Source organism: Phycisphaeraceae bacterium (assembly GCA_019636655.1).
GTDB lineage: Bacteria > Planctomycetota > Phycisphaerae > Phycisphaerales > UBA1924 > JAHBXB01.
In genome coordinates, this window is record JAHBXB010000001.1 from 920467 (window position 1) to 978137 (window position 57671).

Here is a 57671-nt window from a genome sequence, read left to right on the forward strand (position 1 = left end):
ACCCGGCGGATGTGTTCAGGCTCGTCGGAAACCTTGAGCTGTTCGAGGCCGCGACGCTGTGGCTTGCCGGGCAGGACGAGCGGATCTCGCAGAGCCCAACGGCCCAGTCGGTGCCGCTGATTCCAACAATGAGTGCCCAGCGCGTCACTGTGATCCGGTGGATGTTGATTGCCGGGCTTCCCGCGTTGGTGCTGCTCGCCGGCGCGGCGTGGCGGGTGCTGCGGGGTTGAGGGCCGGGGACTGCCCGGCCGCGGGGGGCGGGGATTGCCGCCCGGTCGCTTCGCCGCAGGGCGCTTCGGGGGGCGGCGGGTTCAGCACAATCTCGCGGCAGCCCGGACCGGACCATGGCGTGTGGCACCGCGGACAGACAATGGCAAGCGGGTCAGCATCTCCAAAGTCCAGGTCGCAGACGCCGCAGCGGTAGAACTGCTCGGCGCCGCACTCGGGGCACATCAGGCCTCGGGGATCCAAGCCGTGGAGGTCGTAGCCACACACGCGGCAGTAGCCGTCGCCGGGCACGCGTCGCGGAAGCACGCAGATGAACAATCCAACAGCCAGCACGGTGCCCGCGTACGGCCAGAGCAGGACTGAGAAGAGCTCCGATCGCAGCACGCCGAAGAGGGCGTGTTTGTCGTAGAGGCTCAGCAGGTGCACCGGTGCCGCGATCGCCGCGACACCGGCGACCACCACCGCAACCGACCGCCAGCTTCGGCGCCAGCGGGAAGCCAGGAACCAGATGAACACCGCGTAGATCGCGAGCAGAATCACGTCGTTGTGTCCATACGATCGGCACCGGCCCGCAAGTCGCGGTCCGCCGGAATCCCCGATTGATCCTAGACGCGGGGGAATACGCGGACGGCTACTTGCCGGCCTTGAAGAACGTGCGCAGGGACTCGTAGATATCGTCGCGCCCGCCGACGCGGCTGGTGACAACCCGCTGCCCCTCCTTGGTCGGGAACGCCTCCCGCAGGACGTTGATGAACGACCCGGATCCGTACGGGCTGGTAACCTGGCAGTACCCGAAGAGGTTGCTGACCGGGACAAGGTGCTTCTCGAGGATCTGGACGCAGAGGCGGTTGTCCGACTCCGAGGAGTTGTCGCCGTCGGAGAAATGGAACAGGTAGATGTTCCAATCCCCGGGGTCGTAGCGGCGTTCCAGAAGTTCCTTGCAGCACTGAAGCGCCGACGAGATGCGGGTGCCACCGTCCTCCCGGACGGAGAAGAACGTCTTGCGGTCGACTTCCTGTGCGACGACGTCGTGGACCACGTAGCGGCTCTCGATCCCCTCGTAGTTGCGGCGGAGCCATGTGTCGATCCAGAACGCCTCCAGGCGAACGATTTCCTTCTGCTCCTCGCCCATTGAGCCGGAGACGTCCATCATGTAGACGATGACGGCGTTGCTTTGCGGCTTGCGCACCTCGGTCCAGGAGCGGAATCGCAGGTCGTTCTTGATCGGGATGATGACGGGATTGTCGGGGTCGTAGGTGCCCAGGGCCACCTGCCGTCTCAGTGCCTCGCGGTAGGTGCGCTTGAAGTGACGAAGCGAAGCGGGCCCTTGGGGCCGAATGCCCGAGTACTTGTCCTTGGTTGTCGTGATCTGGTGCGCCCCCTTGGGCTGGATGCGCGGGAGTTGCAGTTCCTCGCCGAGGATGTCGGCGAGTTCGTCGAGCGAGACATCGACCTCAAGGATGTGCTTGCCTTCCTTGTCGCCTCCCTTGGACTGCCCCTGTCCGACCCCCTGCCCTTCCTCGCCCTCGCCCATCCCGACGCCGCCGGAGTTGTCGCCGTAGCGAAACGTCGGGATGTCAATGTCGTGCACCGGGATCGAGACAAACCGGCGTCCCTCCTTGCCGATCAACTCGCCCTTGGCGATAAAGCGCCGGAGCTCACGCCGGATCTTGCCTCGGACGATCTGCCTGAAGCGCTGGTGATCCTGTTCGATCTTGCTGACCATTGGCGCTCCCGTACCCCGGAGACTTCTCCGTGTGTCACGCGTGCCGGTTGCGATCACCAACCACGATTGTCATCGGCCCGACACCCCACGCGCGCCAAGATCGCCCGTGGATGCGGCCTCCAGTCGGAGGATGGGACCGGCAACCCACTGCAATCACGGGACGCGAGGCTTCCCCGAACGTCCGCATAACCAAGCCAAGCACCCCACCCCGACTGGTATCACAACGAGCAGTTCGCACGCTCTGTTCAGCAGATCTGCCAGAAGGCCGGGAGTTGCCGCAGAAACTCCGACGCCTGCCTCCTTTCCGGCGAAGATCGCTCGCGGGAGGCCGGCCGCCGCGACACCGACGATCCACTCCCGGACCCCAACCTGCACGGGAACTGCCATTGCGGCCTGGCTCGCCGCGGCGACAATCGCGGCACCGGCGGGCGAGATCGGAGCGCCGATCACGCGAAATGCCAGCCAATACCGAACCGCCCAAAGCAGGACATCGAGGTATCGAAGCAACCCGGCGACCCAGGTGCGCCAGCCAACGAACTCCCCTCCCGTGCCGTTCCGCCAAATCCAAGATGTGGCCCACGCCACCGCCAACAAGATGAACACCGGGGCTGCGACGATCCCTGCCGAGGCCATAACCGAACCATGCGGAACCATGGCGACACCAAGGACGGCAACCGCTCCCAGAACGGTGCAGCCCATCGACAGGGCGAGGACTTTCGCGGAATCACGGATTCGGATCCGATTCACCGTCTTGTGGTAGGTCACTCGGCCGATCAAACCCGGGCGGAGCGGCAGCATGTTCAGCAGCCATGCCGCGCCGATGAGGGCGCTCATTTCACCAAAGCCGACGCGGCCGTAGCGACGCGTCAGCACCCAGAACACGGCGCTGGTCACCAACCAATTGCAGACGGGCAACAGCAGCAGCATCGCGAGTTCAAGCCGCGGGGCTCGTGTGATGGACTCGCGTGCGATGGTCCAGGCATCGCCCTCTCGCGCAACCGCAAGCACAGCGGCGCCAATCAGCAGCAGGCCGACTCCGAAGCCCAAGACCGAGAGCACCCGGCGGCAACGGGAACTCTGGGGTGTCGATGGCTCATCCTGGCCCGGTCCGCCCAGCACCGCCGCGGCGTCACCGGGCTCGCTCATTTCGGGGGCGCTCCCGGAGCCGGGATCGAATCGCCGGCCGGGGCAGCGGCGCTGCCCGGGGCTGGATTGGGCTGGACGGGCAATGCCGATGGGTCGGTCACGGCCTCGGTAGCGGTCATCGCGGCGTAGCCGCCGATCAGGTCATCGAGGCGGCGAGTCAACAGGCTGGCGAATTCGCCGACCCGGGCTTCGGGGCTCCCAGGTTTGGCGCCCTGCCCGAGCGTCGCAGCGCGAGCCAGCACCGGATTCTTTGGGTCGGTTACCCGGCTGAGGATCACTGCGGCAAGGACATCGGGATCCTGCTCTGCCAGAGCCGCTGCGTCGAAGGGTGCGAGCGCCGGCACACGCAGAGCCGGCGGGAGCATCGTGACCATCATGATTCGCCCTGGCACATCCAGCTGTGGGTAACGGGCGGCAAGGGCCTCGGCGAGCAACTTGGCCTCGTCATCCGTGAACTTGCCGCCACCGGACTCGCCCAGCCATCGCGCGGCCATCCCGGAGATCGCCTGCCCGACCGATTGGGCCGAGCCATTCGTCACACTGTCGACCAGCGACTGGACCGTTGCTCGGCTCATCGGCGGCGGAGTACGAAGGACCATGGATCGGGTCTCGCTCGTCAACGAGAGCGGACCAAGCGCCACGATCCCTGTGTTGGTCATCCGGAATCCCTGGAGGACGCGCCAGCGAAGCCGTGCGGTCTTGTCGCCCACAAGACCCAGTGTGTACCACAGCCGGCCCGAGTCGGCGTCGACGAGGAGGTCCATTGTTTGTTGCGGCATCAGGCGGAGCCGCCGGTCGACCGAGAGCACTTCCATCGCGGACCTGCCGCCGATCCGCTCAAACCCCGCCTCAGCGCTCGCGGTGGCGATCAAGCGGGAGTTGATTGGCTTCTCGGGCCCCAAGGCCAATGGAATGGGAGAAACATTGCCCAACCGGATGCGCAACGGAAAGGTCTCGATGATCCCGCCGTAACGGTTCTCGGGTTCGGGTGTCTCCACCAAGAGAGACATGAACTCACGCGGGCTCTTGGCGAGGGCCTCCATCCAGGCCGGTACCGCGTCGGCGGTGCGTTCCAGTTGCTCCGCCTCTTCGGGACCCGCGGGCTCGACCCCTGACAACGTGCGGGCCCGCGTCCGCGCCCATGTACCGGCGGTGCTGCCCGCCTGCCGGCGCGCGTAGTCGGCGTACCCATCCACGGCGGCCGAGCGATTGCCCTCGAGTTCGAGGGTCACGATGAGGCCCAGCTCCGCCAGCGGATCGGTTTTTGCGAGCGGGGTCAAGATCTCCTTGGCTCGAGCGAACTGGCCGGCTCGCATCGCCCGCCACCCCTCCAGCCATTGAAACCGATCGGGATCCACCGAGGGGTCGGCGCGAGCGGCCTCCATCTGTTTGTCCGCTTCATCGAGTTGACGGCCGGTCCAGAGCCGCATCCAAAGCAGGTTGGCCTGCATTCCCAGCGCTTCGGCCTCGGTGGGCTTCACGGGCGGCTTGTTCGGATCAAGAGCCGGCGGATCGAGGTGGAATGCGGTCGAAGTGGCCAGTTCGGTCATCGCCCAGTCGGTCTGAGCATCGTCGCCGATCGAACTGGCCATCGCCGCGAGGAGGGCGGCGGTCTGTGGAGCCAACTGGAGGGTCTGCGGGTCCGGGAGATCGAGCAAGGGGGCGCCGCCTGCCTTGAGTTGCTCGGCCTGCTTCATCATGCGGCCGCGTTGCGTGTCCACGGCATCCCGCATCTCGGCGATGCGCTTCCGGGGCCCTTCAACGTTCCAGATCGCCAGATCGGACTCCGTCACGATCTGCTGATCCTGCGGCAGGTTGTACGCCGCGGCAAGACGAAGGAATGTGTCATAAAACCGCTTGGAGCCCTTGTACGCCCCGTGCGCCGCCAAGTGTCTGGCGATCTCCAGGTGCGTATGAGGATCGAGCGGGTCGGCTCTGAGCAGGACCAGCAGCAGGTCGAGGCGACCTGCCGGGTCGACGACGCGGTTCGAGTAATAACCCGCGGCGATAGCCGCCGCGTCCTTGTTCGTTGCATCAAGCTCGATCGCTTGGGCGAGCTTTTTGACAAAGCCGTCGGCGTTTCCCTGTTCCTGGAGCAGGAGAGCCGCATCGAGCGCCAAGCGGCTGCGAATCGCCGGGCTGAAGGCCTGTCCCTGCGGACCGAGAAACTTCTCGTACGCCGCGAGACGTGCATCAACATCTTGCAAGTCCGCAATCCGGCCGGAGATCAGCCGGAGCAACGCGATCTCGTCGTCAGGAGCGAGGTTGACCAGCCGACGTGCCGGCTCGTCAAGGCGATCCCGATCCCCGGCCGCTCCCCATGCCTCGATCAGGCGACGGAGCAGGTACTCGTCATCCGGGCTCAGCCCGGTGGCGATCTCCATGGCTAGCGCCGTGATTCGGTAATCCCGAGCCGCCGGGGTGGGAACCCGGCTGAGGTCCCAGGTTGCGACGCGGCCGAGCGATCTTGCCGCCGCGTTCGCGACGGCCGATTGGGCCGGGTCCTGGTTGGCGGGCTGGGCCATCAATGACCCTGCTCCGAAAACCAGCGATGCCGCAACGGCGAGCGAAGCCAACCGATGACTCATCCAGAACGCGGCGTCGCGCATCAAAGCAGCACTCCCATGACGGCAAGGACAATCACACCGGTCGCCGCCGCCCATGCGGCGAGCTCGAACGATCCGGTAACCCAGGGGTTGGCTCCAGTAAACCATCGGTCGGCGGTTACCCCAGCAATGAACAGGCCCATGGAGACCAGCACCACACCGATGACGCGGAAGACGACGCCAGAGGCCGGGTACCGGCCAGCGAACTCCAGCACGGCCAGGAAGCCCACGACCATCATCAGCCAGGCCCAGAGGGTGGCATGGACGAACGAGACGCCGCGCCAGAGTCGAGGGGATCCTCCCAAGGTGGCCTCCATTGAGGAACCGCGTGCTCAGCCCATGTTCATCGTCATCAGGAACTCGGCGTTGGTCTTGACCTTGGTCAGCCGATTCTTCATCAACTCCATGGCCTCGACAACGTTCATATCCGAAAGCACCTTTCGGAGCCGGTAGACCAGTTCGAGCTCCTTCTTGTCGAGCAGCAGCTCCTCCCGCCGTGTGCCGGATGCGGCGACGTCGATGCAGGGGTAGATGCGCTTGTCCATGAGCTTGCGGTCCAGGTGCAGTTCCGAGTTGCCGGTTCCCTTGAACTCCTCGAAGATGACCTCGTCCATCTTCGAGCCGGTATCGACGAGCGCGGTGCCGATGATGGTCAGCGAGCCGCCGTTCTCGATCGCCCGGGCCGCTCCGAAGAACTTCTTGGGTCGCTGCAGGGCGTTGGAGTCGAGACCGCCGGTCATGATCTTGCCCGAGTGGGGCATGTTCGAGTTGTACGCGCGGGCGAGCCGGGTGATCGAGTCGAGCAGGATGACCACATCGTCCCCGAACTCGACCATCCGCCGGGCCTTCTCGATGACCATCTCGCACACTTGCACGTGGCGTGAGGAATCCTCGTCGAAGGTGCTCGCGACAACCTCAACGTCCTTGCCGACGTTGCGGCGGAAGTCCGTGACCTCCTCGGGGCGCTCATCGACCAGCAGCACGATGATCTTGGTATCCGGGTAGTTCTTGTGGATCGCCTGCGTCATGCGCTGCAGCAGCACCGTCTTTCCGGTGCGGGGCGGCGCGACAATCAGCGCTCGCTGGCCTTTGCCGATCGGAGCCACAAGGTCCACCACCCGCATCTCGATCTGGTCGGGGGTTGTCTCGAGCACGAACCGCTGCTCGGGGTGGAGCGGCGTGAGATCCTCGAAGTTGGAGAGCTCGTGGATAGTCGCGGGAGTCCGGTTGTTGACGTCATCAACCCGAAGAAGGGCGAAGTACCGCTCGCTCTCCTTCGGCGGCCGGATGGCGCCTCGAACGACCATCCCCTTCTTGAGGCCGTAACGCCGGATCTGCGTGGGCGACACGTAAATATCGTCCGGGCCAGCCAGGTATGACTGCTCGGCGGAGCGGAGGAAGCCGAAGCCGTCCTGCATGATCTCCAGCGTGCCCTCGCCGATCATCAGTCCCTGCTTCGCAGCACGGGCCTTGAGAACCTTGAAGATCAACTCTTGCTTGGGAATCTGGTGGAAGTCCTGCAGGCCTTCCTTGTCAGCGACCTTGTGCAGTTCCTCGATCCCCATGCGCTGCAGCTGGGACATCGAGAGCGCGTCCTTGCCAGCCGGAGTCGAGGCCGCAATCCGCTCCAGTTCCGCCGCTTCGCGTTCGAGCTCCTCGTCGCTGGGGAGTGTGAAGTCGTAGTGACCGCCCCCACCGCCCATGGGGCCACCCATCGAGGGACCGCCCATGCCCATCCCCATGCCACCCTTGCGCCGCTTTCGCTTTCGGCGGTGGCCGCCCCGCATGCCGTACATATCTCCGCCACCGTACCCGGGGCCCTGTCCCATCGGTCGCTCATGCTGAGGGCCTCCACCGCCACCACCCGACTCGGGTACATGCCCACTCTGGCCGTTGCCGGACTCGCCACGGCTTGAAGGCGGCGCGGCCGGGCGGCTCTCTTCGGCCTTGGGCTCGGGCTTCGGCTCGGACCGGGCCTCGGGACGCGGACCAGGCTTGCGTTCGGAACGCCCGCCGCCCGCTCCTCCACCCTCGGTCCGCGACTGCTTCGTCGTCTTCGTTTCTTCGGCACCCACGATCGGCTCCTGCGGCGCCGCATGTCCCTCGCTGGAACGCGAGACCATCCGGCTGGTTTTCTTGTTTCGGTTTCCCCACATGCTTAGGTCCCCCGGAACGCCGCCGAGATCACGGCGACCTCCCGTTTCCAATCTGGTCGGTTTGGAAGGCCGGGCATGGCGGGAACGCGGGCGGGCCCGTTATCCATCTCGGCTTTCGCGAGATCGCACCGTCTGATCAACACGTGAAGAGCGTCCCTGTTCGTAGACCGCAGCCCTGATGGCCCGGTCCCGCCCGCCCCATTTGCAGATCCTTGAACAACCGCCCCTATTGGCACCCCCGACAAAGTACTGCACCGGCATAACAACGGTCTGGGAAGAGTCGGGCACTGATCGCAAAGGCGATTGGCCGCCAACTCGTTTCAGTATAGCACGCCCGGCGACCCCGGCGTGCCGAAGACAAAAAACCTGTCACCCGCCTGCACGATCGTGGGAGTGGCTTGAACGGAGGCGACCCAAGACATCCGCCGCATGCCGGTCAAGATCCGCCACCGACCCCTCATTGGGAACAATGTAGGCTGCACGACGGCGCTTTTCCGCAACCGGCCACTGGACCGCCTCGCGCCGGTCCAGTTCGGCCTCATCCCAGCCGCGAGTCCGTTGGACCCGTTCGAGCCGCAGGGCCCGGGGGGCGTCGACAAAGACGACGGCGTCGCACTCGGCGTCGACCCCGGCTTCGTACAGGAGCGGCGCATCGATGACGATCGCCGACGGGGCCGGTCTCCGGACCCGAACCTCGTCGATGCGACGCAAGCGTGCTGCCTTGAGCCGCGGGTGGATCACCTCCTCCAACCGCCGACGCTCGGTAGGATCGGAGAAGACAATTCGAGCCACCTTTGAGCGATCGATCCGGTTGTCAAGGCCGAGGATCTCCCCCCCCCACCATCGCACCAACTGGTCGCTCACCTCCGGATCGTCCAGCAGGGCCTTGGCCTCGGAGTCCGAATCGAGCACGACCGCACCGAGTCGCGAAAAAGCCACTGCGACTTCGCTCTTGCCCGAGCCGATACCGCCCGCGATTCCGACAACTGGCACCCAGTTTGGCTCCTCAGGCACGGCTCGAGCACTCGCGGGAACCGGGTCGCCGAGCGAGCGATCTGCCGATCCGGCCTGCACCAGGTGCTCGCGTGCCAGCGCGGCCACGTGTTGCGGACTGGAGACCATGGTCCACACGACTTCGTACCCGTCCGTGCCCGCCGTGGCGAATCCGAGTGTGCCGAGCCCGAAGATCCGCTCCCTCAGCGAACGGAAGAGCACGACGTTCTGGATTCGCTGGAGAGGCGCCTCAACGACCAGCCGCCGGAAGACACCGGATCTCCAGATCAGGCGTCGCTCGGTCAGAACGTAGGTCTGGTTTGCCCAGACCAGTGAGGCCCATACGACTGCGGCGAATGCGAGAACAAAAAGCCAGGCCGCTACGGCCGCGAGAGTCGCCGTCATCTGCGGGAGCAGAGTGAGATTCAAGAGTGCGACCGCCAGCGCGGCCAGGCCGACCCACCGGCCCGCCCTCCAGAGCAGCACGAACCACGGGCTGGCGCGTGATTCCCAGAGAATCCGCTCTCCCGTCATGGGACTCTCATCTGGCCTGCCGGACTGATTCACCGACGACGCTTGCATGGACGGTGTATCGACTAGACGCCGGGTACAAGCACGCCGATGTCCGGCAGGTTCCTGTAATACCCGTCGAAATCGAGGCCGTAGCCCACCACGAACTCATCCTCGATGTCGAAACCGGCGTAGTCCACGTCGACCTCTTCGTCCCGACCCTTGGGCTTGTGCTTGCGGAGCAGGACGGCGAGGCGCAAGCTGGCGGTGCCCTGCGCCGCGATCATCCGGCGGATGACACCCAACGTTCGGCCGGAGTCGAGGATGTCGTCCACCACGACCACGTGGGTGCCGTGCAGATCGGTCGGGAGCCCGCCGCGAATGTTGGCACCCTGCGAGGTCGTGGCCGCACCGGGGTAACTGCTGACGGTGATCGGGCGGATTGACATGCTCAGGGGCATGGCCCGGATGAGGTCGGCGACGAACACGACGGCGCCGGTCAGGATCGGAACGAGGACGATCGGGCCATCGCAGGCCGCGACGTTCTCCGCAAGATCGCGGGAGATCTCCTCGCCCATCTCCTCGACTCGGGCGGCGATTCGCTGGCGATCAATGAGGATTCTGCCGACCTGCATGCGTGCCTGCCCGGTGGGGTGTCAGTTGATCAGGCCCTTGATCCCGCCGCTGCGGCGGGCTTTCCAGTACCGCGCCAGGGAGTCTTCGATGATCGCGTGCGCCGCCTCGGCGGGCATGATCTCGTCAACATCGACCGCCTTCCCTTCGAGGTTCTTGTACTCCTCGAAGAACTGCCGGAGCATCCGGAAGATATGCCGAGGGAAGTCTGAGGCCTTGTTGAACTCGCTGTAGATCGGGTCGCCGATGAGGACGGAGATGACCTTGTGGTCCGGCTGCCCGTGGTCCACCATGGTCATGAGTCCGACGGCCCGGGCTTCGCACAGGCACAGGGGGGGAATCTCCTCGGTGCAGTAGACCAGCACGTCCAGCGGGTCGTCGTCTTCGCCCAGCGTCTGGGGGATGAACCCGTAGTTTGCGGGGTAGTGGACCGCGGACGACAGAATACGGTCGAGCTTGAGCAACCCCGAGCCTTTGTCGAGTTCATACTTGTTGTTCGAGTTCTTGGGGATCTCGATTACGGCCTTGAAGCTCGATGGCAAGCTGTTCTCGTCGATCCCGGGGGTAACGTCGTGCCAAGGGTGGACCATGGGCGGAGGGTAGCGCCGTGGCCCCGGGTGCTCCGAGAGGCTTCAGATGGAATGACTCCCGCTACTCAATCAGCCACAGGGTATTGGGTAGCTCATTTCGGCTGCCCTCCTCCCGGGGAAACTCCCTGGTGAGAGCCTGGCCGCACCGCTCAACCGCTTCAATCAACCCGTCGGTAGGGTTGCCGTGGCGAAAAGCCCCAGCGATGCCAGCGCATGCCTTAACGAACAGGTCCTGGTTGACCCGACGCTCGATTGCGACATCCCCGACGACCCAGCAGGTTCGCTCGAGCAGCGAGACGAAGATCAGCAGGCCGTTCCGGGCGTGCGTGCGCCCCACGTGGAACGTGTGGAAAGCCTCGAAGCCCCGGCGTCGCACCTCGGCCTCTCTTTCGCGACGTGAGATGAATGGGCGGATCAGCGCCGGAAACCGGGACGCAAGGGCCGCTCCAACGCCTGTCCCGATGGCCAGGACCAGCAGCACCGAGGTCAGCCCGAGCACGAGGGTTTGGCCACCCGACCACTCCCGGGTATCGGGCCGCAACCCCTGCCAGAGCGACCATGCGATGACAACGCCGATCATCCCCATCACAAGGCCGAAAAGATCCTCAACTCGGTCGTACCGGCCGCTGCGGCGGGCGACCACGACAACGATCTGGGCCGAAGTGCCGGCCTCGGCTGCGGCGATCGCCGCCTCGATCCGGACACGGTCGTCGGCGGAGAAGACTTTCATCGCGGTCTCCATGTGTTACCACGAACCCGTGGCGCCACCGCCGCCGGAGAACCCTCCGCCAAAGGAACCGCCTCCGCCGCCAAACCCACCCCCTCCAGAGAAAAACGATGGCCCAGGTGAGCTCCCGCGAGCCCCCGCATTCGAGGAAGACCGCAATCCGGTCATCTGGCCGAGGATGAAGCCGGGCCAGAAACCTCCGAACACCTGAGAACCGGTCGTCATCTGGCCCTCTGTTGCATTCGCCGCAGGCCCGCCCAAGGGTGTAGTGGCGTAGTTCCGCATGGAACGACCGAACCGGCCTACCACAATGAGAATGAACAGGGCGGCGCCACCGACCACGATACAAGCGGCCGGGCCCAGGACGGCAGGACCTCGAAGCCAGGAAGACACTCCCCCCGAACTTGGCGACGTAGTGCTGGTCGGGGCTTGGGCAGGCGTCTGCGCCCGCCCTGTTGGCAGGCCTGTCGCGGGTTCAGCCGACGATGATCCGGCAAGCCGGTGCTGGCTGCCAAGCCTGGCAGCAAGGCCCGCCACACCTTGCTCGATGCCGCGGGAGAACTGGCCGCTCTTGAAGGCCGGAACGATCACGCCTGAAACGACCGCCGCCGCCGCGGCATCGCGGTCTCGGTTCCACGCGGCCCCCATCTCAACGCGAACCTTCCGGTCACCCTTGGAGACCAGCAACAGCACTCCGCGGTTGTTCGCCGCGGAACCAACCCCCCACTCATCAAAGAGATTGTGGGCGTACCGCTCGATGTGCCACCCGCTGGCCCCGTGGTCGGCCATCGACGTGATGGTGGCAACGGCGATCGCGATGCCATCCTTCTCAAGGAGCCCCTGGGCGATCTCCCGTATGCGATCGGCATCCGTCGACGTAAGCAGGCCCGCCTCATCGGCGATCACATCCCCCGCCGCTGGCCGCTGCGGATAGGTTACATCGGCGAGCGATCGTTCGGAGCACAGGCTTCCAGCCAAGGCCGCGATCGCCACAACCACAACCCATCTCAGATCCGTAAGTACGACCATCCGTTGATCCTCCCTTGCCTCGCCTCAACGGGCCTATCGCACACTTCATCGGGTACGTCCGGTACCGGTTTCAAGCACTCCCGATGTGACTGGCTCACGATCCTCCGTACACCGGGACCAACGCGCTGCGAGTCGACGTGTTTTCTGGCGACGCCAGGAAACACACCGTCGCCGCGACCGAGTCGACACTCGGCCACTTCGAATGGTCCGCGTCCGGCATCGCCGCACGGTTGGCCGGCGTGTCCATGATGGATGGGACGACCGCGGACACCAGCACCCCCCTGCCGACGACTTCCTCGCCCAACGCCTGGGTCATGGCGGCAACGGCCGCCTTGCTCGCGGTGTACGGCACCATGCCAACCCCAAGCCTTGGCTCGATTGCCGGTCGGGCGGCGACATTGACAATCCGTCCTCCCCCGCCGCGGGCCATTGCCCGAACCGCCTCGCGGCAGCAAAGGAAGCATGTGAGGGCATTCGTCTGCATCATCGACACGAACTCGTCGCGCGACGTCTCCGCGACAGGCTTCATCCCGAATCCCCCGGCGATATGAATGGAGGCCCAGACCGGCCTCGGAGAACCCGCCGGAGAGCCCCATGCCATCGATTCGGCGTAGAACCGCTCGACCGCGCCCTCGTCGGTGAGTTCCACACCCATGCTCACCCGCACCCTCTCATGGGACTTGTGCGGGAACCGATCGTGTTCCTTCGGGTGCACGCAGGGAACGCTGACCCTCGCCCCAGCCGCGAGCAGTCGGCCGACCACGGCCGAACCAAGCGCGCCGGTTCCACCGGTCACGATGACGAGGCGGTTCGTAAACACTTGTTCGGCCATACGGCACTCCAATCCACCCCGCCCTCGGGTCAGCGATCACCCTCAGAGTACCGCCAACGGTACCTGGCGGCACTCTCGGACCGAACCTCATTACCGAGCTACCGTTTCAAGCACCTTTGCGACGTTTCCGGAGTTGCTGCCATGCCCCTATACGAATACCACTGCCCCGAGACCGGCGAGACGCTGGAGTTGCTGCGACCGATGGCGGACGCCGACAAGCCGGTTGACGACCCTACCGGCCGGGGGCGGCGGTTTGTCCGGAAGCAGTCCACGTTCGCGGCCAAGGGAGGAAGCGCGGCGGCCTCGAGCGGGGCTGGCGGCGGGGCGTGCTGTCCCTGCGGCAAGTCGGCGGGTTCCTGCGGTTCGATGAACTGAGGCACCGGCGCGGCCGGAGTTGCCGATCGGTGGCGCAATCTGTGCGCGGCAAACACGGAACGGGACTTCAGGAGACGCTGACGCCGCCGACGTCACCAGCGGCCAAATCTCCGAACCCTCCGCCTAAAAGATCATTCAGTTTGTCGGCCGCCCGCCCGTCGAATCAGCTCTGGCACGCCCCTTGATCTCCTGCTGACCAACCCCGGCGGAGTCCGGGTGGAAGCGCAGGAGTCGCGCCGTGGCACCACGAACCGAAATGTCGGAGGCGATCGGACCCAATGGACTTGTGGTGGGCGCCGCGCTCGTGCGTTCGGCCAGGCTGGCGGTTTCTCTCCACTTGGCCGACTCGGCCGCTCAACGGACTTGCCCGGCCCCAATTCGGGATGTCCGGGCGATCCTCTTTGCGGCCCCCCAGCGCTGCATTGATCAGAACCGGATGGGTCCGAGTGAGCGAGGGGACCACCAATGAACTATGGGCTTTACCTCGCAGCGTCCGGTGTGCTGACGTCGATGTACCGGCAGGATGTACTCTCAAATAACCTCGCCAACGTGGACACCGCCGGGTTCAAGCCCGACACCCCCGTGTTCCGCAGCCGCAGCGCCGCCCGCATCGAGGATGGCCTTGCTCTCCCATCGAACGCCATGCTCGAGCGGCTCGGTGCCGGGGTCGCCCTTGGACCCGACCGCATCTCGATGCTCCCGGGCCCTGTCGAGACGACCAATGACCAGTTCACCGCGGCGATCAGCGGGGACGGGTTCTTTGCGGTCTCGTTCAATGACGGCCAGTCGCCGCAGCTTCGCCTGACGCGGGACGGTCGCTTTGCCCGCCGGGCCGATGGCACACTGCTGCACGCCGCGAGCGGGGCGAGCATGCTCGACCCTCAGGACAAGCCCATCACGCTCGCCAACCGCCCGTTCACAATCAACCAGGATGGCGCCATCGTGCAGGACGGACGCGAGGTTGCTCGCCTCCAGGTCACCAGCGTGCCCGATGCCGGCTCGCTGGAGAAGGCCGGCCGAAACCTCCTTGGGATGTCTCCCGAGCAGGCTGCCCAGCGGCGTCCGGCGCCCGGCGGCGTGACGCAGCGCGCCCTTGAGAGGTCGGCAACCGATCCGATCCTGACCACGATGGGCATCACCGATGCCAGCATCGATGTCCAACTCAACTCCCGCGCCATTCAGATCTTCGACGAACTGATGGGGCGGGCCATCAACACCTTTGCGCGGGTCGCTTGACGCAAGGAGCCTCACGCCATGGCCGTTATTGCCCTTCAGTCCGCCGCCTCCGCCATGACGGCGCTGAACACGTCGATGGACGTCATCGCCAACAATCTGGCGAACGTCAACACTCCCGGATTCAAGTCCAGCCGGGCCAACTTTCAGGACCTGCTCTACTCCAAGGTCAAGCAGCCCGGCCTGGAGACGTCCACCGGTGATCGCCCGCCCTTCGGGCTCTTCGTCGGCCTGGGCACCCGAATCAGCGGCACGCAGCTCAACTTCACCGAAGGCTCTCCCATCACCAGCGATCGGCCCCTCGATGTGATGATCGACGGGCAAGGGTTCTTCCAGGTCCAGGTCCCCGATTCGCAAGCGCCCGGGAACATCGCGTACACGCGCAACGGGCAGTTCGCCGTCAATGCCGATGGCGAAATCGTGCTCGCCTCGGACACGGGACGCCGCCTGATCCCCAATATCACCATCCCGAGCGATGCAACGGGCATCAGCATCCAGAACGACGGCACGGTGCTGGTGACCCAGCCGGGATCGTTGGAGGCGACCCAGGTTGGCCAGATCGAGATCAGCACCTTCATCAACCCCCAAGGACTTCAGCAGGTCGGCGACAACTTGTACATCGCCACTGACGCCTCCGGACCACCGATCGACGGCACGCCCGGGACCGACAACCGCGGTGTGCTCCAGTCCAACCAGTACGAAGCCTCGAACGTCGACCCCACCCGCGAACTGATCGACCTGATCAAGACGCAGCGAGCATTCGAGATGAACTCCAACACGATCCGTGCAGCGGATGAGTCGCTCCGCACGGTGGCCACTCTGAGGAGGTAAGTTGATGACGCTCCGGATCGTGGCCATCCTGCTTGCGGCGATATGGCTTGCCACGCCTTTGCATGCCCAGACCACGGTCCAGCTCCGAACCTCTGCCACCGTCGCCGAGGTGAGGGTGATCACGCTCGCCGACGTGGCTTCGATCACGGGGCCGGAGGCCGCGACCCTCGGGCAGATTGTCGTACGCTCCGCCGCGGAAGGCCGGGCCGGGGACTCCGATCTCACCATTGCATCCGTGCGTGCTGCGCTGGACGCTGCCAAGGTCAACTGGGGCCAGGTAGCACTCCGCGGATCCGCGTGCCGTCTTCGCCTGGGCGATGCCCCCGATGCTCTCGACACCGCGGGCAGCTCCCGCAGTCCTGTGCCCCACAACTCCCTCGAGCCCGTACACCAGCTCGTCGACCTCTCCGGACCGCCGACGGTCCGCTCCGCGGTAGTGATGCGGCTCTGCTCGCTCCTGGGAGCGGAGCCCCAGGGCCTGCGAGTCAGGTTTCGGGCGGAAGACGAGCCCTTGCTAAGCCAGTCGATTGTCAGTCGGCGCGTCGACACCCAGACCGGCGCTACACGCTCATCTTCGCGCATGTCGGTGCAGGTCTATGTCTACGAGGGAGACCGTATCGCAATTTCCGGTACGATCGTGGTCGACGCCCTCGTGCTTCGCGAGGTGTTCAGCGCGACGACGCCGATCGAACGAGGCGATGTCATCCGAGCGGATCTGGTCGTCGCCGGGTCCCAGTGGATCGAGCCCAATGCCAGGACGCCCGCCCAGGGCGGCAACGTGATCGGCTCGGTGGCCAGGTCCAGGATCTCCGCCGGAGCGGTGATCAGCCTCACCGACATCGAGCCCGCTCTGATCGCGAAGCGCGGCGACTTGATCTGGGTGCACTGTCTCAGCGGTTCTGTGAACCTCAAGGCGAAGGCCCGGGTCGTCGCCGATGCTCATGACGGCGGCCTGGTCTCGCTCCGCCTCGAAGGCTCCAAGCAGACGTTCGATGCCCGCATGTCCGGCCCTGGCGTCGCCGTGATTGACATTGACAAGGCCACGCAGGCCGCCAGCACGTCCCGTTGATCGTCAGGAGGAACCATGCGGACAGTCGCCATCTCGATTGCAGTACTTCTCGCCGCCGCGGGCCAAGCCGCGGGCCAAGCACTGCTGCAGCGGCCCGTCTCATCGGGGCCGCAACCGGGGGTAATCACCCCATCAGGCCCGCAGGGGAACCCGAATGTCGTGATCGCTCCCGGGAGCGGCCCCGAGTCCGCGGCTGCCTCGCCCCAGCCTGGTCCCGGGCCCGCGCAAGGCGTCACGCCCCCCCCGCAACGCGAGCCGGATGGTGTCGCCGCGTCACTCCAACCCTACAGCTTGTTCGCCGTTGTTCCACCGCCGCCGCGCATCTACCAGAAACACGATGTGGTCCAGGTGGTGATCAACGAATCGAGCATCCAGAAGTTTGAGGCGACGCTGGACACCAAGAAAAAGGAGGCTCTGTCGGCCCAACTCCAGGGCCTCCCGAACCTTGAGAAACTCCTCGAAACACAGTTGCAGCCCTATGACACCCAGCAGTTGCTCAACCTCCTGCTCTCGGGCCAGAACAACTTCAAGGGCGACGGCTCGCTGGAGCGGTCAGACCGCTTCACCACCCGGATCAGCGCCACGGTCATTGATGTGAAGCCCAACGGGTCCCTGGTGCTGGAGGCGCGTAAGTCCACCTCGCACAACAACGAGACCGTTTCCGTCGTTGTCGCCGGCGTGTGCCGCCCCGAGGACATCACGACCCCCGCCAACACCGTGCAGTCGTCGCAGCTGGCCGACCTGGTCATCCGCGTCGAGACCACGGGTGATGTCTCTGACACCGCCAGCAAGGGCTGGATTACTAAACTGTTCGACGCCATCTTCAACTTCTGACCGACCCACCCGCCGCCCAGAGGGTGGCACGCCGCTCGCTTAGTACTGGCAGGACGCCGGAGTACCGCCGCAGGATGCGCACCATGTTCCGTCTGAGCCTCGTGATTGCCGCAGTTCTTGCGCTCGCTACGCTGACGAGTGCGCAGCCCATCGGGCGCGATCCGTCAGGCGGCCAGTTCTCCGCGCCCGGCGCGGCGACGTCGTCCGCAGACCAATCAGTCCCCGCCTCCATCAGCATCCAGGACGTCGTACGGATCCAGGGCCAGGGGCGATTCACCCTCCGTGGTCTGGGCATCGTCGTCGGCCTGAACGGCACCGGTGACAGCGGCGCCGAGCTGGCCCTCGCCCGTCCACTGGCCCAGGTGTACGCCAACAACGGGAACCCGCTCCCCGAGCTCAAGGAGCTGGCCAAGGGGAACACCGCCGCGCTCGTGTGGGTCGATTGCGACATCCCCGAGACCGGCGCCCTCATCGACGACCGGTTCGACGTGCACGTCAGTGCGATGCACAGCGCCAAGAGTCTCGAAGGCGGCCGCCTGATCATCGCCCCACTCATGGGCCCGCTCGTGGGGAGCAAGCCCTACGCGATGGCATGGGGCTCGATCACCATCGAGGGTTCCGCCTCGCCGCGGACGGGAGTGATCCGCAGCGGCGCGCAGATGATCCAGAACACGCTCCGCAACCCCATCACCGATTCGCTCACGCTGATCGTCACCCCGGAGGCCCGCGGCTGGACCACCACGGGCACCATCGCCAACCAGATCAACGGCGCCGCCGGGCGGCTCGACGACGAGACCGCCGGGCCCCAGATCGCCCGCGCAATCGACGAAACGACCATCCACATCGTCATCCCCGACCAAGAGCGAGCCGACCCGGCGAACTTCATCTCCCGCATCATGACCATGCGCCTGAGCCCGACCCTTCTGGCCCTCCCGGCCGAGGTGCTGGTGAACGAGCGCGTCGGTCTGATCACAGTGACCGGCGACGTCGAGATCTCGCCCGTCGTCGTAGCGCACAAGGACATGGTCGTCACCACGCTTACGCCACCCCTTCAGCCCACGGCACAGAACCCGCTCGTCGAGCGGGACGCATGGGTCTCTATGGCCACATCGGGGAGGCCTGTCGAGCGCGCCCGCCTCGACGACCTGCTGCGGATCTTCCGCACCCTCGATGTGCCGGTGAAGGACCAGATCCACATCATCAACCAGATCCACGCCTCCGGCCGGTTGCACGCCAAACTGAGGGCCCAATGACGGGTATCACGCAGGAGATGCCGAGCCGGAACCCGCTGTTCTCGCCCGCGAGCCCGGCGGCGGCGATGTCGCTCGCAACCCGCCAGCGGGACTTTGCAGCGGCCATCTCGCGGGCGTCCATCCTGCATGGTGCGACGCCCGAGCAACAGGCCCGCGAGAGCGCCGAGGAGTTCGTTGCCATCGCCCTGGTTCAGCCCGTGCTCACCCACCTTCGCAACACGAACAACGCCGCCAGCCCGTTCCAGCCCACCAGCGCCGAGAAAAACTTCCGCGGGTTTGCTGACGCCCAGGTGGCTCGGCAGATCGTCCGCACCAAGCAGTTTCCCCTGGTCGACCGGGTCGCGCAGCAGATCCTGGACCATGTCACCAAGCGATCCCCGGGCGCCCTGGAGGCCTCCGCATGATCATGCCACAACCGCCAGCATCGGCCGCGGTCGCCGCGGATGCGGTCGACCGTCTCGAGGACATCCTCGATCAGCTTGCCACGCACCACCAGACCCTGCTCGACCTTGCCCGCCGACAGCAGGCGGCGATTGCCACCGCCGATGCGCCAACCCTCCAGCGCCTCGTGACGCTCCAGAACCAGGCCGTGCAGCAGATCGCGGCGCTCGAGCATGACCGCGGCATGGCTGTGGCCAGCATCGCGAGGGCCACCGGCCGTCAACCCTCTGCCCTCCCTGCCGCCGCCAGCCTCTCCTGGCTTGCGAGCGGGCTTGATGCTACTGCGCGGCAACGGCTCTCCGACGCCGCGTCCCGGCTGATGACAATCCTCCGTTCGCTCCGGCACGAGCACGAGGTCATCAGGGCCGCGACCACGTCCCTGACCACCCACATGGACGGCATCATCCGCCAGATCGCTCGCCGTCTCTCCCACGCCGGCACCTATGCCCGGCACGGGGGCGTTGATGCCGGCCCGACCGTGCAGTCCGCACTCGACATGAGCCTCTAACCGCCGAGCGAAACCATGGGTCTGACGACCGCACTCCAGATCGGCCGATCCGCGCTGAACGCGAGCCAGATCGCGCTCCAGGTAACCGGCAACAACTTCGCCAACGCCGCCACACCCGGGTATTCGCGCCAGATCGCCACCCTGGCCCCATCCGCGGGCGTCAGCGAGGGCGGCTTTATTTTGGGCCGCGGCGTCTTCGTGCAGGATGTCCGGCGTCAGACCGACGCGGCGCTCCTGGCCAGGCTCAACTCGTCGGTCTCCCACGAGTCCGCCGCGGGGATGGACCTCCAGCTCCTCTCGCGGGTCGAATCGGTCCTCAATGAACTGACCGACTCGGATATTTCCAGCGAACTCTCCCGGTTCTTCAACGCATGGTCCGAGCTGGCCAACAGTCCCGGGTCAGCCGGGGCCCGTTCGCTCGTCGTACAGCAGGGCAGCACGCTTGCCAGCTTCCTGCGCACCACACGCAGCGACCTCGTGCAGATCCGGAATCAACTCGACTCGGAACTCGATGCGAATGTCAGCCGCGCCAGCGACCTGCTCTCGCAGATCGCCGGTCTCAACAGCTCAATCGTCGCGGCGGAGGGGGGTAGTTCCCAGGCCAACAGTTTGCGGGACCAGCGGGACTCGCTCGTCCTTCAACTCTCCCAGTACCTTGACATCTCGACGGTCGAGCAGGCCAACGGAACGCTCGACGTGCTCGTTGGCTCGACCCCGGTGGTCCAGGGAGGCCGTTCGCTCGGACTCCAAGTGCGGCGAGAGTCCGACGGCACCCAATCAAGCGTTCGGATATCGACCATCGACAGCCCCCGAGACGTTACAGTCCACTCCGGAACCATCGGCTCCCTGGTGTCTCAGCGAGGCAAGCTCGTTGATGGAACCATTGACTCGATCGACACGATCGCGTCCCAGCTCATCTTCCAGGTCAACAAGATCCACAGCGTCGGGTACGGCGCCACACCGATGACTTCGATTCGAGGCACGCAGAACGTCCCGGCTGCCGACCTCGTCCGCTCGCTCAATGACCCCGCCAACTCCACCTTCGCGGCACTGCCGTTTGCCGCGACGAACGGCGGATTCAGCGTTACCGTCACCAACTCACAGACCGGCGCGACGCAGACCGTGCGGATCCCGGTGGACCTCGATGGCATCGACAACTCCGGCCAGCCGGGGTTTGCCAACGATACCTCTGTCCAGTCGCTCGCTGCCTCGCTTGGTTCGATCGCCAACCTTTCCGCCACCACTAACCCCGACGGCACGCTAAGCGTCTCGGCGGCCACCGGCTATTCATTCTCGTTCTCGGATGATTCCTCCGGCGTCCTCGCCGTTCTCGGTGTGAACTCCTACTTCACCGGCACTACGGCCCGCGACATTGACGTTCGGCAGGACCTCTCTTCGTCGCCGCAACTGCTGAGCGCCGGCGCCGTTGTCAACGGGCAGCCCAACGACAACGCCAGCGCCATGGGGATCGCCGCCCTCCAGGACGCCGCCAACGCGGCGCTCGGCGGCCAAACCATCCGCGGAGCCTGGACGCAGTCCGTCCAGTCAATCGGCGCTCGCACCGCAGAAGCCCAAACCCGGTCGTCCGCCGCGACGCTCGTTCGACAGAATCTCGACGCCCAGAAGTCCGCCATCTCCGGTGTCAGCGTCGACGAGGAATCCATCAACCTCATTAACTACCAGCGCCAATACCAGGGCGCCGCCCGCTTCATCTCGGCCGTCGATGAACTGACTCAGATCCTGATCAACCTCATCCGCTAGCCATCCCGCGACCAGTCCCAGTACTCATCTCCGAGACCGCCATGAGCTCGATCCCATCCAACCTGTCGCGTGTCCCGAACCTGCTCGCCTCACAGATCTACTACACCAATCTCAACCGCTCGAACCTTTCCATGCTCCACTTGCAGGAGCAACTCGCTTCGGCCAGGTCCGTCAACCGCCCTAGCGACGACTCGGTCAAAGCCGCGTCCATCCTCGCCCTCGACGACATTCTCGAGCGGTCCGAGCAGCGTGTCCGGAACCTCGATTCCGCCAGCAACTCCCTGAATCTCCTGGATACGTCCATCGGTGAGGCCAACGACCTCGTTCTCCAGGCCAAGGATGTCGCCGCCAGCCAGATCGGCGCCACGTCCGATGCCGCGACGCGTCGCAACCAGGCCATCGTCATCGACTCGGTCATCCGCCAGCTCTCCTCCCTCGCCAATCGCGAGACCAACGGCCTCTACCTCTTTGGCGGAGCAACACCGACCCAGGCGCCGCTCTCGGAGTTCCTCGGCGGGTACCGCTATACCGCGCGTGGCGATGGTCTCTACACGGACCTGGGCGCGTCGATCAGGGTCCCGGTCACTCTCGGAGGGAGCAGTACGATCGGCCAGACCTCCGCCCGGCTCCGCTCTACAACGGACCTCAATCCCAGTCTGACACCCCAGACCCGCATCGCCGACCTCGGAGGTGCGCGAGGGCTTGGCGTCTCGCTCTCTCAACTCTCCTTCTCGTTCAACGGCGGCCCTGCCGCGACGGTCGACCTCTCCACGGCGGATTCCGTACAGAATGTTGCCGACTCGCTCACGGCCGCGATCCGCCAATACGAAACGGATCACTCGGTCACCATCCTCGGGCCCGGCGGCATCTCGCTCGTCGGCGGCTCCCTCGCGATCGACGTTGTCCCGGCCGGCAGCGGTCCCAATCCGACGCTGACATTCACCGACATTGGAGTTGGATCCGTAGCACAGGATCTAGGGCTCTCGGCGGCCCCCTTCTCGGCCACAAGCCCCACCGGGAGCGACCTGAACCCCAGGCTCTCTCTGCTGACTCCCCTGAGCGCCGTCCCCGGCCTTGCCCTTCCGCTCGGCTCGATCAACCTCCGCTTCACCGGCCCGAATACGTCGTCGCTGTCAACGGTCGACCTTTCCTCGGCTCAAACCATCGGCGATATCCGGAACCTCATCCAAACCGGTGCCCCCGGCGTCCGGGTCGAAATCAATGCGGCGGGCACCGGCATCGACCTGTTCAATGAGGTCTCCGGCCCCCGCCTCTCCGTTGAAGAGGTTCCGCCACCCGCCGGCGGAACCACGGCTACTCAACTGGGAATTCGCTCATACTCCCTCGCAACAGCTCTCTCCGACTTCAACGACGGCCGCGGCGTACGAATCGTCGACGGAGCTACCAACCCCGTCACCGGCCTGCCCGATCCAGCGGCCAACGTCGATTTCACGATCCGCCTTGGCGACGGCAGTTCCTTCTCCGTCGACCTGAGGCCCCAGGATCTCACCGATGTCCAGTCCGTGATCGCCCGGATCAATGCCGAGGCCGCCGCCGCGGTGACTGCAGGGCAGATCCCACCGGGGTCGTTCTCGGCCGGTCTCACGAACGGCCAGAACGGGATCGCGTTCTTTGACCCCCTCAACCTGGGGGCGATCACCGTAACCCGCCAGAACAACTCACCGGCGGCCGAGGACCTCGGCCTCGTCGGTGGAACGTACGACAGCGCAAGTGCGACGTATCTAGCGCAAGATCGGGCGTCGGTGCGCGTGAACAACTTGTTCAGCACCCTCATTGATCTGCGCGATGCGCTCACCCGTGACGACAGCAATGGCATAGCGATTGCGGGTACGCAACTCGACGCCGCGGTGGAATCCCTCGCCTCCACCCGCGCCCTGGTCGGCGTGTACGCCAACCGGATCGAGAGGGCGAAGGAACGCCAGGAAGACCAGCGAGTGCTGGACGAAAAGACGAGATCCGAGCTCCGCGACCTTGACTACACGGATGCGGCAATCCGCTTCAGCCTCCTCCAGACCCAGTTGCAGGCGGGACAGCAATCCGCCTCACAGGTCCTGACCCGATCCCTCCTCGACTTCCTTGGCTAACGCCGAGGGGGTTGAGTTCAAAGAACGACTCGCCGCATCGGCCGCGGCGGGCCACGACGACAGGATGTCACCCCGTCGAGGATCGGCGGGATCCTTCAGGATGATCGGCCGACTGACCGGAGCGCACCGATGCAAGTGCGGACCACGAGATTCGGAAGCCTCGAGATCTCCGACGAGCGAGTGATCTCATTCCCCAAGGGCCTGCTCGGCTTCGCCGATTGCCGCCGGTTCTGCCTGCTCGAGCCGGCGGAGGACGCGTGTTTTTTCTGGCTGCAGTCGCTCGATGAGCCGTCGCTCGCGTTCGTCGTCACCGATCCGTCGTTCTTCATCCCGGAGTACACCGTTCCGATCCGGGAAGACCAGATGGTCGAACTCAAGCTCCCGCGCCTCGAGGACGCCCAGGTTTTCGTGATCGTCAACAAGGTTGATCTCACGCTGACCGGCAACCTCCAGGGCCCGCTGGTGATCAACACGCTGGACCGCGTCGCAGAGCAGTTCGTGCTCGCCGAGAAGCGGTGGACCACCCGCCACCCCCTCGTCAACCTGCAGTCCCAGGCGACCACCCCGGCCGCCATGTCCGCCTGACCCCTCTCCCCGGGCGGACCGCTGGCCTGCCCAAGCACCGTGATCCACAAGACCACCACGATCCCGGACCGCGTTCTACAGCCGCGTTGGCCATGGATGGCCGCGCGCCCATTCACCCCCGCTACCCCTCGCGCTAGCACGAACGGACCTAGGAAGGAGCCGATGAATGCTGGTTCTCTCACGTCAGCGCGACGAGACGATCATGATCGGCGACGAGATCGAGATCACCGTCGTCGACATTCGAGGCGACAAAGTTCGCCTCGGGATCACCGCACCCACTCGAATTGCCGTGCACCGCAAAGAGGTGTACGAGGCGATCCGGGCGGAGAACGAGCGGGCATCCCATCTCAACGCGCAGATGAACAGCGGCGACATGGATGTCCTGCGCCGAACACTCGCACCTGGACCGCAGCGGACCCCCGGCAAGTCCAGGCCCCGCGGCATCTCCAGCCTTACCAACCCGCCACGGGCCGAGCCGCCGCCGGGCGATGCCCGAACCGCATGACCCCTCCCCAGCACCAGCCGGCCACGCGCCGCAACCACCTCTATCAGATGCGCACGCTGGATTGCCGCGGCGCTTCAACGGCACTGTGTCACCCGCCCTTAGCCTCAATCACGGAGGATTGCAATGGCTAGGATCAACTCGAATATTCCAAGCATGATCGCCCGGGCCAACCTCAACCGGGCCAACAAGGACTTGGAAGTCCGCCTTCAGCGTCTCTCAACCGGGCTTCAGATCAACCGCGGCGCGGACAACCCGGCCGGCCTGATCATCTCCGAGCGCCTCCGCTCGGAGGTCTCGGGGCTCAACCAGGCCGTCGCCAACTCCGAGCGTGCCTCCTCGGTGATCGCGACGACCGAGGGCTCGCTCGCCGAGGTATCCGACCTCCTGAACTCCATCAAATCGCTCGTGGTTGAGGCCGCCAACACCGGCGCCATCTCCAACGAGGAGCGAGCCGCCAACCAGCTTCAGATCGATTCGGCGATCGAGACGATTACCAGGATCTCCAACTCGGCCTCGTTCGGTGGGCTCAAACTGCTCAACGGCGAACTCGACTACGTGCTTTCCGGGGTCAGCACCTCGGCCATCTCCAAGGCCCAGATCCACGGCGCAAACTTCGCCGGGCAGCGGAACATCCAGGTCAACGTTCAGACCGTAGCATCCGCTCAGACCGGCTCGCTCTTCCTGCGGGGCGATTACGCCTCGGCACCGGCCTTCAACGGCACGCTCCAGTCCTCGACGACCCTCGAAATCGCCGGCGTCCATGGCGTCCAGACCCTGGAGTTCCTCTCGGGAACCAGCCTGGCCCAGCTTGTCTCTTCCATCAACTCGTTCTCCGAATCGACAGGCGTCTCCGCGTCCCTCATCAACCCGGGCAACCCGTCCTCCGGTCTGGTTTTCTCCAGCACCGGGTACGGGTCCGCCTCGTTCGTCTCCGTCAAGCGGATCGGCGGTCCCGTTGACGGCGGCTACTTCGCCACCTACGAGCTGCAGAATAACTTCGCCCGCCCGGCTGCCTTCTCGTTCTCTGACCCCACCATCGCCGCCCAACTCACGGTCTCCAACCGCGATGAGGGTCGCGACATCTCCGCCATCGTGAACGGCACCCTCGCGTCCGGCAGGGGCACCAACATCTCCCTGCAGAACTCGACTTCTCTCTCCCTCGACCTATCTCTGTCCACCGCGTTTGCAACCCGAAACAGTCAGACCTCCACCTTCTACATCACCGGTGGCGGGGCCTTATACCAGCTGGGCGGCGAGATCAACACCTCTCAGCAGGTCAACATCGGTGTACAATCCGTGGCGGCCTCTCGACTCGGCGGCGCCATGGTGAACGGCGTCATGCAGTTCATCGCCTCTCTCAAGTCGGGCGGCGCCAACGACCTGCGATCGAGGAACTTCACCGGCGCCAGCACGATCCTCGACTCAGCCATCGACGAGGTCGCGATGATCCGTGGTCGCCTCGGCGCTTTCGAGAAGAACACGCTACAGACCAACGTCCGATCGGTACAGGCCGCCATCGAGAACCTCACCGCCTCGGAATCCAACATCCGCGACGCTGACTTTGCCAAGGAAACCTCGGCCCTCACCCGGTCGCAGATCCTGACCTCCGCCGGCACTTCGGTTCTTTCTCTTGCGAACCAGCAGTCCCAGCAGGTCCTCCAGCTGCTCCGAGGTTGATCCGCCCGGTAGAGCGTCCCAATAACCCGTACGCCGCCCCCGCATCGTCTCGATAACGGGGGCGGTTTTTATTTTTGGGGCATGTTCCGGCGCTGGTAATCGATTCCGCGCTCAACCCGCCCCCGGTTGCTTCCGATGCTCTTGGCCGTCACCCCGCCGCCTCGGCAGCGTGGGCACGACACCGCGGACGGAGCGTGATCCGCCGCGGAGCCCCGGACCTGAGCCGCCCGGGGCACGTGTTACGAGCCGCACACCGCGGCCGGGTGCCCACGAACGAACGGGCCGCGTCCCATGGCAGGGACGCACGCAGAGCACACGGAGGTCCACATGAGCCGGATCAATACGAACGTCCAGTCACTGATCGCACAGCGCGTCCTGAGCCAGAACAATGCGAACCTCAGCCAGTCGCTCGAGCGGCTGTCCACGGGCCTCCGCATTAGCCGCGGCAAGGACGACCCCGCCGGCCTGATCGCATCGGAGAACCTCCGATCTGAGAAGGCCGCCATCAACGCCGCGATCTCGAACTCCGAGCGCGCCGACCAAGTCGTCAACATCGCCGAGGGCGGCCTGCAGGAGGTCTCAAGCCTTCTGACCGAACTCCAGGGACTCGTCACCGGCACCGCCAACAAGGCCGGCATCAGCCAGTCGGAGCGTGAGGCCAACCAGCTCCAGATCGACTCGATCCTCCAGACCATCGACCGCATCGCCTCGGCCACCTCGTTCCAGGGTGTCAAGCTGCTCAACGGCAACTATGACTACTCCACGACCGGCGTCTCCGCCTCGGTCGTCTCGTTCCAGGTTAACGGCGCCAAGCTCCAGCAGGGCCAGAACCTGAACGTCAATGCCGTCGTCACCACCTCTGCCCAGCAGGCCGGCCTCTACCTCTCCACCAACGGCGCCCTGAACCTCAATGGTGGCGTCAACTCCGCCTTCACCATCGAGATCAGCGGCAACCTCGGCTCGCGCCAGCTCTCCTTCGCGTCGGGCACCACGGTGGCCACAATCGCCTCGCAGATCAATACCTTCACCGATGTCACCGGCATCCGCGCCTCCGCTGGCACCACCGGCATCTACCTCGAGTCCTCGGAGTTTGGCTCCGACAAGTTCGCCTCGGTCAAGGTGATCAACGCCGCCAACATCCAGGGCACCGGCGTGGGCATCTACAACCGCCAGGCCCAGAACTTCTCTGCGATCAACACCACCATCGCCGCGGCCTACACCACTCCCGCCGCCCAGAACGGCTACAAGGACAACGGCCAGGACATCGTCGCCACCATCAACGGTGTCGCTGCCACCGCCAAGGGCAAGACGTTCTCCATCAACACCGACTTCCTCAACGTCTCCCTCACCCTCAACACCACGCAGGCTCAGACCGTCGGCGTCAAGAATGCGTTCACCATCACCGGCGGCGGCGCCGACTTCCAGCTCGCCGGCGACGTGAACATCGGCTCCAAGGTCGCCATCGGTATCGGCGACGTTGCAGCCCGCAAGCTCGGCACCACTGATGTCTCTGGAAACCTCCGCTTCCTTTCCGACCTTGCCTCGGGCAAGACCCTCAACGTTGTCTCCGGTGACATCACCAACGCCCAGAAGGTGATCAGCCAGTCGATCAACCAGATCACCTCCCTCCGCGGCCGCCTCGGTGCGTTCCAGAAGAACACCGTCGGCGCCACGATCCGCTCGCTGGGCGTCTCCCTCGAGAACACGACCGCCGCCGAGTCCGTCATCCGCGACGCCGACTTCGCCACCGAGACGGCCAAGCTCACTCGCGGCCAGATCCTCGTCTCCGCGGCCACCCAGGTTCTCACCCTGGCCAACAGCTCGCCCCAGTCGGCCCTCCAGCTCCTCCGCGGCTAAGCCACGGCACGCTGATAGGACTCTGAACTGATCCCCCCCGCCCCGGCCTCACCCGCCGGGGCGGTTTTCTTTTTCTGCATGCCTCCCCGACCGCCGATCTCATCATGCCATGAGTCGCGCTGCGAGTTCCAACTTCTCCCCCGCCTCCCCACGTTCCCGCCTCGCGCGCCGGTCCGCTGCGCTTCCCCCCGCCTACGCCCGGATCCGAACCTCCTTCCTCGCCTTCATCCGCATCGAATGTGGCCTGGCCAAGAACACCGTTGAAGCATACGACCGTGACCTGAGCGAGCTGCTCTTGTCCGTCGTCGCTGCCGGGGCGTCAACCCCCCAGCAGATCACGCCGCGACTCCTCTCCGGTCACCTCGCCTCGCTCAAGTCCGAACGCAGCCTCGCTGGATCGTCGGTCATCCGACACCTGGCCACAATCAAGGTGTTCTGCCGATGGCTCCAATCCACGGGGGTGATCGACGACAACCCCGCCGCGGCCCTTGACCGGCCCACGCGATGGAAGAAGCTCCCGGGAGTTCTCTCCCCAAAGCAGATCCGTGCCCTCATCGAGGCGCCCTCAACTCTGGCAGGGTCCGGCAGCCGCCCGGAGAGTAAACGTACTGAGCCGCCGATGCACCTCCGCGATCGCGCCCTGCTCGAGCTCCTCTATGCCTCCGGTCTTCGTGCTTCGGAGATTGCGTCACTGCCGCTCAGAGACTTCCATGAGACCCTCGGCACGATCCTGGTCACCGGTAAGGGTGACAAGCAGCGCCTCGTCCCCGTCGGCGAGCCGGCGATCATCGCGGTCAGGATCTACCTGGACCAGTGCCGCAGCCGCCTCGAACGCCCGGACGGCCGCGACCGGGGCTGCCTTCTGCTCTCCCGAACGGGCCGCCCGCTCGAGCGAGTCGCCGTCTGGCAGATCGTCCGAAAGTACGCGGCGATCGCCGGCCTGAGGATCGGCCGCGCCCAGGGTGGCGCCCACCCGCATGTCCTGCGGCATTCCTTCGCCACCCATCTACTCGCCGGCGGCGCCGATCTCCGTGTGGTCCAGGAACTCCTCGGCCACGCGGATATCGCCACAACGCAGATCTACACCCACGTTGATTCATCCCGTCTCAAGCACGTGCACCGCACCTTCCACCCGCGGGGCTGATTACGGCGCCATAGCCGTCTCACCGTCCGCATCCTCGTCCGTGTCGCCCTCTTCTCCAAGGACGCGAGCCGTCGCCACAACCCGGTCGCCCTCGTCGAGTTTCACAATTCGGACGCCCTGGGCTCCACGCCCGCACAGCCGGATCTCCGCCGCGGGCATCCTCACCAGCATCCCCGACTTCGAAACGACGACGACGTCGTCCGCTTCGTGCACCGCAAGCGACACGACGGCGCGGCCGTTTCGCTCAGAAGTGTTGATATCCACACGGCCCTTGCCGCCGCGGGACTGGCTCCTTGCCTTGCCCGTCTCCGGCTGCACGCGGTACTCATCCACAAGCGTCCGCTTTCCGTACCCATTCTCGCACACGGTCAGCAGCGCGATCGACGGATCGGCTGACACGCTGTCGCCATCGGCGTCCTTCGCCATCGGGACTCGAACCACACCGACAACCTCGTCCTCTTCGGCCAGCTCGATACCCTTCACACCTGCCGCGGCGCGGCCCATAAGTCGAACGTCCTCCTCGCTGAACCGGATCGCCATCCCGCCCGCAGTTGCCAGCAGGATGTCGTCGGTCCCGCTCGTGAGCGCCACGTCGAGCAGCCGATCGCCCTCCCGGATGTCCACGGCGATGATCCCGCCGCGGTTGACGTTCCTGTAGTCCTTGAGCGCCGTCCTCTTGACGACCCCACCGGCGGACACGAACGTCAGGTAGTTGCTTCCTTCCTCGAAGTTCTTCACATTGAGGAACGCCCGAACGCTCTCCCCCTCCTTGAGATCCAGCAGGTTCACCATCGGCCTGCCCTTGCTCTGGCGAGGCAGCTCTGGCAACTCGTACACCTTGATCTTGAACACCCGACCGGTGTTCGTGAAGCACAGCAGGTCGTCGTGGGTGCTCGCCACGAACATGTGCGCGATGAAGTCGTCGTCCTTCGCGCTGGCGCCGATGATCCCCTTCCCGCCACGACCCTGCGCCCGGTATGTACTGACGGCGATCCGCTTCGCGTACCCCTGGTGCGAGATGGTGACCGCCATGTCTTCCACGGCAATGAGCGCCCCAATGTCGTAGTCGCCCGCTTCGGCACCCTCGTCGATCCGCGTCAGCCTCGCCCCGGCCTTCGTGCCGATCCGCTGCTTCATCTCCTCGCAATCGGCCTTGATGATCGCGGTTACCCTTGCCTCGCTGGCGAGGATGCTCTCGTAGTCGTCGATCTGCTCGACGAGCTGCGAGTAGTCCCCCACCAGTTTCTCGATCTCCAGACCCACCAACTGGATCAGCCGCATCGAGCCGATCTGTTCCGCCTGCACCCTCGTCAGCGAGACCCCCCGCTCGCCGGCACGGCGAACCTGCTCCATCAGCCTCGCGGGGATCGCCCCCACATGCTTGTGATCGACGGCGATCCGGAAGCCTCTCGCCATCAGTTTGTCGATCGCCTCCGGACGGGTCTGGCTCGACCGGATCAGCCTGATCACCTCGTCAATGTCACAGACCGCGAGGATCATCCCCTCCAGAACGTGTGCACGCTTGCGGGCCTCCGCCAGCAGGTGGGCTGTCCGCCGGCGGATCACTTCGACCCGGTGCTCGATGTAGTACCGGATCATCTCCTTCAGCGAGAGCGTCCGCGGCTGGCGGTTCACCAGGGCGATGCTGTTGATGCTGAAGGTCTGCTGTAACTGCGTGAACTCGTACAGCTGCTTTTCCACCAGCGCCGCGTCCGCCCCCTTCTTCAGTTCGATCACCACCCGTACCATCGCCTCGCGCCCGGATTCGTTGCGGACGTCCGACACGTCGTTGATCTTGTCGTCCTTCACCGCATCCACGAGCCGCTCGACCAGGGTATCAAGACCTAGGTTGTACGGGATCGAATCGATCACGAGCTGCTCTCGCCCGTTCGCCATCGTCTCCACGCGGACCTCACCCCTCACCGCTACCCGCCCCCGCCCGGTCGCGTACGCCTCGACAATACCACCCTTGCCCAGGATCACGCCGCCGGTCGGAAAGTCCGGCCCTCGGATCCCGCGACGCACTACGACTTCCCCCTCCTTCACATCCTCCATCAGTTCGCCCAGCGTGATCTCCGGGTTCTCCAGCACGCGCACGATCGCATCGAGGACCTCGATCGGGTTCTGAGGCGGCAGACTCGTTGCCATCCCGACCGCGATCCCCACCCCGCCGTTGATCAGCAGGTTCGGCAGCTTCCCCGGCAGCACGGTCGGCTCCTGCAGCCGATCGTCGTAGTTCGGGACGAAGTTCACGGTCTCCAGTTTCAGGTCGTCGAGCATCTCCACGGCGGCCTGGAGCATCCTCGCCTCGGTGTACCGCATCGCCGCCGGGGGGTCGGGATTGATCGAGCCGAAGTTCCCCTGCGGATCAATCAGCGGCACCCGCATTCGCCACTTCTGGGCCATCCCCACCAGGGTCGGGTAGATCACGGACTCGCCGTGTGGGTGGTAGTTGCCGGAGGTGTCACCGCAGATCTTCGCGCACTTGAGGTGCTTGCGCCCCGGCCTCAGGTTCAGGTCGTTCATCGCCACCAGGATGCGGCGCTGGCTCGGCTTGAGCCCGTCTCGGACATCGGGCAGAGCCCGGTCCATGATCGTGCTCATCGCATACGTCAGGTACGAGTCCTGCAGTTCCCGCTCGATCTGCAGGTCGACGATGTGGCCCCCGCCCTCGCCACTTCCTCCGTTCCCGCCCGCTTCTGTCGGGCCCGCGGGCGGTATGCCGGCGCCGCTTCCGCCGGCTCCGGTCGAGTTTGTGCTGTTCGCCTCGGTGGTGGCTACGACATCAACAGGGGTTCGCCGCGAGCTCGTGGCGGACACCGGACGATCGGCGGAATCGGGCATGTTCAGCGGCTCCGAACCAGGGGGTTCCTGGGCAGTTTTCGGGACGGAACATTGTAGGCGAATCGGCGTCTTTTTGCCCGCTTTGGGGCGCGATTCCGACCCCGTTTCCAACCCCACAAGGGCCGTGAAAACCCCTCAAAAACAGGCCTATTCCGCCCTCCGGTCCGAACCCGACTCGGCCTCGTCACGCGGAGCCGACTCAAGGCTCGTCAAGACCTCGCACACGGCCATCAGGGTGAATGCCGAGGCCTCGACCGGCTGCCTCGAATCCCACACCGCAGCTCGAATACCTCCGATGGCCCTCGCCGGCTCCGGGTACATCCATGCATTCGATTCGTCCACCTGCAACTGCCTCATGAATCGCACTGCCTCCAGCAGCCGCACGAGCTCCCGGTTGAACTCCGCCCCCTCCGTCAAACGGGGGTCACCGAGCATCGTCGCGACAAACGCCAGCGGCCGCGCCGACTGCCATGTGGGCAGCGGATTCCGCGTCGAGGTGAACGTGACGCCACCGATCAGATCCTGGTTGTCAACACCCGCATCAATAGCCTGCAGCTGATGCTGCCAGAGGCGTTCTCTCATCCGCCGAAGCGCCACACCAGCCGGGATCTCGCTCGCCCCGCCCCGTGGCGCCCCCACCGGTCGCTCCAGGTCTGCGAGTTTCAGCTCAGCCCAGCCAAGCCACGGCATCTGGCCAGCCAACTGCCCCTCCTCCACATCGCGGAACGCCGTCCGCACCGCCGCCGGAGCGAGCACGGAAGCCGAGACCGGCCCGGTGTCGGCGCTCCCAGCTGCACGCTCCAGCCCGACAAGGGTCACCAGTGCGTATGCCACAGCACCCCGCGCCGCGGGGGGAAGATCCGATCGATACCCTTGCTTCGCATCGAACACACGTGAGAACGCCCGCGTTGTTGCCGTCCACGGGCTGATCGCCCGGCCGATCTCGTCCTGTCCAACCCCCTGTTCCCGCAAGACCGTCACCATCGCCGGCGCCGTCAGGCACACGCCGATTGCCTTGTCGATCGCATCCTCGACATCCGATTCCGGACGCGAGAAGTCCATCACCAGCACCTTCGCGGTCTCCCGCTCCCGCTCGGTCAGCGGCCTCACCGACATCGAGAATCGCTGGAGCGCACCTCCAATGAGGCCTCGCTCGGTCCGCGTCAGTTCACCCGCGGCATCCTCCTCCGCGGCCCGCCGCAGCAGGTGTGCGGTGATCCGTTCGGCCATCGCCCTCATCGCCCCGCGGCTGGAGACCTCCGACCGTCCAACCACCCGACCGCCCCGCTGCAGGAACACCGGCTCCTCTCCGGGCCCCGGTTGTGCGAGATGGGTAACCCGGAACCGGAACGATGTGACTCCGTGCTTTTCCCTCAGTTCCGCCGGGCCGACCAGCCCCAACTGCGCATCTCCCCCCGCCATCGCTGCTGTTGCACCGATCGCCTGTTGGGGCAGCGTGTTGGCGCTGAGCATCTGCGAGGGATAGATCGCCGCCATCGGGGCATCGGCTCCGCCACCGACCCTCGATGCAATCCCATCCAACCCGGGCGCCAGCATCAACTCCGCCTCTGCCACCGTCGCTGGGGTGATTGGAGTCAGCCCGCCAGCCAGCTCCAGACTGATGGTGATCCGTTTCCAGGATTCTCGGACGGCCTCCTCCGCAAGCAGGTCCGACCCTTTGGGAATCCGCCTCTCAGCCTCGTTGATCGCCTCGGTCACCGCCCGGCGCACCACATCTCGGCTGGCAGCCAGCGAGATGCTCGAGCCCCGGCCCACGATCTTGCCATCCAGCCGAAGCGTTACGCACGCGCCATAGCACTCCGGAAGCCCCTCGGCAGCATCCGCCGGGACCTCCGGCTTCCTGATCCAGGTCTCCAATGTCCGATAAGCCGCCATCGTCGATGCTGGAGGCGGCGGCTCGTCACCATCCGCCATCGCCGCACGCACGCTGACAGCGGCCAATAACACGCACAACAGGCCGATGCACCGGAGCAACGTCGCCAGACGACCACGGATCGTGTTGTCAACCGGCATCACGCGTGGCACAATACCTCCCGCATGGATGTAGTTTCCGGGCCCGCACCCCCTCTGGGAGCACGCGGCGCCCGGCTCGGGCGTGAGGCACGGAGGTTGTTTCTCTTCCGGCACACAACCTGAGAGAAGAACACCATGCTGACCTGGACCCTCCTGACCGACAACCGTAAGCGAATCGCCATGCTGGCCCTGCTGTCGTTCATCGCCCTCTGCTAGGCCCTCAGAGCGTAGCCAGCAACACGTCCGATACGCCGGCCTCAGTGGACGTTGATATGCCCACAAACGCCGGCGACAACGGGCGTACCCGCCACGGGTGACAAAAAGCAAAACGCCCGGATCCTTCGACCCGGGCGATTGCGTGTTCCAAATCACTCAGCGAATCACTCCCCCCGGCTGAAAGTGATCTTGTTCGTACCCATCGCGTCGTGAGCGTCCATGCCGCCACGTGTCGGCGCGGCTGGCCCGCTCCGGCTGCGCCCGGCGTCCTCGGTCTGGCCGCGGTCGGTATCGCCCCACTGCGCCCGCTTGAGTGACAGGCCGATCTTCCGCTCGTCGGTGTCGACGCGGAGGATCTTGACATCCACCTCTTCCCCGGCCTTGACCACGTCCTGCGGGTTCTCCACCTTGTGGTCGGCCAGTTCGGAGATGTGCAGCAGACCCTCGAGGTCCTGCTCCAGCTCCACAAACACGCCGAAGTTCGTGATCTTCGTCACCTTGCCGCGAACGACCATGCCCGGCTTGTAGTGCTCGGGGATCGCGTGGATCCACGGGTCCTCCGCCAGCTGCTTGAGGCCGAGCGCAACGCGCTGCTTCTCGCGATCCACATCCACGACCACGCAGGTAACCTTGTCACCCTTCTTGAACAGTTCGTTCGGGTGCGTGACCTTCTTCGTCCACGAGATGTCCGACACGTGTAGCAGCCCGTCGATCCCCGGCTCGATCTCCACGAACGCGCCGTAGTTCGCCAGGTTCCGCACGGTCCCCTCGATGACCGTCCCGGGCGGGTACTTCTCGGCCACGAGTTCCCAGGGGTTCACCTCGGTCTGCTTCATCCCGAGGCTGATCTCCTGCTTGTCCTTGTTGATGTCCAGGACGACGACGTCGACCTCCTGGTTCGGCTGGACGATCTCCGAGGGGTGGTTGATCCGACGGGTCCACGACATCTCGGAGATGTGCACCAGGCCCTCGATCCCGTCCTCAAGCCGCACGAACGCGCCGTACGACATGAGATTCACCACCGCACCGCGGACGCGCGACCCGACCGGGTACTTCTGTTCGATCTCCTCCCACGGGCTCGCCTCCTTCTGCTTGAGGCCCAGCGCGATCTTCTCCTTCTCCCGATCGATGTTGAGGACCTTGACCTCGATCTTCTGGCCGATCTTCAGCATCTCGCTCGGGTGGTTGATCCGGCCCCACGACATGTCCGTGATGTGCAGCAGCCCGTCGATCCCGCCCAGGTCGATGAACGCCCCGAAATCGGCGATGTTCTTCACCTCGCCCGAGACCATCTGGCCTTCCTTCAGCGTCTCCATCAGGCGCTTCTTCGCCGACTCCCGCTCCTCCTCGATCAGCTTCCGGCGCGAGATCACGATGTTCCGCCGCTCGGTGTCGATCTTCAGCACCGCCGCGCGGATGTCCCGCCCGATGTACTCCCCGATATCCCCGGGCCGACGGACGTCCACCTGCGAGGCCGGCAGGAACACCGGCACGCCGATGTCCACCAGTAGCCCGCCCTTGATCTTCTTCATTACCCGGCCTTCAACCACGTCGCCCTCACGGGTCGTATCGACGATCCGCTGCCAGGAGAGCATCCGGTCGGCCTTGCGCTTCGACAGTTCAACAAGCCCGCCGTCCCCCTCGATCCGCTCCAGAAGGACCTTGACCTTGTCCCCGACCCGCGGAAGGTCCATCCCCTCGAACTCATTCTTCGGGATCAGCCCCTCGGACTTGAGCCCGACTTCAACGACCACGTCGTTGTCCGTGATCCCGATCACTTTCCCTTCCAGGATCGAGCCCGGGGTGAAATCCGCGATCTGAGTTCCGAGCAGTGAATCCATCGCGTCCGCATCGCCCGCCTTGGCCCCGAAGGCCTCGCGAAGCAGCGCGGAGGTGGCATCGTCGTCAACGCCCAATGAGGCGATGAGGTTTTCGTCGATCATGGATAGGTTGTCCTTGGGTGGCCCGGCGATACTTCAACCGGACACAAGTGCCCCACTGGGGCGGCAAGAGGGACACAGACCCCGCCCGTGCGATAGCACGAGTGAAACGGGCCAGCGAGCAGCTGGAGCGGCAAGGATAGCGCGGCCCGCCGCTCCGGACCATCCAAGCCGATTGCCAGAACCGCCCGATTGCTAGGCGATGGCGGCCCCGCGGGATTCACGCTTGCAAACCACGATGGCTTGCTCGCTCTTGCCCTCGAGTGCATCTCGGCGCATCAAGCCCATGATGGCTTCAGCCGCCGCACCCGCTGCCCCGCTGCGGCCGAACCCCCGGGCGGCTTCCCGCATGCGGGACATCTCGTCCTTGTCCGTCACGAGGCGGGCCGCCAACACGCCTGCGCGGTATGCATCTGGCTCCAGCATCGCCGCTCCCTGCTTCACAAACACCGCCGCGTTCCGCTCCTCCTGCCCGGGGATCGGCCGCAGCAGCACCATCGGCAGCCCCACCGCGACGGCCTCGGCGGTCGTCAGCCCACCCGGCTTGCCGACCATCAGATCCGCGGCGGCCATCAACTCCCTCATCCTGCTGGTCTGACCGACAATCCGAATCCGTGCCGTTACGCCCGCCTCCCGCACCCTCCGGCTGAGCTGTACACGCAGATCCGCATTCCGCCCGCACACCACGACCACACGCGATCCACTCCCAGCCGCGATCAGCCCCTCCAGGGCTTGGTCCATTCCGCCCAATCCCAGACCGCCACCACAAAGCAGAATCACCGGCGACGTGCCGGCGAGCCCCTGCGACGCCCTCGCCGCCTCTTGCGACATCGGGCGAGCGAACCGCCCATCGATTGGTATGCCCGTGACGACGACCCGCTCGGCGGCGACTCCGTGCCGGATCATCTCGTTCCTTGCGCTCTCTGATGCGACCAGAAACCTGTCTGCGTGCGCGACGCGCCATACCGCGTGCGGATGCTGATCCGTCACCACGACCACAAGGCGCCCCCGCAGCCGTCCCGCTCCCCGCAACCTTGAAAGCACCCTCGCACACAGGAAGTGTGTGCACACGATCACATCCGCATCCCGCACCGCATCCATTGCCGTAAAGTGCGACAGCGCCCGGGCTTCCACCGCCGGCCCCACACCCCGCTGCGCCGGGATGCCATCGGTGTCCGTTGCCTTGTAGAACCACCCGCTCATCGCGGGCGTGTGCCGCGCCGCGGCCAAGTACGCGCCTCGATACACCGCGGTGAACCACCGCGGCGCTCCATCGAGGGCATCAATCACCGGAGACCGCACCCCCGGCCATCGCTCGCGGATCGCCAACGCCACTGCTGCCGCCGCCCTCGCGTGCCCGCATCCAACATCCGCCATGCACAGCACGATCTTGGGGCCAGCTTCCGCGCCCTGCAAACTGGTGTTCACAGAAGGGACTCCAGGCCCCCGACTTCTTCGAGAACGACCGTCTCATCGCCGAGCCGCTTCACTTCAATCCCGGATTCCGCCAGCAGGTGTTCCACATCCACCACCTCCAGCCGCCCATCCGCGCGCTCCACCAGGGCGCTCGCCCGCTCGATCCAGTCCCCGCAGTTCGCGTACAGACCGCTCGAATCCTCGAGGTCGACCATCCTCATCGCTGGCTGGTGGATGTGCCCGCAGACCACGCCATCCAGTCCTCGCCGTGCCGCTTCGGTCAGCAGTGCCCGCTCGTAGTTCGACATGAACGTGCACGCGCTCTTGACCCGCATCTTGATAGCCTGCGAAAAGCTCCATCGCTTGAGGCCGAATACCCCGCGCACCGCATTGACACCCCGGTTCAGGCCAACCAGCCTGTCGTACGCCCACGTCCCCAGCAGGGCCAGCACCCGCGAATGCTGCACGACAAGGTCGTACTCATCCCCGTGTGTCACCAGCAGGGAACGACCGTCGGCCGTGCGGTGCACCGCCTGCTTCGCCAGCCGCACCCCACCAAGGTCCAGCCCCGCGTACTGCCGGAGCGCATCGTCGTGGTTCCCGGGGACATACGTCACCACGGTCCCCTTCTTCGCAAGTTTCAGCACCCTCCGCACGACTTGGTTGTGCATCACGGGCCAGCGCCAGCGTTGTTTGAGCGCCCACAGGTCGATGATGTCGCCCACCAAGTACAGCCGCTCGCACTCGAGATGCTTGAGAAACGCCGACAACTCCGCCGCACGAACCCCTGCAAAGCCCAGGTGCGTGTCGCTCAGGAACACGGTGCGGAATGCGAATGCCATCGGCCGCTCCTTTCGCATCGGGCCACTCAAGTCCCATAAACCGAGTTACTCAGCTATCGACGCGCGGCGATCAATCAGTGCCGCAGATTCCCCGTTCCTGCCCGGCGGCCGTGCGTTCTTCACACCAGCTTTGCAGTGCCCCTGGGTCCAAGCGGCCCGTTTAGCGAGCAGGTCGAGTATCTGCTGCGACGCCCCCCTCGCCTGCCGGAGCCCGCTGCACGACAGCCTGCGAGCACAGCACCCCTAGGGCCGCCCCTGCGACCGGTGCGATCACATAGATCCACAGCCCCGCCAAATCCCCCGAGACCAGCGCCGGCCCGAACGACCGTGCCGGGTTCATCGATGCCCCGCTGATCGGTCCCGCAAACATCGCCTCGAACGCCACCACGCCCCCCACAGCCACCCCCGCCAGCAACCCCTTCTCCTTCGCCCCCGACGTCACCCCCAGAATTGTGACCATCAGGAAACACGTCAGAATTACCTCGAACACAAACGTTTGAGCCACTGGTCCCGTCGGCGTCGTCGCCCCCAGCGTCTCACTTTCTGGAAACAGCACCCGCAGCGTTCCTGATGCTGCCACGGCTCCGACGAACTGCGCGGCGGCATACGGCCCAACATCACGAAGCGGGAACCTCCCCGCCGCCCAGAACCCCAGCGTCACCGCCGGGTTCAGGTGGGCCCCCGACACCTCGCCGAAGGCGTAAATCATGGACATCACCACAAGGCCGAATGTCAACGCGACACCGACGTGTGTCACTGCACCGCCGGTCTGCGCGTCGACAACGATGGCGCCGGTCCCTGCAAACACGAGCCCATAGGTTCCGAGAAACTCCGCCGCGAGCCTCCGTCTCACGCCCGCGCCCCGGGCTTGCGGGCACTCACATCAAGGCTCGTGATGTAGTCGCTCGGTTTGCTGCCCCGCGGCAGCTTCTCCACGATCCTCCGGTACAGCGGGTCCTCCCAATGCTCCATCGCGTCGACGTACTGCGGCTTGATGACCAGCGAAACCCCTTCAAGCCCCGCCTCGGAGGCCATCCGCCGCGTCTCATCCACAAGCACCGCACCCGCGACACACCCCACAAGCGCCTCGACGTCTCTGGCCACATCTTCCGGCAGCGGCCGGAGGAGCGACAGGTCCGACACGGCCACCCGTCCCCCCGGCCGAAGCACTCTCGCGATTTCCCGCCACACTCTCGCCTTGTCCGGCGACAGGTTCAGTACGCAGTTGGAGATCACGACATCCACGCTCGCATCCGCCACCGGCAGGTGTTCGATCTCGCCAAGCCGGAACTCCACGTTCTCAAGCCCGGTTTGAGCGTGGTACGACTCGGCGTTCCTCCTCGCCTTACTGACCATCTCCGGCGTCATGTCCACACCAATGACCCGGCCCTGCGCACCCACCTTCGGCCCCGCCACGAAACAGTCGAACCCGCCGCCCGCACCGAGGTCGAGCACCACTTCCCCCGGCCGAAGCGAGGCGATCGCCGTCGGATTCCCGCACGACAGCCCCATGTTCGCCCCATCCGGCGATGCCGCCACCTCTGCCTGCGAGTACCCGATCGCCCGAGCCAGCGCCTCGGGCGAGAACGACGCCGGCCCGCAGCACCCTCCGGCGGACCCCGAGGCGCTCCCGCAACATCCCTCAGTGGAAGTCTCCTGGCCACCGCTCGGTACTGCCGCCCAACCGCCCGCCATCGCAATCTTCGAATACCCGGCACGCACCTTCTCTCGCACCGTTTCCGGGCTCGCCCCGGCGGCCCCCGCTCCCGCCGCCCCGCCGCAGCAATCCGGGCCGCAGCACCCGCTGTTGTCTTTCGCGTGAGCCGTGTTTTCTACCGCTGCATTGAAGTCTGTCGTGCTCATCGTGTCGTCTCCTTTCGCACACCCGGTTGTCCGACCAGGCTCCCGGGCAGTGTCTCGACGAACCTTCGGATCTCATCCCGAACCCGCCGGTAATGCCCCATCGCTTCCTGTTCCGTCGCCGCCCCCTTCGCCAGCCGCGGCGGATCATCAAATCCGACGTGCACCACTCTTCTGGCGTTGTGCATCACAGGGCACGACTCGTGCGCCGAGTCGCACACCGTTACCACCACGTCAAACTCCACCCCGCGAAGCGCATCAACGTGTTTCGACTCGTGACCAGAGATATCCGCACCCACCTCCGCCATCGCTTTCACGGCGTACTGGTTGAGTCCGTGCGGCGCGGTCCCCGCCGAATAGGCGTCGATCGCTTCCGATTTCAGCGCCCGAGCCCACCCCTCGGCCATCTGGCTCCGGCACGAGTTCCCGGTGCACAGGAAGAGCACTCGCATGCGCCCGTCATCGCCCGGCATCGTTTGCCCCCTTCCTTATCCGCTCCGCGGTTGCTGCAGCAGGCTCACACCCGCATCCTGTCGAACACCCACTCCCGCCCGGGCAGCACTCGTCGATCGCGTCCGCCAGCGCCCGCAGCATGCCGCACACCTCGTTGTACCGGACGCGGTACAGGACCGTCCTCCCCCGCTTGGTCGATTCCAGCACCCCCGCCGATTCGAGCATCGACAGGTGCCGCGAAACCACCGACAGGTCCACCGCGCAGCACTCGGCGATCTCCGTCACCGAGCACGCACGCCCGCACTTGGCAAGACACGCCAGCAGGGCCACCCGAGTCGCGTCCCCCAGAGCCCGGAACAGGCCCGGCTGCAACAGCCCATCGATCGGCTTGCAGCACGCCGCCGCCATCCGCGGCGTCGCCGGCAGCACCGCGGCGGCTACCCGTCGCTCTCCCCGCCTTCGCTGGGCTCGCTTGCTTATTTGCGTCATCATGCAAGTATAGATTGCTCGCCCGGCCTGTCAACCCACTTGCGAAGAGGTTTCACGGCCCGGCGCCGCCCCCGATCTCTCTAATCACGTCCGACAGTCTGCCAGCGAACGCCCCACGCGTCATCACACGGTCCGCCCCCGCGGCCCGCGCCCCCTCGAGCCGCTCGACATCGACGTGTGGACCGAAGGCGATGATCTTGATTCGGGTTTTGTTTGTATTGTGGTCGGATTCCGCGCGTCGCAACTCGGCGATCAACACCAGGGCCGCTTCCGTCTCCAAATCCACAATGAAACCGGTTACGTCCGAGTCCCCTAGCCGCGCCCCGAGCATTTCGATCGACCTCACCGGGCGAGCCGAGATTCCCAGCCCATCGGCCGTCGACTTGATACGTGTCGCCCAGATCAGGTCCGCCGCCAAGTAGAGGATCATCCCGGGCGTCTCCCGCTCCACGCCGCCCCGGCTCCCCGCAGATCCTAGAGGCACGCCAAGGTTGCTGTTCACACCTCGATCGGCCTAGCGTTGAGGCCCTGACCGTGGGTCCACGGCCGGGGAGCCCGACCAGTGAATCCCCGGTCTCTCGACCCGGGACTTCGAGGGCGGTGGCCGTGACGCCGACCACCAACTCTGTTCGTTCGTAGGTCCCTGTCCGACACCTTCAGGCGAGAACCATGAGCAACGCAGCAGCCACCCCAGCGAAGACCAAGACCAAAGCCAAGAAAGAGCCCTTCAAGAGCCCGATCCTCGACGAGATCGGCCTCCCCGTCGACGCCGACAACCTCTACCTCCAGACCGTCGACACGATGCTGACCGCCGCGGAGATGCTCGGCGTCTCCCACGAGGTCCAGCTCATCCTGGCCCAGCCCAAGAACGAGATCATGGTTCACTTCCCGGTCCGCATGGACGACGGGAAGTTCAAGCTCTTCAAGGGCTACCGCGTCCAGCACAACAACGCCCTGGGCCCCTACAAGGGCGGCCTTCGCTTCCACCCCGATGTCCACCTCGACGACGTGAAGTCGCTCGCCTTCCTCATGACGATGAAGTGCTCCCTCGCCCGCCTCCCCTTCGGAGGCGGCAAGGGCGGCGTCAAGTGCGACCCCCGCAAGCTCTCGCGCGGTGAACTCGAGCGCGTCACCCGCCGGTTCTGCGCCGCCATCAGCCACGCCATCGGCCCCGACTACGACATCCCCGCCCCGGATGTGAACACCAACGCCCAGATCATGGCGTGGTTCGCCGACACCTACGAGTCGCTCACCGACTCCAACCGCTCCTCGTGGGACGCCATGCGCGTCGTCACCGGCAAGCCGGTTGAGATCGGCGGCTCCCTCGGCCGCGAGAAGGCCACCGGCCAAGGCGTCGTCGACGTCCTCGTCGAGATGCTCCCCGAGATCGGCATCTCGGTGAACGGCATGACCTTCAGCGTCATCGGCTACGGCAACGTCGGCTCGTGGACCGCCCGCATCCTCGCGAAGCTCGGCGCCAAGCTCGTCGCCGTCATGGACCACACGGGCTCCATCCGCAACGACAAGGGCATCGATGCCGAGGCCCTGACCGAGCACTGCATCGCCACCGGTGGTGTCAAGGACTACGGCAAGGCCGGCACCACCAACGGCAAGGGCTCCGGCGGCGGCGCCACCGCGATCTCCACGGAGGAGTTCTACAAGACCCAGGTCGATGTCCTCGTCCCCGCGGCCCTCGAGCAGATGATCAAGGAGCAGGAAGCCCAGTGGATCAACGCCAAGGTGATCGCCGAGGGCGCCAACGCCCCGACCACCCCGGGCGGCGACCGCATCCTCAACGACCGCGGCATCGAGGTCATCCCCGCCATCCTCGCCAACGCCGGCGGCGTTACCGTCTCCTACTTCGAGTGGGTGCAGAACAAGTCGTGCACCTCATGGAGCGAGGAGCGAGTCGACCGCGAGCTCAACGCCCACATGGTCGACGCCGCCCACCGCACCAAGAAGATGCGCCAGAAGTACGGCACCGACCTCCGGCTCGCCGCCTACATGGCCGCCCTCGAGAACGTCGCCAAGGTCTACCACGTCCGCGGCATCTTCCCGTAACCTTCCTCCCCGCTGCGATCACGACAGTTGCCCACGAACCCCCGGCCCGGTCCGGGGGTTTTTCTTTGTCTGCAAGGAGAAACCCGGCCTCTGCCCCCGCTCTCAGCCGGCTACCCGCGCCGGCGCAGGCGCCGCCTGATGGTCGCGCAGCATGGAGATCGCCCTCCGCACGCAGATCACCCGGTACAGCACGTACCCGCCGAACCCCACGAACAGCAGCCCCAGCCCCAGCAGGGCGATCAGCGGGATCCCGATCAGGATCAGCAGCACCGACAGCACCATCGGCATCACCGTCGGCGGCGCGTAGAACGCCTCGGTCGTGACGTTCTTGAGCACCAGCGCCTCGAGCGTCCCGTTCTTCTCGTGCCCCACCACCGCCACCACATCCCCTTCGCTGATCGACGGAAGTGTCCGCGTCCGGAACAGCACCGGCCGGCTCTCGATCCGGAGGCTCACCAACTGGTTCTTGATCGCCACCGGCCCATGGTTCGACGTCGCAGCATAGGAGTAGTCAGAACCCAGTTGAACATTCGAGGCGAGTCCGGATCGAAGCGTCAGGGCCATGTGCATCCTCCACCCCCACCACCCCAACAGCCCCTCCCTTCCGCACATGGATGCGCAATGCGGCGGCGAGTCCGCACTGGCCCGTACCGCTATTGGGACCAGCAGGCACCCTTGGCTGGTATTCTCATCGCATGGCTGCTCCCCGGTCAGCCCCGGTCCGGCGATGCATCATCGCGGTGGTGTGCTGTCTTGTCACCGGTGCACTCGCGACGCTCGCCACAACGTGGGGGCCGGGGCTGTTACAGATTGCGCCCTCGCTAGATGCCACATTGATTGTGGACTCGAAACGGCACATCCTCGGTCATCTCAGGCGACGCCCCTCCTCTGACCTCTGGTTGCTTTACCCGAAAGCCTCTTCCGCCAGGACGGGGTCCGACACTCCATGGTTCGATATCGATGCCGTGCCGGGATGGGTCCCCCGGCCTCCGGAGGTCTTTGGTGATGGATCTGTCCCGAAAGAGGGCATTGCCATCCTTGTCACCGCCTACGGCTGGCCGCGGCGCTCCGGCCTTCATACCGAGGCGTTCGGGGAACTGGCTGATGGGGACTACAGGATCGAACGCCGTCATCGCTGGGAACCTCGGATCTGGCCCAACCACACCGTCACCCTCCCATCCGCTCCAATCTGGCCGGGGATCATCGCCGACACGCTCTTCTGGTTCACGGCCGTCGCACTGGTCGCCGCCGTGCTGTTCGGCCCAGGACGCCTCCGCCGAAGCTGGCGGCGACGCCGCTCGCGGTGCGCCCACTGCGGCTATCCACTCCAGGGCCTTGTCAGCGATGCCTGCCCCCAGTGCGGAACTTCATGCAACGCGACGGACAAGAGCACGCCTCCGGCGCGCGAGTCTTAGGTCAAGGTGTGGGGAGACCCTAGAACGCCGCCACCCCCGCCTCCGCCACCGCGTGATCCTGCTCACCCGAGCCCCCGCTCACCCCGATCGCTCCCACCACCTTTCCATCCCTCTTCAGCGGGATCCCGCCGGCGAAGATCATGATCCGCCCATCGTTCGACGCGTGGATCCCGAAGAACTGCTCCCCCGACTGGCTGTGAACCGCCAGGTCCTTGGTCGCAATATCGAACGCCCGCGAGGTGTATGCCTTTTTGATCGAGATGTCGATCGACCCCAGCCACGCCCCATCCATCCGCACGTGCGAGACCAGGTTCCCCCCCTCATCCGCCACCGCGATGTTCATCGGTTGCCCGATCGCCGCGGCCTTTTTCTCCGCGGCGGCGATGATCCGGCGGGCGTCGGCGAGCGTGATGGTCATGTCGGCCTCCTTGTCGTTGCAACCGGTCAAATCCGAGAGACGTCCGGGGAGTCTATCGAGCCGCGTGGCCATGGGCGGACGGTCCCTGTACCCTGTCGTGCACGGCCCCGTAGCTCAGCGGTCAGAGCAGGCGACTCATAATCGCTTGGTCCTCGGTTCGAATCCGAGCGGGGCTATTGCAGCGCCGGGGGGGAGGGGTCGGGCTAGCGGCGAGGCGTGGGTGAAGAGCGAGGGGAGAGCGGGGGAGGGGGGTCAGCACGCGCCGCCGACCTGGGAGACCCAGGCGCTGATGAACGCGGCGATGTCGGAGGGCTCCAGCACGCCGTTGCCGTCAAAGTCCGCCTGCAGTCCGCCGGACCCAAGGCCGCTCGACCAAGCGTTCACAAAGCCGGCGATGTCGGCCGGTTCGACCGCACCGCTCTGGTCCCAGTCGGCGCTGCACGGCGCGACGAGCGACTGCACCGCAAAGGTCGCCACGAGCGATCCGCCCGGCAGGCCGTTGCCGGATGGCAGAGCCGCAGCGGCAACGACCTCGCCGTCGAGGGCGATCGACCCGGCGGTGATCGTGTCGGGAACCGTGATGGTGTACGCGCCGGGAGCGAGCGCGGGGAAGCTCAGCGTCGCGACATACGTCGCGGGTGAGTAGGAAACGGAGACCGGCACCGCGCCCGCGGGCCCGGTGAGCGTGATCGAGCCGGCCGGGATAGCGACGTTGTCGCTGAAGGCGATGGTCGCTTGAGACACCGGTGTGCCGCCGGGGAGGGTTGACCCGAGCGCCGGGGAGACCGCGACCACCTTCGGGGGTCCGGCGACGTACGGCACCTGCGTGTTCGCTGTAGAGAGGATCCACGCGTTCTCATCGAACGCGATCCCGGTCGCCGGAGCGCTCAGAGGCAGAAGGAAGTGCTGCACCGGCGCATCGTTCCACACCGTGAACTGCTCGCTCCCGGCTCCCTCATCGACTCGGATGTCGATCGGCATGGTGAACACCGGGTAGGAGGCATTCTGCACCTGCTGCAGCGAGATCCGTGCGTAGGGCTGGCCGCCAATCGTCACCGGCTGGTAGCCGAAGTTGTACGCCGGGGCCCCGATCTGCATCACCCACTGGTCGAAGAACCAGGAGAGGTCGGTCCCGGCCGTTGACGACGCGATCGCGGCGAAGTCCGCCGTGGTGGCCGCCGAACCCTCGTAGGCCGCTCGGTAGTTGGCCAGGATATTGAAGAACACCGAATCACCAACGACGTGGCGGAGTTGGTGCAGGACCCACGCGCCCTTGCGATAGGTAAACGTTGAGCTGAAGATGCGGTTCATGTCCGCCGTGTTGTAGCAGTAGACGCTGTCGTTCACCTGCGACGGGCGTCGCGCGGCCATCGCGGCGAACAGCGCCGGGAGACCGGACGAACCGGGCTTGCGCTCGGCCCACAACGCCTCGGAGTAGGTCGCGAAACCCTCGTTCAGCCAGATATCGCTCCAGGTCCTGCACGTGACGTTGTCACCCCACCACTGGTGCCCCAGTTCGTGCGCCGTCACGCTCTCGTCAAAGGTCCCCTGCCCCGTGTTGGTCTGGTGCTCCATGCCGCCGCCGAACGGGAACTGGTAGATGCCGTACTTCTCGTTGATGAACGGGTAGAGCCCGAAGATCGGGCGGTAGGTGTCGAGCATCTGGACGCACTTTTCCCAGGCCGCGCGGTTCGTGGAGTTGTCGCTGGCCGGGTAGATGTTGAACTCGACCGGCATCGACCCGGTCCCGCCGCCGGGGAGCGGGTAGGTGTACATCTGCGTCCACGTGTTATAGTTCGTTGACGCGAAACACGCCAGGTACGTCGACATCGGGTAGTTGGTCGCCCAGCGGTGCCGCCTCCGGTTCCCGCTCAGCGTATCGACGCCCTGGAGAAGACCGTTCGCGACCGATCTCATCGCGGTCGGCGCGGTGATGAAGATCTCGAACGTCGACTTGTCGCTGTTGTCACCGGCCACACCGAAGTCGCCGTCCTTGCAGGGCCACCAGGTGTACGCGAAATAGGCCTCGCTCAGGCTGGCCACCAGGGGCTGGCCGTTCTGGGTCGTAAACTCGATCGACCCGAACCCGCGCGAGACCGGCGTGCCGGAGTAGTCGATGCGGAGCGTGAATACCTCCCCGCTGTTGTACGGCCGATCCAGCGTGACCTTCCGCGAGGTGGTGGTGAGGTTGGTAACCGGCACGGGCGTGGTGCCATTCAGGGTCGCCGCGCTGACCGTGAAGTTGCTCCGAAGCCGGAACGTGAACTCCGTCAGCCCGTTCATACGGCTTGCCACCGTAAACGTGTTGCTGCCAGCGATGTTCGGCGAGGCGGTCACGATCTCGATGTCGATCTTGTTGTGCAGGACGTCGGTCGCCTCGAGCGGCTCGCGCAGTCCGGGCGCTGAAGACGGAACCACCCCGTCCTCGTCGCTCGGCGACTGCCCCGCGAGGAACCTGGCTCGTAGCATGGCGGCCTTGCCGCAGCCGACATGGTCGTCAAAGCCGAGGTGCGTCGGATCGTCGCATGGTGCTCCGGTCGCGACCGCCTGAGATTTCGGCCAGGGTCCGCCACCGACCAGTGTGGTTGCTGGAAACACAAGCCCGGCGAGGGCCACCAGGAGAACGGCACGGTTCGTCACTCGGTTTCCTTTCGGTGATCAGACCCACCACCCGCCGAAGTAGACCCCATACGAGGCAAATGTCCAGATGGATGCAAACGCTCTGCTACCGATAGCCGGCGTGCCGGTGCGGATCGGCCTCCATGGGTCCGCAACCCATCCCGGGAAGCCCGCACCCTGCGCAGCCGCCCGATTCAATCGATCGCATTCCGACCCCGCCCTGCAGCCCCTCGAAGAAGAACACAGGCTTGGGGAGCGCATCGGGGCCGAGCCGGGCCATCGTTCTTGAGTCGTACAGCCGACCGTTCAGCATCGTGTTCTGGATCGAGGTCGAGTTGCGGATGTCGTCGAGTGGGTTTGCCTCCAGCACGATCAGGTCGGCGAGCTTCCCGGCCTCGAGCGAGCCCAGGTCGCCGTCCAGCCCCAGGTAGAACGCTCCATCAAGCGTTGCGGCCCGGATGCACTGCATGGGGGTGAGCCCGCCCTGGGCCAGCATCCACAGTTCCCAGTGGGCCCCCAGCCCGGCCAGTTGGCCGTGGGCGCCGAGCTGCACCCTGCACCCGCTATCGACGAGCTCCTTACATATCGCCGCGCTTCGCAGCGTGTTGTAGTCCTCATCGGGCGCCTTGGTGCGGCGGCGCGAGCGAGGGTCGACGATCGCCTTCGGCACGAACGTGAGCAGGTGCTGATCCTCCCAGACGTTGGTCCTGTCGTACCAGTAGTTCTCTCCCATGATGCCGCCGTAGCCAACGATCAGGGTGGGTGTGTAGCCGGTCTGGCTCGCGGCCCAGAGCTGGGTTACATCGGAGTAGACCCGCTCCACGGGGAGGGAGTGCTCGACCCCCGTGTGTCCGTCGACCACCATGGTCAGGTCGTGCTCCAACAACGAACCGCCCTCCGGCACGACCATCATGCCGAGCCGTCGGGCGGCCTCAATCACCTGCTGACGCTGGTCGCGGCGAGGCTGGTTGTAGCTCTTGACCGAGAACGCCCCGACCGCCTGCATGCGCCTGAGATGGAACATCGCATCATCAAGGGAGTCGATCTCCGCTTTGGCCGTGCCCGCAGCGCCGTACAGGATCGTTCCGGTCGAGAAAATGCGCGGCGCCACGACCATCCCCGCCTTCGCGAGTTCGCTGGCCGCAAACGTGGCGCCGGTGTCGTTCGACGGATCGTGGATCGTGGTCACACCGAATGCCAGGTTCGCGTACTGCCCCCAGTTCTTCTGCGGCGTCATCCCGTTTTCGCCCAGCGCACCGTGGGCGTGGACATCGATCATGCCAGGCATGATCGTCTTGCCGGAGACGTCTACCGTCAGAGCACCGGCGGGCACTGCGACGCTCGACGAGGGCCCGATCGCCGCGATTCGGTTTCCCGCGACAACAACCGTGCCATTCTCGATGACCTCATCGCCCCGCATCGTGACAAGCCTGGCGCCGACGAGCGCCATCGTCCCCTCGGGCGCGTCGTACCGCTGTTGAAAGCCGATATTGACCCCTGTCGCCGGTGCCTCAGGGAGAGGATCGGGAGCTCTATCAACAAACGCGAGCGAGTCTTCCAGCCGCCGCGTGAACAGCTCCGGCCCGAGCGCCCAGAGGAGCGCCCGCGAGTCACCGGACCAGTGCAGGTCCATCCCCGCCTCCGAGGATACCCGGGCGATCGGCAGCGACGTGGCCTTGGGCCCGATGCTGACTTCGCGCCCGGTCGCGACCAGCGGGGCGACGTAGGCGTTGAACCGCTCCGCGAACGCCACCCACTTCCCGTCCGGCGACACCGCGAACTCCGTCGCGTTCTCGCTGACGAGGTGCGTCCGTTCTTCCCCGCCGTCAAGGTTCATGCTGATCAGGCACCGCCGGTCTGCGTCCTTCTGCTCCTCGACGGTCATCACGTAGACGCGGTCACTCGCAGCAGCGAACTGCGGATGCGTACCCCGTTTGCTGATCAGTTTCGGCTCCCCGCCGTCAATGCGAACGCGGTAGAGTCCGGCATCGCGCGACCACACCGGTGTCGTCAGCCAGCCGCCGGATACCTTGCCATACACCACTTGGCTGCCGTCAGGCGTAAACACCGGGTCCACGTAATGGCCGGGCTCCCTTGTCACGACCCGCCCATCGCCGCCAGAGGCGGGCGCCGCCCGCACGGTGCCGAACGCTTCATCGTTCCACGTCGCGTAGACGATCCATTTGCCATCGCGGGAGAACGAGGGGAAGAACTCGAAGTGATCGCTTTGCGCCGTCAGCCGCCGCGGGGAACCATCCGGGAGGTCCCGGACATAGATGTGGCCCAGCGCCTGGTAGGCGACCCGATCCCCCGCCGGTGACACCCTCACGCCGCGCAGCATCTTCACATCGAAGGTCAACGGGGCCACCTCGATCGGCCGGCGCAGCGACTTGGCGACTTGGCGCGACGACGTGACATGGAACGGGATCGCCCGCACCTCGCCGGTCGCCGCGTCGATCCGGTGAAGCCCCCCTCCGGCCCAGAAGACAATCTCCCGACTGTCCGGCGTCCAGGCCATAGTCGGATAAACACCGTGCACCGCCCAGGTCTCCTGCATGTCCCGCTCGAGCGAGTCGTACAGCTTCCTCGGTGTGTTAGAGGCGAGGTCCAGAACATACAGACACGTCTTGAACCGATCCCGCCGGATGAACGCCAGCGATGCGCCGTCCGGTGATGGCGTCGGCCGGATGGCGCCGCCCGGCCCGGTGATCAGCCGCTCCGTGACCCCCTTCACCCGATCGAGCCTGTCGATGGAGTAGATGCCCTGCCCCGCGTCGCGGTTGTAGTCGAAGGCCCCTCCTGGAGTCGAGTCGAGGCTGTAGTAGAGGTAGCGGCCGTCCGGAGAAAACGCGGGCTCTCCGACGTCCTTCTGCTCGGTGGGTCGCGTAGTCATCTGCAGGCCATCACTCCCGGTGCGGTGGTAGAGCCAGATCTCTCCCGCGCCGAGCGAACGACGCGAAGTGAAATGCTTCCTCGCTGCGATGTACTCGCCGTCCGGCGTCCAGCAGGGGCTGTTCAACAGGCGAAACGTTTCCTTGGTGACCTGCCTGGGTTCGGTCCCGTCACGATTGATTACCCAAATGTTGTCGCCCCCCTTGCCGCCCTCTCCGGTACGATCGCTTGTAAACGCGATCCGCTTCCCATCGGGGCTGTACCGCGGCTGCATGTCCCACTCGATCCCCGACGTGAGCGCCCTGGCTTCGCCGCCGGTCATCGGGATGGTGTACAGATCGCCAAGCAGATCAAAGACGATCTCGTTCCCATCCGGGCTGACGTCCAGGTTGACCCATGTCCCCTCGGAGGTATCGATCACCGCCTCGACCATCTCTCCAGGAGGGGACGAAACACTCCACGGCGCAGTCTCGACCTTGGCCCCGGCTGTGACGGCGCCCGCCTTGTCGTCCGCCTGCGCCACCTGCGCCGGCTGCCCGCTGGCCGAAGCCACAAGAACCAGAATCGCCGTCGACCATTCGATTCCGAAACGACTTTGAGCTGACGTCATGGACAGTCCTCATCAGGTGGAATGGGCGCAGTAAACAAGAGTTTATGCCCCGACACGCCCCAAGCCTCCCGAGCTCAATCCCGAAAAGGCCGATGCGGCGCAGTGAACACCGCCGCTTCGCCGCTGCGATTCCCCGCACAGTACAGGCAGAACGGTCACCGCGGGCCCCAGAGCGCGTCTGACCACCGAGCCGGCAGCGGCGTCGAGCGGCGCGTACAAGCCTCCATAGGCAGGCATAAGAAACCGCGTTCGATCGCGCACGCCGTTGATCGGGCACAGGCTCTTGGCTTCCTCCGACAGACCGGGCACAGCCACGACTCTCCATCCAAGCTCCTCGCACCGCGCTCGAATGGCCGTTCGATCGCTGTCCCGCCTCTCAAAGGACCGCAGGTACGCAGCATCGGACGGCGGCAACCCGCGCGGATCAAGCGCCCCCGACCGCGCAGCCGCACCGGCAACGAGATCCATCGAGAGCATGAACCGCTGGAAGTTGCCCATGCCCGAATCCGCCTTCCCAGCGGCAAACAGGTTGGCGAAAGACTCGGACCATCGCCCGCTTTCGTCGCGGCGTGCGTACACCGCCCCGCCAACCACGGACAGGAACCCGGCCGCTCGCTCGGCGACCAGGTCTTCGCGCGCTCGCCGCGCCTGGGCGGCATTCAGAATCCCACTGCGCTGCAGCACGCCGAGCCCTGCCGAGAGCACGAGTGCGGTTGCCGCGGCCGAGTCGTTCATCAGCACCACCGTCTCGCGACCCGAGGTGTGTACGCTCAGTTCGAAATCGATGTGGAACGACGCCGCCGGAAGGACCTCGATCCGGTCTGCACCGAACTCGATTCGGAGCGCCTCCGCCGCCTGTTCCCGCGAAAGCCCCAGGCCGATGTTCCGGTAGACCTCGGCCTCGCCAGTGATCACGACTCGCTTGCCGGTTGCTCCCTCGCGGATGACCAGCGTGTTTCCGCCCTGGAACAGAAGCGGTGAGTGTCGAACAACAAGCCCGGCATCCCGCAGGCCGTCGGCGAGGAGGCTCTCGCCCGGGACATGGATCGATCGCTCCTCGCCGCGGCTGGCATAACGCGGCACGAGAACAGCCCGTTGCGGCCCGCCGCGGCCTTCAACCGCACCCGCCTTTCCGTTGTCTTGTGCCCATTGGGCGACCGTGAGCGATTCCGGGATGATCCGGAGCCTATCCGGCCTGCCAAGAGCCCAACCGGAGGCGACTCGCCGGAACGCGTCGGCATGCGATTCCTCGATGCTGACCAGAAACTCGACGTCAGGCAGGTGAGAGACCATCTGACGGATGACATCCAATGACCCGCCGGCGCCCACCCCTCCCCAGTACCCCGTCCCGGTTGCCTGAAGCCGCACCATCTCGAGATCTGCATCGCCGGACTCGGTAGATGCCTCAAATCGATCCTCACCGCACTGCCGGAATGTCATCGGCGTCGCCGAGAGGTTGCTTGCCAGCGACCCGGGGGCATCGCCGGCGGTGAGCCGGTCCACAATGTAGTGGAGAATGTCGGAGCCCGACGCCGCGGCTGCGCCGACCGCAAAGTGGGAAAGCAGGTCAACGGGCATCCCGGCGTGACGGAGGTGCACAGCCACGCCGTTTCCATGAACGGCTTGCGTCTGCTTCAGCGCCGCGATGGCGTGTACTAGTGTGGCGAGCAGTCCGTCGCGGGCCAATCCCTGACGCACAATGCGCGACACCTCCGGGGTTGGCGAGTCTGCCACCGTCGCCCGGGCTCCCTCGGCGTACGTGTTTCCAGTTGGCGCAGTGAAGTTCCGAAGTCGCGGGCATTCCTCCCGCAGGTCCCTTCGAGCCTGCGCCAGAGAATCTGAAACCCTCCCGCGGCCCACCACCATCGGCGCCACTATTCCGGGAGCCCCTGACTGCTCGCTCACCGGCGAAGGCGTGGCCCCATCTGCAACGACCGCCCGGAATCGCTCTTCGAATGAACTTCGAAGCACCCGATCCGCCACCCGACCAAGGAACTCTCCTGGCAGCGCCAGGTCGGCAACCGTGCCATCGCCGAGCGGCTGGGCGGCGAGGTTCGCGATCACCTCCTTGCGCACCGGATCCGTTGCATGGTCCTGATCGGCGTTCATGGCTGTCGAGCGATCGCTCAGTGAGCCCCCCCACCCCCCGTGATCCCGAGCCAGTCGCCAACAGCCGGTCCGAACTTCACGGTGAGCCCGGCGAACACCACCGAGACGATCGAGATGAGCTTGATCAGGATGTTCAGCGAGGGGCCCGAAGTATCCTTGAATGGATCGCCGACCGTGTCGCCGACTACCGCCGCCTTGTGGTCGTCCGAGCCCTTGCCGTACACGACCTCACCGCCCCGGCCGGTTCGCTGCAGCTCTGTGGCCTTCGCGACGAGCTGCTCGCGGATTTCCGGTGGGATCCGCTCCCGGACGTCGCTGCTCCGCAGGAACTCGTCGGCCGAGATCTTGCCGTATGACTCGATGAGCTTTTTCGCGTTGTCCCACGCCCCGCCCGCGTTCGCCATAAACACGGCCACCGCGAAACCCGCGGTCAGCCCCCCGGCGAGCAGGCCGACGACTCCGGGCACCGAAAGGACAACCCCCGTCGCGATCGGCGCCAGGATAGCGATCAGCGCCGGCACCACCATCTCCCGCTGCGCTCCCCTCGTCGAGATCCGCACGCAGGTCGCGTAGTCCGGGTAGCGGTCCCCGTTCAGTTCGATGCTCCGCGGCCAGTTCGCCGGGTCCATGACATCCCCCTCCCCCATCCCGTCGTCACGCAGCACGCGGCGGATGATGCCGAACTGCCGGCGGCATTCGCCCATCATGGCGTAGGCAGCGCGACCGACCGCTGACATCGTCATGGCACAGAACAGGAACGTGAGCATCACTCCGAGGAACAAACCCCCGAGGACGCTCGGGTTGATCAGCGTAACACCGTAGAACGTCATCACAGAATGCAGGTCCACCTCGGATGTCCGCACGAGGTCGAACTCGACGGAATCCACGTGATCACCGTGCTGCTGAGAATGGTGCACGCGGATTGCACCCCGGCCCCGATGGGCGGAATCCTCGCCATCATCGTCGTGGCCGTGGTCATGATCGTGGTTGTGATTCTCTCCTGCGACAGCGGACTCAAGCTGAAAGACCTGCCCCACACGAAGCTGCGGATACAGATGCCCGAGCGATTGAGGATCAAACAGCAGCGCTCCGTCGTACACCGGACCGCCGCCACTCCCAGCGCCGGGTAGGACGAGCGCGAACTTCTGGTACCCCATGAAGACCGCGCACGGCGCCTTCTCGGCAAGTCGAAGGGTCGATTCATTGGCACGGGCAAAGTCAAGCGCCTGGCTTGTGAGCTGCGTCTGAACGACCTGGACGTACGCCGCGAGAAGGGCCAGCGCCGTCAGGGCCGCGGAGCCGATCGCGAACCCCTTCCCTGTCGCGGCGGTGGTGTTACCCAGCGAGTCGAGCATGTCGGTGCGCTGCCGCACCTCGGGCGGCTGGCCCGACATCTCGGCGTTACCGCCGGCATTGTCCGCGATTGGGCCGTACGCATCCGTCGCCAGCGTGATGCCGAGCGTCGAGAGCATGCCGACGGCAGCGATCGCCACGCCATACAGCCCCAGCAGGATGTTGTCGCCTCCGCCACCAAGCACGAACGCTGCCAGAATCCCAGCGACGATTGTCGCGAGAGCGGCCCACGTTGATCGCATGCCCTCGGAGATACCCGCAATGATCAGCGTTGCGGAGCCGGTCCTCGCCTGCACAGCGATCCGTCGGGTTGGCGTGTGCTCGTACGACGTGTAGTACTCCGTCGAACGGGCGATGATCAGCCCCGCCAGCAGGCCGGACATGATCGAACCCCACAAGCCAAGCCACGAAACCTCCGGCACTTCGCGGAGGAGCCAGTACAGCACACCCATGGCCCCGATCGCGATGAGCCCGGCCGCGATCCACACACCCCGGGTGAGCGCTGACAGCAGCCCGGCAAACGACGTCCCCTCGCTGGTCCGGACCGAGAGAATCCCGACGATTGAGCACGCGATCCCCAATCCGGCGATTGCCGCTGGGACCGCTATGAGCCGCATCGCGAGCCCGACGGATTCACCAGCCGAAATCGCCGGGATTGTGGCCGCCGCGGCCGCGCCGAGGGCAAACGTGGAGAGCAGCGACCCGTAATACGACTCGTAGAGGTCGGCGCCCATGCCGGCGACATCGCCAACGTTATCGCCGACGTTATCGGCGATGACCGCGGGGTTCCGGGGATCGTCCTCGGGGATCCCGGCCTCGACCTTGCCGACCAGGTCGGCCCCGACGTCCGCGGCTTTGGTAAAGATGCCCCCGCCAACTCGGGCAAACAGGGCCTGCGTCGAAGCGCCCATCGCGAACGAGAGCATGACCGTGGTGATCACCGCGGGACCCGACACACCCGGCACCACACCCGAGTTGAGGATGACAAACCAGGCCGAGACATCCAGCAGCGCGAAGCCAACCACACTTAGGCCCATCACTGCCCCGGACCGAAGAGCGACCGTCAGTCCATCATTCAACGAGGTCTTCGCGGCAAAGGCCGTTCGCGCGGACGCGTTCGTTGCGATCCGCATGCCAAGCCAGCCGCACAGGCCCGAGAGAAACCCGGCCACCGGCACGCCGATCATCGACAGCGCGGGCTGCAGCCCCAGTCCCATCGAGAGGACGCCGAGCACCGCGATGATCACCAGGAACACAACCGCCACGACCCGGTACTGCCGCGACAAGTACGCCATTGCTCCATCGCGCACCGCCTGCGCGATCCGAATCATCTCCGGCTCGCCTTCGGCTCGGCTCATCACCGACGACGCGAACACCCACGCCGCGGCGAGCGCAAGCACGCCGCCGGCGGGAGCGGCCCAGAAGGCGGCGGGAATCTCTTGAATGGAAGCCAGGGTCGCTGGAATCACCATCAGTCGGGCACTCCCTGCTCCCCCGCCCCGCCGAGGCATGATAGCGGAAACCCCGCGGGTTCCTCCCCGCAATGAAAAACGGGCCCGCGCCGTGCGCGAGCCCGTCGGGTCTCATCATGGATCGCCGATTAGTGGGACTTCCCGGCGTGCTGACCGATCTGCATCGCGTAGAACGACCGCCACACGAAGACAAGCGACACGACGAAGAACAGGCCCGTCAGGAGCATCGTCAGCGTGGTGTGGTCCTGCTGCTGCGTCGCCCCGTTGAAGACCTTCATGCTCACCGCCAACTCGACGGCGAGCAGGCCGAACAGGGTCGTGAACTTGATCACGGGATTGAGAGCGACCGAAGACGTGTCCTTGAAGGGATCACCCACGGTGTCTCCCACGACGCAGGCATCGTGCAGCGGCGTGCCCTTGGCCCGCAACTCGGTCTCGACGACCTTCTTCGCGTTGTCCCAGGCGCCGCCTGCGTTGGCCATGAAGATCGCCTGGTACAGACCGAAGACGGCGATCGAGATTAGGTATCCGATGAAGAAGTACGACTCGAGGAACGCGAACGCGAGCGTCGCAAAGAACACGCCCAGGAAGATGTTGAACATCCCCTTCTGGGCGTACTGCGTGCAGATCTGCACGACTTTCTTGCTGTCCTCGACGCTCGCCTTGGTCGAACCCTCGAGCTTGATGTTCGCCTTGATGAACTCGACGGCGCGGTACGCCCCGGTGGAGACCGCCTGCGTCGAGGCGCCCGTGAACCAATAGATGATCGCGCCGCCGGTGATCAGGCCCAGGAGGAACGGAGCGTGAAGCAGTGAGAGGTTCGCGACAAGCGACGCCTCCAGCCCGTTGGTCAGGCCCACGATGATCGAGAAGATCATGGTCGTGGCGCCGACGACCGCGGTGCCGATGAGGACGGGCTTGGCCGTCGCCTTGAACGTGTTGCCCGCCCCGTCGTTCTCTTCCAGGAACTCCTTGCTCTTCTCGAAGTCGGGCTCGAAACCGAAGTCCTTCTTGATATCGGCGCGGATGCCGGGGAGCGTCTCGATGGTCGACAGTTCGAAGACGCTCTGGGCGTTGTCGGTCACCGGACCGTAGCTGTCGACCGCGATTGTCACCGGACCCATGCCCAGGAAGCCGAAGGCGACCAGACCGAACGCGAAGACCGCCGGGGCCATCATGATCGTGTGGGACGCCCCTGGCATCGCCGGCGGGAACATGTTGCTGACCATGTAGGCCAGACCCATCAGCACCACGATCGCGAGACCGAGCCAGTA

The 57671-nt window shown here is 65.6% G+C and carries 47 protein-coding genes and 1 tRNA gene (2 of these 48 only partly in view); 19 read left to right on the top strand and 29 right to left on the bottom strand.

The features are described 5' to 3' along the window. Positions 1-230 carry the end of a hypothetical protein gene (locus tag KF745_03910; GenBank protein ID MBX3357553.1) on the top strand. 1948 nt of this gene lie to the left of the window's left edge, so 230 of the gene's 2178 nt are visible here — the last part of the coding sequence; its start codon lies off the left edge, out of view; it ends in the stop codon at positions 228-230. On the opposite strand, the gene KF745_03915 is transcribed toward KF745_03910, so the two are convergent. The 12 genes from KF745_03915 to KF745_03970 all read right to left on the bottom strand — a co-directional run bounded on the left by KF745_03915 (position 145) and on the right by KF745_03970 (position 13176). Further along, on the bottom strand, positions 145-768 hold the full coding sequence (locus tag KF745_03915) for a hypothetical protein (protein MBX3357554.1): 624 nt from the start codon (positions 766-768) through the stop codon (positions 145-147). The genes KF745_03910 and KF745_03915 overlap by 86 nt on opposite strands. Positions 769-859: 91 nt before the next feature. Beyond that, positions 860-1954 (bottom strand): DUF444 family protein, encoded by a 1095-nt coding sequence (locus KF745_03920; GenBank protein ID MBX3357555.1) that lies wholly within the window; start codon positions 1952-1954, stop codon positions 860-862. A 153-nt stretch (positions 1955-2107) separates the two neighbouring features. Next, positions 2108-3100 carry a hypothetical protein gene (locus KF745_03925; GenBank protein ID MBX3357556.1) on the bottom strand — a complete coding sequence of 331 codons (993 nt, stop codon included), beginning with the start codon at positions 3098-3100 and terminating at the stop codon, positions 2108-2110. Beyond that, entirely contained in the window at positions 3097-5625 is a 2529-nt protein-coding gene (locus tag KF745_03930; GenBank protein ID MBX3357557.1) for a hypothetical protein, read from the bottom strand. Before KF745_03930 ends, KF745_03925 begins: the two co-directional genes overlap by 4 nt. 83 nt (positions 5626-5708) lie before the next feature. Then, the gene (locus tag KF745_03935; protein MBX3357558.1) at positions 5709-6011 is read right to left on the bottom strand and encodes a hypothetical protein; all 303 of its coding nucleotides are present in this window, start codon (positions 6009-6011) and stop codon (positions 5709-5711) included. A gap of 27 nt (positions 6012-6038) precedes the next feature. Further along, positions 6039-7289 (bottom strand): transcription termination factor Rho, encoded by a 1251-nt coding sequence (rho, locus tag KF745_03940; protein MBX3357559.1) that lies wholly within the window; start codon positions 7287-7289, stop codon positions 6039-6041. A 942-nt stretch (positions 7290-8231) separates the two neighbouring features. Next, positions 8232-9389 (bottom strand): dephospho-CoA kinase, encoded by a 1158-nt coding sequence (coaE, locus tag KF745_03945; GenBank protein ID MBX3357560.1) that lies wholly within the window; start codon positions 9387-9389, stop codon positions 8232-8234. A gap of 62 nt (positions 9390-9451) precedes the next feature. Then, positions 9452-10000 carry a hypoxanthine phosphoribosyltransferase gene (gene hpt / locus KF745_03950; protein MBX3357561.1) on the bottom strand — a complete coding sequence of 183 codons (549 nt, stop codon included), beginning with the start codon at positions 9998-10000 and terminating at the stop codon, positions 9452-9454. Positions 10001-10021: 21 nt separating this feature from the next. Next, complete coding sequence (locus tag KF745_03955) at positions 10022-10588, bottom strand: inorganic diphosphatase (GenBank protein ID MBX3357562.1); 567 nt, start codon at positions 10586-10588, stop codon at positions 10022-10024. A 61-nt stretch (positions 10589-10649) separates the two neighbouring features. Then, positions 10650-11318 carry a hypothetical protein gene (locus KF745_03960; protein MBX3357563.1) on the bottom strand — a complete coding sequence of 223 codons (669 nt, stop codon included), beginning with the start codon at positions 11316-11318 and terminating at the stop codon, positions 10650-10652. Between the two features lie 15 nt (positions 11319-11333). Next, positions 11334-12344, bottom strand: a complete 1011-nt coding sequence (locus KF745_03965; GenBank protein ID MBX3357564.1) for a TPM domain-containing protein — start codon at positions 12342-12344, stop codon at positions 11334-11336. Positions 12345-12438: 94 nt separating this feature from the next. Beyond that, positions 12439-13176: an SDR family NAD(P)-dependent oxidoreductase gene (locus KF745_03970; GenBank protein ID MBX3357565.1), complete on the bottom strand. Its 738-nt coding sequence runs from the start codon at positions 13174-13176 to the stop codon at positions 12439-12441. A 141-nt stretch (positions 13177-13317) separates the two neighbouring features. Here KF745_03970 and KF745_03975 point away from each other — a divergent pair, with 141 nt between their 5' ends. The 15 genes from KF745_03975 to KF745_04045 all read left to right on the top strand — a co-directional run bounded on the left by KF745_03975 (position 13318) and on the right by KF745_04045 (position 29354). After that, complete coding sequence (locus KF745_03975) at positions 13318-13551, top strand: hypothetical protein (GenBank protein ID MBX3357566.1); 234 nt, start codon at positions 13318-13320, stop codon at positions 13549-13551. Between the two features lie 465 nt (positions 13552-14016). After that, positions 14017-14787: a flagellar hook-basal body complex protein gene (locus KF745_03980; GenBank protein ID MBX3357567.1), complete on the top strand. Its 771-nt coding sequence runs from the start codon at positions 14017-14019 to the stop codon at positions 14785-14787. Between the two features lie 18 nt (positions 14788-14805). Next, positions 14806-15615, top strand: coding sequence for a flagellar basal-body rod protein FlgG (gene flgG, locus KF745_03985; protein MBX3357568.1), 810 nt, complete (start codon positions 14806-14808; stop codon positions 15613-15615). A gap of 4 nt (positions 15616-15619) precedes the next feature. Then, positions 15620-16684, top strand: a complete 1065-nt coding sequence (locus KF745_03990) for a flagella basal body P-ring formation protein FlgA (GenBank protein ID MBX3357569.1) — start codon at positions 15620-15622, stop codon at positions 16682-16684. A 15-nt stretch (positions 16685-16699) separates the two neighbouring features. Next, positions 16700-17518, top strand: a complete 819-nt coding sequence (locus KF745_03995) for a flagellar basal body L-ring protein FlgH (protein ID MBX3357570.1) — start codon at positions 16700-16702, stop codon at positions 17516-17518. Between the two features lie 83 nt (positions 17519-17601). Beyond that, entirely contained in the window at positions 17602-18771 is a 1170-nt protein-coding gene (locus tag KF745_04000) for a flagellar basal body P-ring protein FlgI (protein ID MBX3357571.1), read from the top strand. Further along, the gene (locus KF745_04005) at positions 18768-19175 is read left to right on the top strand and encodes a hypothetical protein (GenBank protein ID MBX3357572.1); all 408 of its coding nucleotides are present in this window, start codon (positions 18768-18770) and stop codon (positions 19173-19175) included. The genes KF745_04000 and KF745_04005 overlap by 4 nt, the downstream gene beginning before the upstream one ends. Then, on the top strand, positions 19172-19720 hold the full coding sequence (gene flgN, locus KF745_04010) for a flagellar export chaperone FlgN (protein ID MBX3357573.1): 549 nt from the start codon (positions 19172-19174) through the stop codon (positions 19718-19720). The genes KF745_04005 and flgN overlap by 4 nt, the downstream gene beginning before the upstream one ends. Before the next feature lie 15 nt (positions 19721-19735). Next, positions 19736-21481, top strand: a complete 1746-nt coding sequence (flgK, locus tag KF745_04015) for a flagellar hook-associated protein FlgK (GenBank protein ID MBX3357574.1) — start codon at positions 19736-19738, stop codon at positions 21479-21481. 41 nt (positions 21482-21522) lie between these two features. After that, a complete protein-coding gene (locus tag KF745_04020) occupies positions 21523-23586 on the top strand; it encodes a hypothetical protein (protein MBX3357575.1) in 2064 nt (687 codons plus the stop codon). Positions 23587-23715: 129 nt separating this feature from the next. Continuing rightward, positions 23716-24171, top strand: coding sequence for a flagellar assembly protein FliW (locus tag KF745_04025; GenBank protein ID MBX3357576.1), 456 nt, complete (start codon positions 23716-23718; stop codon positions 24169-24171). Positions 24172-24337: 166 nt separating this feature from the next. Further along, a complete protein-coding gene (csrA, locus tag KF745_04030; GenBank protein MBX3357577.1) occupies positions 24338-24676 on the top strand; it encodes a carbon storage regulator CsrA in 339 nt (112 codons plus the stop codon). Positions 24677-24799: 123 nt separating this feature from the next. Continuing rightward, positions 24800-26353 (top strand): flagellin, encoded by a 1554-nt coding sequence (locus tag KF745_04035; protein ID MBX3357578.1) that lies wholly within the window; start codon positions 24800-24802, stop codon positions 26351-26353. Positions 26354-26680: 327 nt separating this feature from the next. Next, positions 26681-28210: a flagellin gene (locus KF745_04040; GenBank protein ID MBX3357579.1), complete on the top strand. Its 1530-nt coding sequence runs from the start codon at positions 26681-26683 to the stop codon at positions 28208-28210. Between the two features lie 109 nt (positions 28211-28319). Continuing rightward, the gene (locus tag KF745_04045) at positions 28320-29354 is read left to right on the top strand and encodes a tyrosine recombinase (GenBank protein ID MBX3357580.1); all 1035 of its coding nucleotides are present in this window, start codon (positions 28320-28322) and stop codon (positions 29352-29354) included. Here KF745_04045 and gyrA read toward each other — a convergent pair whose 3' ends face one another. The 10 genes from gyrA to KF745_04095 all read right to left on the bottom strand — a co-directional run bounded on the left by gyrA (position 29355) and on the right by KF745_04095 (position 41950). Then, positions 29355-32198, bottom strand: a complete 2844-nt coding sequence (gyrA, locus tag KF745_04050) for a DNA gyrase subunit A (GenBank protein MBX3357581.1) — start codon at positions 32196-32198, stop codon at positions 29355-29357. It lies immediately after the preceding gene. Positions 32199-32345: 147 nt separating this feature from the next. Next, complete coding sequence (locus KF745_04055) at positions 32346-34244, bottom strand: hypothetical protein (GenBank protein MBX3357582.1); 1899 nt, start codon at positions 34242-34244, stop codon at positions 32346-32348. A 368-nt stretch (positions 34245-34612) separates the two neighbouring features. Continuing rightward, positions 34613-36391: a 30S ribosomal protein S1 gene (locus KF745_04060; GenBank protein ID MBX3357583.1), complete on the bottom strand. Its 1779-nt coding sequence runs from the start codon at positions 36389-36391 to the stop codon at positions 34613-34615. A 192-nt stretch (positions 36392-36583) separates the two neighbouring features. Further along, a complete protein-coding gene (locus tag KF745_04065) occupies positions 36584-37816 on the bottom strand; it encodes a UDP-N-acetylglucosamine 2-epimerase (protein ID MBX3357584.1) in 1233 nt (410 codons plus the stop codon). Then, complete coding sequence (locus KF745_04070; protein MBX3357585.1) at positions 37813-38646, bottom strand: UDP-2,3-diacylglucosamine diphosphatase; 834 nt, start codon at positions 38644-38646, stop codon at positions 37813-37815. Before KF745_04070 ends, KF745_04065 begins: the two co-directional genes overlap by 4 nt. Positions 38647-38806: 160 nt before the next feature. Further along, positions 38807-39499, bottom strand: a complete 693-nt coding sequence (locus tag KF745_04075) for an aquaporin (GenBank protein ID MBX3357586.1) — start codon at positions 39497-39499, stop codon at positions 38807-38809. Further along, on the bottom strand, positions 39496-40509 hold the full coding sequence (gene arsM / locus KF745_04080; GenBank protein ID MBX3357587.1) for an arsenite methyltransferase: 1014 nt from the start codon (positions 40507-40509) through the stop codon (positions 39496-39498). The genes KF745_04075 and arsM overlap by 4 nt, the downstream gene beginning before the upstream one ends. Next, entirely contained in the window at positions 40506-40958 is a 453-nt protein-coding gene (locus KF745_04085) for an arsenate reductase ArsC (protein ID MBX3357588.1), read from the bottom strand. The genes arsM and KF745_04085 overlap by 4 nt, the downstream gene beginning before the upstream one ends. Positions 40959-40965: 7 nt before the next feature. Then, on the bottom strand, positions 40966-41448 hold the full coding sequence (locus tag KF745_04090) for a winged helix-turn-helix transcriptional regulator (GenBank protein MBX3357589.1): 483 nt from the start codon (positions 41446-41448) through the stop codon (positions 40966-40968). A 52-nt stretch (positions 41449-41500) separates the two neighbouring features. Beyond that, on the bottom strand, positions 41501-41950 hold the full coding sequence (locus tag KF745_04095; GenBank protein ID MBX3357590.1) for a hypothetical protein: 450 nt from the start codon (positions 41948-41950) through the stop codon (positions 41501-41503). Between the two features lie 167 nt (positions 41951-42117). On the opposite strand from KF745_04095, the gene KF745_04100 reads away from it, so the two are divergent. Continuing rightward, positions 42118-43509 (top strand): Glu/Leu/Phe/Val dehydrogenase, encoded by a 1392-nt coding sequence (locus KF745_04100; GenBank protein MBX3357591.1) that lies wholly within the window; start codon positions 42118-42120, stop codon positions 43507-43509. A 102-nt stretch (positions 43510-43611) separates the two neighbouring features. Here the strand turns inward: KF745_04100 and KF745_04105 are convergent, their stop codons facing one another. Further along, positions 43612-44073: a hypothetical protein gene (locus KF745_04105; GenBank protein ID MBX3357592.1), complete on the bottom strand. Its 462-nt coding sequence runs from the start codon at positions 44071-44073 to the stop codon at positions 43612-43614. A 401-nt stretch (positions 44074-44474) separates the two neighbouring features. On the opposite strand from KF745_04105, the gene KF745_04110 reads away from it, so the two are divergent. After that, the gene (locus tag KF745_04110; protein ID MBX3357593.1) at positions 44475-44924 is read left to right on the top strand and encodes a hypothetical protein; all 450 of its coding nucleotides are present in this window, start codon (positions 44475-44477) and stop codon (positions 44922-44924) included. A 19-nt stretch (positions 44925-44943) separates the two neighbouring features. Here KF745_04110 and KF745_04115 read toward each other — a convergent pair whose 3' ends face one another. Continuing rightward, positions 44944-45342, bottom strand: a complete 399-nt coding sequence (locus KF745_04115; GenBank protein MBX3357594.1) for a heme-binding protein — start codon at positions 45340-45342, stop codon at positions 44944-44946. A gap of 103 nt (positions 45343-45445) precedes the next feature. Here KF745_04115 and KF745_04120 point away from each other — a divergent pair. After that, a tRNA-Ile gene (locus tag KF745_04120) sits at positions 45446-45518 on the top strand. A 76-nt stretch (positions 45519-45594) separates the two neighbouring features. Here the strand turns inward: KF745_04120 and KF745_04125 are convergent. The 5 genes from KF745_04125 to KF745_04145 form a co-directional block, all read right to left on the bottom strand. After that, positions 45595-47982: a hypothetical protein gene (locus KF745_04125; protein MBX3357595.1), complete on the bottom strand. Its 2388-nt coding sequence runs from the start codon at positions 47980-47982 to the stop codon at positions 45595-45597. 85 nt (positions 47983-48067) lie between these two features. Then, entirely contained in the window at positions 48068-51463 is a 3396-nt protein-coding gene (locus tag KF745_04130) for a PD40 domain-containing protein (protein MBX3357596.1), read from the bottom strand. A 42-nt stretch (positions 51464-51505) separates the two neighbouring features. Further along, entirely contained in the window at positions 51506-53572 is a 2067-nt protein-coding gene (locus KF745_04135; GenBank protein MBX3357597.1) for a hypothetical protein, read from the bottom strand. Between the two features lie 17 nt (positions 53573-53589). After that, positions 53590-56397: a sodium/proton-translocating pyrophosphatase gene (locus KF745_04140; GenBank protein ID MBX3357598.1), complete on the bottom strand. Its 2808-nt coding sequence runs from the start codon at positions 56395-56397 to the stop codon at positions 53590-53592. Between the two features lie 128 nt (positions 56398-56525). Next, positions 56526-57671, bottom strand: the end of a protein-coding gene (locus tag KF745_04145) for a sodium-translocating pyrophosphatase (protein MBX3357599.1). The gene runs 1467 nt beyond the window's last position; the window shows 1146 of its 2613 coding nt (coding positions 1468-2613); its start codon lies off the right edge, out of view; it ends in the stop codon at positions 56526-56528.

Excerpts from the sequence above, each read along its gene's own strand:
- KF745_04020 (MBX3357575.1), top strand. The coding sequence starts at position 21,523 with ATGAGCTCGATCCCATCCAACCTGTCGCGTGTCCCGAACCTGCTCGCC.
- flgG (MBX3357568.1), top strand. The coding sequence starts at position 14,806 with ATGGCCGTTATTGCCCTTCAGTCCGCCGCCTCCGCCATGACGGCGCTG.
- arsM (MBX3357587.1), bottom strand. The coding sequence starts at position 40,509 with ATGAGCACGACAGACTTCAATGCAGCGGTAGAAAACACGGCTCACGCG.
- KF745_03925 (MBX3357556.1), bottom strand. The coding sequence starts at position 3,100 with ATGAGCGAGCCCGGTGACGCCGCGGCGGTGCTGGGCGGACCGGGCCAG.
- rho (MBX3357559.1), bottom strand. The coding sequence starts at position 7,289 with ATGTCCCAGCTGCAGCGCATGGGGATCGAGGAACTGCACAAGGTCGCT.
- KF745_04070 (MBX3357585.1), bottom strand. The coding sequence starts at position 38,646 with ATGGCATTCGCATTCCGCACCGTGTTCCTGAGCGACACGCACCTGGGC.
- KF745_04115 (MBX3357594.1), bottom strand. The coding sequence starts at position 45,342 with ATGACCATCACGCTCGCCGACGCCCGCCGGATCATCGCCGCCGCGGAG.
- KF745_04060 (MBX3357583.1), bottom strand. The coding sequence starts at position 36,391 with ATGATCGACGAAAACCTCATCGCCTCATTGGGCGTTGACGACGATGCC.
- csrA (MBX3357577.1), top strand. The coding sequence starts at position 24,338 with ATGCTGGTTCTCTCACGTCAGCGCGACGAGACGATCATGATCGGCGAC.
- KF745_03965 (MBX3357564.1), bottom strand. The coding sequence starts at position 12,344 with ATGGTCGTACTTACGGATCTGAGATGGGTTGTGGTTGTGGCGATCGCG.
- KF745_03970 (MBX3357565.1), bottom strand. The coding sequence starts at position 13,176 with ATGGCCGAACAAGTGTTTACGAACCGCCTCGTCATCGTGACCGGTGGA.
- KF745_04135 (MBX3357597.1), bottom strand. The coding sequence starts at position 53,572 with ATGAACGCCGATCAGGACCATGCAACGGATCCGGTGCGCAAGGAGGTG.
- KF745_03990 (MBX3357569.1), top strand. The coding sequence starts at position 15,620 with ATGACGCTCCGGATCGTGGCCATCCTGCTTGCGGCGATATGGCTTGCC.
- KF745_04105 (MBX3357592.1), bottom strand. The coding sequence starts at position 44,073 with ATGGCCCTGACGCTTCGATCCGGACTCGCCTCGAATGTTCAACTGGGT.
- KF745_03920 (MBX3357555.1), bottom strand. The coding sequence starts at position 1,954 with ATGGTCAGCAAGATCGAACAGGATCACCAGCGCTTCAGGCAGATCGTC.
- KF745_03930 (MBX3357557.1), bottom strand. The coding sequence starts at position 5,625 with ATGGCCCAGCCCGCCAACCAGGACCCGGCCCAATCGGCCGTCGCGAAC.
- KF745_03975 (MBX3357566.1), top strand. The coding sequence starts at position 13,318 with ATGCCCCTATACGAATACCACTGCCCCGAGACCGGCGAGACGCTGGAG.
- hpt (MBX3357561.1), bottom strand. The coding sequence starts at position 10,000 with ATGCAGGTCGGCAGAATCCTCATTGATCGCCAGCGAATCGCCGCCCGA.
- KF745_04140 (MBX3357598.1), bottom strand. The coding sequence starts at position 56,397 with ATGGTGATTCCAGCGACCCTGGCTTCCATTCAAGAGATTCCCGCCGCC.
- KF745_04000 (MBX3357571.1), top strand. The coding sequence starts at position 17,602 with ATGTTCCGTCTGAGCCTCGTGATTGCCGCAGTTCTTGCGCTCGCTACG.
- KF745_04035 (MBX3357578.1), top strand. The coding sequence starts at position 24,800 with ATGGCTAGGATCAACTCGAATATTCCAAGCATGATCGCCCGGGCCAAC.
- gyrA (MBX3357581.1), bottom strand. The coding sequence starts at position 32,198 with ATGCCCGATTCCGCCGATCGTCCGGTGTCCGCCACGAGCTCGCGGCGA.
- KF745_04005 (MBX3357572.1), top strand. The coding sequence starts at position 18,768 with ATGACGGGTATCACGCAGGAGATGCCGAGCCGGAACCCGCTGTTCTCG.
- KF745_04130 (MBX3357596.1), bottom strand. The coding sequence starts at position 51,463 with ATGACGTCAGCTCAAAGTCGTTTCGGAATCGAATGGTCGACGGCGATT.
- KF745_04100 (MBX3357591.1), top strand. The coding sequence starts at position 42,118 with ATGAGCAACGCAGCAGCCACCCCAGCGAAGACCAAGACCAAAGCCAAG.
- KF745_04090 (MBX3357589.1), bottom strand. The coding sequence starts at position 41,448 with ATGACGCAAATAAGCAAGCGAGCCCAGCGAAGGCGGGGAGAGCGACGG.
- KF745_03955 (MBX3357562.1), bottom strand. The coding sequence starts at position 10,588 with ATGGTCCACCCTTGGCACGACGTTACCCCCGGGATCGACGAGAACAGC.
- KF745_04045 (MBX3357580.1), top strand. The coding sequence starts at position 28,320 with ATGAGTCGCGCTGCGAGTTCCAACTTCTCCCCCGCCTCCCCACGTTCC.
- KF745_04085 (MBX3357588.1), bottom strand. The coding sequence starts at position 40,958 with ATGCGAGTGCTCTTCCTGTGCACCGGGAACTCGTGCCGGAGCCAGATG.
- KF745_03995 (MBX3357570.1), top strand. The coding sequence starts at position 16,700 with ATGCGGACAGTCGCCATCTCGATTGCAGTACTTCTCGCCGCCGCGGGC.
- KF745_03960 (MBX3357563.1), bottom strand. The coding sequence starts at position 11,318 with ATGAAAGTCTTCTCCGCCGACGACCGTGTCCGGATCGAGGCGGCGATC.
- flgK (MBX3357574.1), top strand. The coding sequence starts at position 19,736 with ATGGGTCTGACGACCGCACTCCAGATCGGCCGATCCGCGCTGAACGCG.
- coaE (MBX3357560.1), bottom strand. The coding sequence starts at position 9,389 with ATGACGGGAGAGCGGATTCTCTGGGAATCACGCGCCAGCCCGTGGTTC.
- flgN (MBX3357573.1), top strand. The coding sequence starts at position 19,172 with ATGATCATGCCACAACCGCCAGCATCGGCCGCGGTCGCCGCGGATGCG.
- KF745_04040 (MBX3357579.1), top strand. The coding sequence starts at position 26,681 with ATGAGCCGGATCAATACGAACGTCCAGTCACTGATCGCACAGCGCGTC.
- KF745_04025 (MBX3357576.1), top strand. The coding sequence starts at position 23,716 with ATGCAAGTGCGGACCACGAGATTCGGAAGCCTCGAGATCTCCGACGAG.
- KF745_03980 (MBX3357567.1), top strand. The coding sequence starts at position 14,017 with ATGAACTATGGGCTTTACCTCGCAGCGTCCGGTGTGCTGACGTCGATG.